The organism is Bacillus sp. AFS015802 (assembly GCF_002561455.1).
Classification (GTDB): Bacteria; Bacillota; Bacilli; order Bacillales; family Bacillaceae_B; genus Rossellomorea.
Genome location: NZ_NTUP01000061.1, coordinates 1 through 57,671 on the forward strand (window position 1 = coordinate 1; position 57,671 = coordinate 57,671).

Below are 57,671 nucleotides of genomic sequence, written 5' to 3' on the forward strand. Positions count from 1 at the left end.
CGGAAAGCGAGCACCTGGAGCGGAAATCAACCAGTCCTCGCTTTTCTTTTTATTATTACCTTCATTTTAGCAAAATGTGTCATGAGAGAGAATGACTAGAAGGAAATGCAATAAAAATGAAATACAAAGTTTATTTATTTGATAAGATTTATCTGAATTAGTACGATAGAAGGAGAATGATTTCTGAAAGGAAGTTGAACATGAAAGTGGTACAAAATATCGCAGATTTGATCGGGGACACCCCCCTTGTAAAATTAAACCGATTGAACCCCGCTGACGGAGCGGATGTGTATGTGAAATTAGAATTCTACAACCCGAGTAAAAGTGTGAAGGACAGAGCGGCTTATCAGATGATTTTAGAAGCGGAAAAGGAAGGCTTCTTAAAGGAAGGCTCCACCATCATCGAACCTACAAGTGGAAATACGGGTATCGGACTTGCCATGAATGCCGCGGCAAGGGGCTATCGCGCAATCCTCGTGATGCCTGATACGATGACACAGGAGCGTATCAACCTCCTCAAGGCGTATGGAGCAGAAGTGGTGTTGACACCTGGGGACGAGAAAATGCCTGGTGCCATTGAAAAAGCGAAAGAACTGACAGAGCAGATTCCAAACAGCTTCATGCCTATGCAGTTCGAAAACGATGCAAACCCGGATGCCCACCGAAAAACAACGGCGATCGAGATTGTGGAAGCCATGAAGGAAATCGGGAAACCGTTATCTGCATTCGTTGCAACGGCCGGTACCGGTGGAACGATCACGGGAACGGGAGAGGTGTTGAAAGAGCATTATCCGGAACTCGCCGTCCATGTTGTGGAGCCTGCGGGATCTCCTGTCCTCTCGGGTGGAAAACCGGGGAAGCATAAGCTGGTCGGTACAAGTCCGGGATTTGTTCCCGATATCCTGAACACGGATGTCTATGATGAAATCCATAAGATCGAAGACGAACAGGCTTACGATATCGCACGCAGAATGGCAAGCGAAGAAGGAATTCTGGTGGGACCTTCATCAGGTGCTGCTTGTTACGCAGCCATAGAAGTGGCAAAGAAATTGTCACCTGAAGATGTGGTGGTATGCATCGCCTGCGATACAGGGGAACGCTACCTGTCGAGTGATCTGTTCAGATTTTAACAATAAGAGGCTGCCCCTATAGACGGAGCAGCCTCTTTTATGTTCATTTGACCTTATGATAGTGTGCGATGAATTGTTCCGGAGAAGATTTCACGACGAACGTCCAGACCCCTTCGATCGTATGAAGATACAAAAACGTGTAGTAAGCGGACAGAGGCTTACTCGTCACGTCCATCACATCTTTGATGATGAAGCTTCTCGTAGGAGTGACGATCCGGTCATTGTACAAATACAGATGCTCCTCTGTCTCTACCGTGAATTGCTGGTTGTCTTCTATTCTTCGTTCGGTCTTCATGAATGGTTGTGAACAAATCAACATGTAATGCCTCCAACTTGTTTAACTCGCTTCATTCCCTTTTCTTTCACTGAATAATGCCTGAAGCCTTTTGGTGACGGTACCAGGTTTTCCATCCCCGATCACCTGTCCATCTATTTCGACGACCGGCATCACTTCCGAGGTGGTACTGGCAATGAACGCCTCATCCGCTTCCATCAGCTCAGAAACGGAAAATATTTTTTCCTGAAAAGAGATCTCATTTTTCCTGCATAGATCTTCAATGACTCTTCTCGTGATTCCATTCAGGATCAGGTTTGTCACGGGATGTGTGTAAATGACCCCATTTTTTATCATGAAGGCATTGGAAGAGGAGCCTTCCGTCACCGTATCGCCGCGATGCAAGATTGCTTCGAAGTGCCCCTCGGAAGCTGCCTCCTCTTTCGCCAAAAGGTTCCCAAGAAGATTCAGGCTCTTGATGTCACAGCGCAGCCACCTGATATCCTCGACAAGCTTGGCCGTGACCCCTTGCTCCATCTGATGAGTCGGGACCGGGTAATCCTTCGTATAGGCAACGACGCTTCCCCGGACGCCCTTTGCAGGAAAATGGTGCTGACGCGGGGAAACACCGCGCGTCACTTGTAAGTACACAATCCCGTCTTTGACCCCGTTGAGCTCGATCAATTCCATAAGCTTCGTCGTGAATTCCTCTTCTCCGTACGGAATGGAAAGCTTCATCTTCTCAGCACTTTGATACAGTCTTTCCATATGCTCTTTCATGGTGAACGTCTTTCCGTCGTATACCCGGATCACTTCATAAATGCCGTCCCCGAATTGGTATCCGCGATCCTCGATATCGATCTTGGCTTTATCGCGACCGACTAGTTCCCCATTCACAAATACTGTGTTCATCCTCTTCTCTCCCTTTGTCCCTCTTAAGATTCACATGCTAATTCATAAATCGCCTGGGCGTAAATGGCCGTCGCTTTAAGGAGATCCTCGATGTACATATATTCATCCTTCTGATGGGCAATATCTTCACGGCCCGGGAATAATGCCCCAAAGGCTACACCTGCTTCAAGACTTCTCGCGTATGTCCCTCCGCCGATGCTTAATAATTCTCCTCTTTCGCCTGTTTGATCTTCATATACTTTTTTCAGGGTCTGCACGAGCTCATCATCCTTGGAAACATGATGCGGCTTACTGTCTGAGAAATTCTCGATCGAATAGCCCTCGATGTTCTCAATGATGCTCTTTCCTTTTTCCATATCGAACGTAACAGGATAACGCATGTTCAGACCCAGTCGTCCGCCTTCAGCTTCCGTATAGCGGAGCTTCCCTACATTGATGGTCAGATCCCCCGTAATGTCGTCGGTGTAGCTGACACCGAGCTGGATCCCCCTCGAGTCCTTGAAGAAATGCTTCGCCGTGAACTCAAAGAACTGCTTTCCTTGAGAGGATAGCGGCAGCTTTGATAGGAATGCTGCTAGGTAAAGTCCGGCATTCTTTCCGTTATCAGGTTCCATTCCGTGTGAAGACACGCCTTCCACCTGGAATACAAGCTCTCCATTTTCAAGATAATAACTTCCCTTGACCCCTTCTTCTTTCGTGAAGATCTCAAAGTTCTGCACCCATTTGGTGTGATCTTCATCGACAAACAGAATCGCCTTGGCATAGTCGGGAACCATGTTGTAGCGGCGGCCTGACTCGAAGGAAAGGACTTTGATCCCCGGCTCGGCGTCCTCTTCGCGTTTCACCTGAACCAAATCATAATCCGCGATCCCCTTCTCCGCATGGATGATCGGGAAGTCGGCATCGGGAGCGAATCCCATCGTCGGCATTTCCTCGTTTTTGAAATAATGCTCCACGCATCTCCAGTCGCTTTCTTCATCCGTTCCGATGATCATGCGGATCCTCTTATTGAAGGTCGGATCCAGATCCTTGACGATTTTCATGGCATAATAAGCGGCCATGGTCGGGCCCTTGTCATCGATCGCTCCACGGGCATAGATCTTCCCGTCCTTGATCTCACCGCCATATGGGTCGACGCTCCATCCGTCCCCTTCAGGAACCACATCCACATGACACAGGATGCCGAGAAGGTCCTTCCCTTCACCGAATTCTAAATGCCCTGCAAGATGATCGACGTTCTTAGGAGTGAATCCGTCTTTTTCACCCAGCGTCAACAGGTAAGACAGAGCTTCCTTCACACCTTTTCCAAGTGGCGCTTCTTCTGTTGCACCCTCTTCATCCAGCACACTTTTAATCTGAAGGAACTTCTGCAAGTCCTGAAGCAAATCATCTTTCCGTTTCTCGACTTCATTTGTCCAATCGATACTCATAGACTTCCACCTGCTTTATATGTATTTTCTTCCCCTCCCATTTTATACTGTTTGACGGGGAAATCCAAACGGGGCGAATGACTTTTTGCTCCAGGAAACAAGTCGCGACTCTTTCTTGCCCGGCAGCCCAAAGAGCATGAATACAGAAAAAATACATATTTTTAGCATTTTCTTCATATTCTAGTAATACATCCATGAAGTTACTACGTTAATTGTTTGTAAATTTGGACAATATTCTAGAAATTTTGTCGGATTAGGGGTACAATGTAATTGTCTGACATCTTATGAGTAAACTTTATAAGTAGAAAAGGGGTTGTCTAAAGCGCATATTACATATGGTAGCACGTGAGGTGCACAAACGACGATCGCAGTCTTTGCCTTTGGAAAAATGATGAGGGAGTGGTTTTTTGAAACCTTCAACCAATCGTATGCTCACTAGAATCAAAGCTGTATACATGTACATCAAACAGAAGGGTACTGTAACAACTCAAGATCTTGTAGACGAATTTGGCATTACTCCTCGCACCATACAAAGAGATCTCAACGTGTTAGCCTATAATGACCTGGTACAAAGCCCGAGTCGGGGTCAGTGGACAACTACAGAGAAGAAAGTGAAGATGACTTCTTAAACAGACATTGGCGGCTACCGCCTAAACTTAAAAGAACTAATAACGGACTAAAATAACAAAGAAACGGGACAGCCCCTTTACCGAAGGGTGCTGCCCCGTTTTTTTATTCCGGCTTATATTCCTTGAGAAGGGTTACTTCCTCTTCCGTCAGTTCGCGGTACTCACCAAGCTCCAGGTCTTCGTCAAGCTCGAGGGGCCCCATTGTCAGGCGCTTCAGATAGACGACGCGCTTGCCGACACTTTCGAACATCCTTTTCACCTGATGGAATTTCCCCTCGGTAATCGTCAGCTCTATGTCTGAAGTCAGGCCTGATTTTAAGATCGTCAGTTCCCCCGGCTTCGTTTCGTAGCCATCATCCAATGTGACGCCGTTTCTGAACGCTTCCACATCCGCTTCCGTCACTTCTCCGTCAATCACGGCAAAATATGTTTTCGGCACATGGCGCTTCGGTGAGAGAAGCTGATGGGATAATTGGCCGTCATTCGTGATCAGAAGGAATCCCTCTGTATCCTTATCAAGTCTTCCAACGGGAAACGGATTGAAGATTTGATCTTCCAGCTGGAGTAAATCGATCACGGTTTCATCCTGGCCGTCTTCAGTTGCAGAAATGACACCTGGCGGCTTATTCATCAAAAGATAGATGTATTCACGATACTCCACCTGTTCACCGTACAGCATGACTGTATCCTTTTCCGTATCGATATGGACCTTTCCGTCCTTGATGACTTCCCCGTTTACTTGAAGCCCGCCATCCTTTAATAATTTCTTTACTTCCTTCCGGCTTCCATAGCCCATATTCGCTAGCATTTTATCTATTCTCATTTCATTCACTCTCCGTCAGTTTTCATTCTATTTCACTTTCATATCGTTACTGGGCTGTTACCCACTCATCTTTCTATTCTTAACATAGGCTACTATTGATAAGCAACTTTGATCAATACGAATGAGGTGAACCTATGTATCCTTATAGACAGCAAGGGTCGGGAGGAATTCTGTTCCCGATTCCACTTCCAGGCGCCGGACAGGGACAGTATCAGGGCTATCCAGGGCAAGGCTTTGGTGGTGGCGGTATAAACGATCGATTAGACAGGCTTGAACGGCAGTACGAACGGCTCGACCGCAAAGTGGACCGCTTAGAGAGAAAAGTAGAACGCCTTGAGAGACAGCTTGGCTATTCTAATCGGTAGTGCCTTCTCAATAAGAAAAAGGGATGAGCGGCATGCATCATCCCTTTTTCCCTACCCTATCCGCAGCTTACTGCGAATTCTCGTTATTTTATCACCGAACAGCCGGTCTGCTAGCTTACTTCTTAAACTCAGGTAGAAGTAGACGAGGGCTCCCACCCCACCGCAGATGGCTACAAGGACGATCGATTGGAATCCTGTTTCCGGGCTGAGGAATTTAACAAGGAAGTGATATAAAACCAATACGACCCCGGCCATGACGGCATTCAGCGCTCCGATAAACATCGTTCTTCTTAATATCAACTGGAATTGATATCTCGCATATTTTTTGATTATATAAAGATTGATCAGGATGGCCACTGCATATCCGATCGTTGTCGCAAGCACTGCCCCTTGGGTTTCCAGCAGGCGAATCAACGGGATGTTCAGGACCAGCTTCAGGAGCAGGCCGACAAGCAGGCTGAAAATCGTGAACTTCTGCTCATCAATCCCTTGAAGGATCGCTGCTGTGACCGCGAATAAAGCAAACAGGATCGCGACAGGTGCATAGGAACGTAAAATCGAGGTTCCGAGGGCATCACTGTGATAGAAGAGCGTATACATAGGCTCGGCTAACAGGGCAAGCCCCAGTGCTGCCGGCACCGTCAGAAACAACAGAATCTGAAACGTCTGGTCGATGTTCCGGCGCATCGTTTTCCGGTCACCGCTCGTGTACGACGTCGTAATCAGCGGAATGAGCGTCATGGAAAAGGCTGTTGCCAATGACACCGGGATGATCACGAGCTTATGCGTATAAAAGTTCAATACGGCAAACGCATGATCGGAAATTTTTGCGTTGCCGATATCCGCCATGGCGGTATTGAAGGTGATCTGATCCACCAGCTGGAACAATGGATTGGCAAGACCCACGAAGATGAATGGAATTGAATAGGCAATGATTTCTTTGTACATCGCTTTTAACGAAATCTCTTCGTTTCCGCGGTCCTCTTCAAGGAGCTCGTCCAAATGAGGCTTTCGCTTATACCAATACCAGATCAGGGCACCAAGACTCGCAAGCCCCCCTACAAACGCCGCGAATGTCGCAACGGAAATCGCCGTGGTCACGGTTCCATCGAGTATGTTCAATACAACATAAATCCCGCCAAGAAGGAAGACGATCCGGACAATCTGTTCGATCACCTGGGAAACCGCCGTCGGCCCCATGGACTGGTGCCCCTGGAAGAATCCCCGGATCAAACTCATGAACGGAATGATGATCAGTGCAAAACTGACGGCCCGGATGACCGTGGTCACCTGCGCCACGGAAATGACCTGCTCATCGCTTTTAATCGTCATTCCGGCAAAAATCGGTGCGAATGCATACATGATGAGGAATGATACGACCCCCGTCAGCGTCATCAGCACCAATCCGGATTTGAATAACTTCCGCCCTACGGCATATTCCCCGATGGCATTATATTTTGAAACGAATTTTGAAACGGCCAGTGGCACTCCCGCAGTCGCTACAGTCAGAAAGATCGTATAAGGCACATACCCATATTGATAAAGGGATGCCCCTTCTTCATGACCTTTTAACAAATCATCAAACGGTATAACATAAAAAAGACCCAAAAACTTTGAAATAAAGGTCCCTAACGTCAAGATAAACGTTCCTCTTATTAATTTAGACGACATAGTATCCCTCTCTATATATCTTGTTGCCCGTTAAACAAACAAAATAAAATCAACTCAGTAATTTACACACTATCAGTAGTTTACTACTGTACGATTCGAATGACAATTTTTTTCGAATGTTGTATTTAAAACCCATCCCATTTAAAATAAGGTGAAACTTCTTAATAAGAAGCGAATAGGTAAAGTTGGTGAAAATTATGGTAAAGAAATACGATGTCATCGTCATAGGCGGGGGACCGTCCGGCCTGATGGCCAGTATCGCAGCCGGGGAAAACGGCGCGAAAGTCCTCCTTGTCGATAAAGGAACCAAGCTTGGCAGAAAGCTCGCCATTTCAGGAGGCGGACGCTGCAACGTGACCAACCGGCTACCCGTTGAGGAAATCATCAAGCATATCCCGGGAAACGGACGTTTTTTATATAGCGCGTTTTCTGAGTTTAATAATGAAGATATCATCTCTTTCTTTGAGAAACTTGGTATTCAATTAAAAGAAGAAGATCACGGAAGGATGTTCCCGGTATCGAACCGGGCCATGGATGTGGTCGAAGCATTATTGACGCGCATGAAGGAATTGAAGGTCGACACCCGGACAAGCACAAGTGTCGAGGAAGTGCTGTATGAAAACGGCAAGACGGTCGGCATCCTCTTAAAAGACGGGACCACGATCGCAGCCAATGCTGTCGTGATCGCGGTCGGAGGAAAGTCCGTCCCTCATACGGGATCGACCGGGGACGGATATCCATGGGCGACGAAAGCCGGTCATACGATCACGGATCTGTTTCCTACGGAAGTTCCCCTTACGTCGGACGAGCCTTTTATCAAAAAGAAAGAGCTTCAGGGCCTTTCCCTGCGTAGCGTCGATTTAAGCGTATTGAATCCGAAAGGAAAAAAAATCATCACCCATAAAATGGACATGATTTTTACCCATCTCGGCATTTCCGGACCGGCCGTGCTCCGCTGCAGTCAATACGTGGTGAAGGCCATGAAAAAATGGAACCTGACACATGTCGCCATGCAGATCGACTCCATGCCCGATCAAAATGAAGAGCAGCTCTTCCAGTCCATCCATAAGCAGGTAAAGGAAGATGGAAAGAAAGCGGCGAAGAATATCTTCAAAGGTCTCGTCCCTGAGCGATATCTGCTGTTTTTACTGGATCGTGCAGAAATCGATCATGATGAAAAAGGGGATCACATCTCTTCAGAGAAGATCCGTCATTTCGCAAAGCTCTTAAAGCAATTCACCTTCAATGTGAACGGCACACTCTCCATTGATAAAGCCTTTGTAACAGGCGGAGGGGTGTCCATCAAAGAAATCGAGCCAAAAACGATGGCTTCGAAAAAAATGAACGGCCTCTTCTTCTGCGGGGAAGTGCTTGATATCCACGGATACACAGGTGGATACAATATTACCTCTGCCCTGGTCACCGGCCGTCTGGCAGGGTTGAATGCAGCAAAAGTTTGATGGTAAAAAAAGAAGGTTGATCCTCATATTCTGAGCGATCAACCTTTTTTATTTTCTATACACCACCATGGCCGAAAAACAGTAGATCTGGTCCTCCACTTCCTCCGACATCGCCGCTACGTGATATTTAATATCGACGATCTTTTTATCATCCATTTTACTGAGGAAATGGTTCATATCTTTCTCTAAATCTTTTTCATGCTCGTAGTCGAAGACCTTTACCTGGATCATGGAATCCCCTCCCGGATTGTTTTTGGTATCAGTATTGTCAGAAAAGTGAGTTTTCAAACAATTGGGTAGAAATATTTAAGTGGATCTTCCTTTCCGCTTGATAAAATATCCTTCTTTGCACTTCCACCAAAATATCCCCAAACTCCCTTCAATGCGACTTACAAGAGTCCCACTAAGAGAAAGGTTACATATTCTATCCGATTAAAGCATCGTATAATATGACAATATATTCATTTTTTGTATATATCCCTCAAACTTATTAAAATTTTCTAAATTTTCATTTATTATAAGTACATTACTTATTTAGGAGGGATATGAATGAAGCACTTACAATCAACCAGGAACCGTATGCTAGCCATTTTATTTCTTTTCACCCTAATCTTAACCCCCTTACACTCCACCGAGAATCCTTCAACAGCAAACGCATCAATGGAATATGGAGATCTAGAGGACAGGATTCACAATATACTGGCAGATGAACGCTTGGATGGAGCCATCGGTTCGGTCAGTGTGCGCAATGCTGAAAGTGGTGAAATCATTATTGACCGCTTAGGAGATATACGTCTGAAAACTGCCTCTAATATGAAGCTTCTTACTGCAGCCGCTGCCCTTCATACACTCGGGCCCGATTATACATTTAAAACAGAAATACTAACCGATGGAAAGATTGTCGGCAATGTCTTGAAAGGAAACCTATATCTAAAAGGAAAAGGCGACCCTACACTTTTAAAAGAGGATTTTGATAAAATGGCCGCATTCATTAAGTCCAATCATATCGAAACAATCCAAGGGAATATCATTGCAGATGACAGTTGGTATAACTCGGTTAGGCTCTCTGAAGATATGATCTGGAGTGATGAATCGTATTACTACGGTGCTCAAATCTCAGCTCTTACAGCTTCACCAGATACGGATTATGATGCTGGTACCGTCATCGTTGAAACTTCCCCTGCACAAGCCGGACAGCCGGCAGACATTAAACTTTCTCCTGAGACAGACTATCCGACCATCATTAACAAAACGAAAACCATCGAAAGCGGAACACGATCGATCAGCGTAACTCGAGAACATGGGTCCAACAATATTGTGGTAGAAGGTTCTATACCGGTCGATAGTTCAACTGCACGGTCTTGGGTGACGCTTTGGGAACCTACTGGTTATGCACTGGACTTATTCAAGAAATCACTTGTACAAGCAGGAGTCCATGTCAAACAACAACAGGGTGATTACGGAGAAACCCCAGCAGATGCTGAAGTCCTGTTTACAAGAGAATCCATGCCACTCTCTGAATTATTGATTCCCTTCATGAAGCTGAGTAACAATACGATTGCTGAAACGTTAGTGAAAGAAATGGGACAGGTGGTTCACCATGATGGTAGTTGGGAAAAAGGGCTTGAAGTGCTTGAAGACTACGTTTCAATAAGGGGATTAAATACAGATACCATGCGAATTCGAGATGGCTCTGGTATATCGCATGTAACGAACATCCCCGCAAATGAATTGTCCATGTTACTCTATTCGGTTCAACAAGAAGAATGGTATCCGACTTATCTGAACGCTCTTCCAGTTGCAGGTGCAAGTAACAGGCTGGAGGGAGGAACCTTGAGAAACCGTATGAAAGGTACCCTTGCTGAAGGGAATGTAAAAGCCAAGACGGGAACGATTACAGGAGCTACCTCTCTTTCCGGCTATGTAACGACTAAAGACGGAAAGGATCTTGTATTTTCCATCATCTTAAATAACTTTATGGCTAGTAATCTAAGGGATATTGAAGATAAAATTGCTGTTGCACTGGCTGAATATGATACGGGTAAAGAACATGATTAAAATAAGTTAAATGAAAAAACACGTTNNAACGTGTTTTTTCATTTAACCCATTATTTCTTCTCAGCTGTATCCCCGGCCCAGTTCATCATGCCGCCTTCCATGTTCACCACTTTATACCCTTGCTCCTGCATGTAGTGAGCGACATTTCCGCTGCGGTTGCCTGAACGGCAGATAAAGATGTATTCTTTATCCTTATCAAACTGATCCAGTGACTCAGGGATTTCCCCCATCTTGATATGCTTCGCTCCCGGGATCATCCCTTCTGCCACTTCTTCATCTTCACGAACATCCACCAAAAGCAGATCTTCACCGTTCTTCAACTTCTGCTCCAGCTCATCCGTCGTAATCGTTTTAATACTATCCATTCTTCACAACTTCCTTTCCACATTCAATCATTATTCAACACGATTATACCAAAGCCTGTCCCCCAAACAAAAATATCAGACTCAAAGAGAGGGACGGACCTCATCGAAATGCTGATTTAAAGCGATTTACGCTTAAAAACAGGCCGATTTCGAGGTCCGTCCCTCACCATTATCAGTTGGCTACGATGTTGACTAGTTTGCCTGGTACGGCGATGACTTTGCGGATGGTTTTGCCTTCGATTTGTGTTTTGATTTCATCGTTTTCCATCGCTGTTTTTTCCAGGTCATCTTTGGTCATGTCACGTGGGATCATGACTTTGGCTTTTACTTTACCGTTTACTTGAAGGACGATTTCGACTTCGTTGTCCACAAGCTTCGACTCATCGAATGTCGGCCATGCTTCGTAGGAAATCGTTCCTTCGTGACCAAGCTTGCTCCAAAGTTCCTCTGTCATATGAGGTGCGATTGGTGACAGAAGCTTGATGAATCCTTCTACGTATTCCTTCGGAAGGGTTTCCGCTTTGTAGGCATCATTGATGAATACCATAAGCTGGGAAATCCCTGTATTGAAACGAAGACCTTCATAATCCTCCGTCACTTTCTTAACGGTTTGGTTATACGTTTTATCAAGGTCACTGTTCGGTGCATCCTTCACTTTAGAGGAAAGTGTGCCATCCTCCTCGACAAGCAGGCGCCATACACGGTCAAGGAAGCGGCGAGCTCCGTCAAGTCCGTTTGTGCTCCATGCAATGGACGCTTCCAGTGGTCCCATGAACATTTCATATAGGCGAAGGGTATCGGCTCCGTGAGATTCCACAACCTCATCAGGATTTACGACATTTCCTTTTGATTTACTCATTTTTTCATTGTTTTCCCCTAGGATCATTCCTTGGTTGAATAGTTTTTGGAACGGCTCCTTCGTTGGCACTACACCGATATCATATAGGAACTTGTGCCAGAAACGTGCATACAGCAAGTGAAGGACCGCATGCTCGGCTCCTCCGATATACGTATCGACCGGCAGCCACTCCTGCATTTTCTTCGCATCGGCAAGGGCATCTTCGTTATGTGGATCGATATAACGGATGTAGTACCAGCAGCTTCCCGCCCATTGCGGCATCGTGTTTGTTTCACGACGGCCTTTTTTGCCTGTTTCAGGGTCCTCGACGTTCACCCATTCACTGATGTTCGCAAGTGGAGACTCGCCTGTTCCGGAGGGTTTGATTTCCGTCGTCTTCGGAAGTACAAGGGGAAGCTCACTCTCTGGAACCGTCGTTGTCGTACCGTCTTCCCAATGGATGACAGGAATCGGCTCGCCCCAATAACGTTGACGGCTGAATAGCCAGTCACGAAGGCGATATGTCACTTTCTTCGTTCCGATGTTCTTCTCCTCTAACCAGGAAATAGCTTTGGCAATTGCTTCTTCCTTACCAAGCCCATCAAGGAAACCGGAATTCACATGATCTCCGTCACCTGTATAAGCTTCTTCCTCCACGTTTCCGCCAGAGACGACTTCCACGATTGGAAGATCGAATTCTTTCGCAAACTCATAATCCCGTTCGTCATGGGCAGGAACGGCCATGATCGCACCGGACCCGTAGCTCATCAGAACATAGTCGGCGATCCAAATCGGCATTTTCTCACCGTTTGCAGGATTGATGGCATACGCTCCTGTGAATACACCCGTTTTTTCTTTCGCAAGATCTGTCCGTTCAAGATCGCTTTTCGACTTGATCTTATCAATGTACTCATTAACTTTCGAGCGTTGTTCGTCCGTTGTGATTTCCGCTACAAACGGATGCTCAGGAGCAAGAACCGCATATGTCGCACCAAAGATCGTATCCGGACGGGTCGTGAAGACATCGAATGATTTGTCATGACCATCGATGGTAAAATTCACTTCTGCTCCTTCAGAACGGCCGATCCAGTTACGCTGCATGTCTTTGATGCTCTCCGGCCAGTCAACCTCTTCAAGGTCTTCAACAAGACGATCGGCATAAGCCGTGATCTTCAGCATCCACTGCTTCATCGGACGGCGCTCTACTGGATGCCCCCCGCGTTCGCTCTTCCCGTCGATGACTTCTTCATTGGCAAGGACTGTGCCAAGGGCCGGACACCAGTTAACGGCAACTTCATCCACATAGGCCAATCCTTTTTCATATAGCTTCGTGAAGATCCATTGAGTCCACTTGTAGTAGCCCGGGTCCGTCGTATTGACTTCACGGTCCCAATCGTACGAAAAGCCCAGTGATTTGATTTGACGGCGGAACGTATCGATATTTTTTTGTGTGAATTCTGCCGGGTCATTTCCTGTGTCAAGAGCATATTGCTCAGCCGGTAAACCGAACGCATCCCAGCCCATCGGATGAAGGACGTTGTATCCTTGCATACGTTTCATGCGGGAAAGGATGTCCGTTGCCGTAAACCCTTCCGGATGTCCTACATGAAGACCTGCACCTGAAGGATACGGGAACATATCCAGCGCGTAGAAATTGGATTTCCCTTCGTCTTCCGTCGCCTTGAACGTTTTATTTTCTTCCCAATACTGCTGCCATTTCGTCTCAACACTTCTATGATTAAAACTCATATTGAGATCCTCCTTTGATTGTCATATGCCTTTATTTTAAAAACAAAAAAACCCTCATCCCAAATAATAAATATTTGGGACGAGAGTTTGTATGTACATTCTCCCGCGGTACCACCCACATTAGTGTACGCGCACTCAGCTTCATTCATCCTTAACGCGGAAAACGGCAAGTCTTACTAATGGTTCACACTTGCAACTCAGCAGGCGAGTTCATGATGCTTCTGGTTGACTTTCACCACCCGTCAACTCTCTACGACAGAAACCTCTCATTACTACTCCCGATCAACGTTTCAATATAGATAAACATTATATGTATTCACTATTTTAGTGAAAAATATACAGAAGCGCAAGCCTATTGTTGGTTACACGGTAAGAATTTTTTCACCTTCAGCTTTCTTTACTTTTTTTACCATACTGATTCAACCCAGTCCCCTCCGACACCACACCCACATAATAAAAAAGAAACGACCTCCTAAAAGGCCGTCTCTCCTCCACCAAACTACTGAACCGTATAGCCTCCGTCCAATACGACTGCCTGCCCGGTAATTCCTTTTGCTGCGTCGCTGCAGAGGAACATGGTGTAGTCTGCAATTTCTTTTACATCGAGTAGTCTCTTCTGCGGTACGAGAGGATAGATGACTTCTTCAATCACCCGCTCAAAAGGGACGTTACGCGTCGTCGCAAGATCCGCCAGTTGATTGCGGACCAGGGGTGTATCGACGTATCCCGGACAAACGGCATTCACGGTGATTCCGTGCTCCGCCGTTTCCAGTGCCGCCACTTTTGTCAGGCCGATGACCCCGTGTTTGGCCGAATTATAGGCAGCTTTTCCGGAGAAACCGACAAGTCCGTTGATGGACGCCATGTTGATGATCCGTCCCGATCCCTGCTTCTTCATATGAGGAAGAGCGTGCTTGATGGCGACAAATGGCGCGGTGAGCATGACTTTCAGTAAAAGCTCGAATTTTTCAGTCGGAAATTCTTCAAGATGGGATACATGCTGAAGTCCGGCATTGTTGATCAGGACATCCAGCTTCCCGTAGTGATTCACCGTTTTGGTGATGGCTTCCTTTAATTCGGATTCCGATGTCACATCACAGCGTAATCCGAGAACCTCATATCCTCCTGCTTTCAGGGCCTCTGAAGCTTCCCGGACGGCTCCTTCCTGCAGATCCGTCAAGACCACTTTGGCTCCTCCAGCTGCAAATTCCTTGCCGAGCTGGTAGCCGATCCCCTGTGCTGCCCCTGTTATGAATACCACTTTATTTTCAACCATGATGCTACTCCTTTCTTAGATCCCGACTCCCAGTGTGAATAATACAATCGCCAGTGCCAATCCGATAAGAGGTACGATGACCGTCAATGCCCCTACAGCACCGTATGCTTCCCCGTGTGACTCATTACAGATCGAGCGGATCGTCGTCACGACGTATCCGTTATGAGGCAGGGAATCCAGTGCTCCGGAAGAAATCGCCACGACCCGGTGAAGGGCTTCGGGATTCACGCCCATATCCATATAGTGCGGCGCAAGGATCGGCAGGGCAATCGCCTGACCACCCGATGCGGAACCGGTCATACCTGCGATGACACTGACGGCGATGGCTCCTCCGATCAATGGTGAGCCTGGAATATTCGTCATGACATCAACCGCTGTGCTGAAGGCAGGAACGGCTTTGGCCACGCCTCCGAATCCGACTACGGCCGCCGTGTTCCCGATGGCGATCAATGCTCCGACCGTCCCCTCGGAAACAGCTCCCCAGAAGCCTTTGAAGTATTTGCGATTGAGCACGTAGGCAGAAATCACGCCACCGAGCAAGGCAATGATCAAAGCGGATTGCTTTAATGAATCGTGGAATGAGAAGGCCAGGATGAGTACAACCAGTAGTGGGATCAATCCCATTAACGGGTTAGGCAGCGGTCTGCCTTCATCAATGACCGGATCTTCTTCACGGGCATGGAACTTTTCACCTTTTTTCACGGCTTTGGTGATCATGCGCTTTAACCACCAGTAACCGAACACCGCCATGAACACGGCAACAATCAAGCTGACTTCCCAGCCTGCATAAGGTGTCGTACCTAAATATTCAATCGGGATCCAGTTTTGGATCTCCGGTGAACCTGCAGAGGTCATGGTGAATGTGACCGAGCCGAATGCCAAGGCCGCCGGTATGAAACGGCGCGGAAGATCCGCTTGTTTAAACAAACTGACCGCCATAGGGTAAACCGAGAATGCGACTACGAAGAGACTGACTCCCCCGTATGTCAATACCGCACAGGCAAGCACAATGGCAAACACAGCATATTTCATCCCCAATTTTTCTACTACAAAACGGGAGACACTGTCTGCTGCCCCGCTGTCCTCCATAACTTTTCCAAAAACGGCTCCGAGTAAGAACATCAGATACCAGGCAGCGACAAAGCTTGTGAATCCTGACATATAGTTCGAGACGAGATCTGCTTCCCCTTCACCCGCCAATTGCGGGAATAGTGGCATCCCGCTTAATAACGCCACGAATAATGCCGATATGGGACCGACGATCAGGATATTCATGCCCCTCATCGTTAAAAAAATCAATAAAATGAGTCCTCCAATAAGACCGATCATGCTTAACATGATATTTCCCCCTTTGTTCTCTCCAAATGATGACGCTTACATTTTTCTTGAACACGCTCCCCTTTCCAAAAAATATGTTCACTTGTACTACATGCAATAATTGTGCCAACTTTCTGATTACTGGGAAATGAGGAGACACAGACACTGTCCTGTTTGCTGATTCCAGAATTCCGGACAGACAAGTGATTCAGACACAATTTAGTCAATATTTCTCTATGAAATAAAACAGTCCGGAAATACGGACTGTTTTCCATATTTCCGGACTGTTAGTTCATTTATAAAAGCTCATACTTATGTAATTTTTCATACAAACTGGATTTGCTTATCCCCAAGGACTCCGCTACCTTCCGTTTATCCTGTTGTGCCTGCAGACTTTGGGATAAAACGGATTTCTCTGTTTCTTCGAGAATTTCTTTTAATGTTTTTGTGCCAACATCATACACATTCCCGGTTTTCATATAAGAAGGAAGGGATAATAGTGAAATGTTACTTCCGTTTGAAAGATAGGTCGAGGCGTTGATGACATTTTCCAACTCCCGGAGATTCCCCGGCCAGCTGTAGGCAAGAAGTGTCTGGATCACCTCATGATCAAAGCCTTGAATTCGTTTCCCTGATGATTTCGTGGATTTTTCCAGGAAGAAGGCTGCCAGGGTTTCAATATCTTCCTTCCGCTCACGGAGGGGAGGGATCTGAAAAGGGACGACATTGATGCGGTAATACAAATCACTTCGAAACCGCTTTTCTTCCATCATCTTTTCAAGGGGGCGATTCGTGGCGGCGATGATTCTGACGTCCACATGTTGGATGCGTGTGGATCCGACAGCCTCGACTTCCCCTTCCTGCAGCACCCTGAGTAGCTTCGCCTGCATATTGAGGGGCATATCCCCGATTTCATCAAGGAACAGTGTCCCTTTGTGGGCAAGCTGGAATTTCCCTTTCTTCCCACCCTTTTTCGCCCCTGTGAACGCCCCTTCTTCATAACCGAAGAGCTCTGATTCCAGGAGCTGCTCCGGGATCGCTGCACAGTTCACTTTGATGAACGGCTGCCCGCTTCTTTCACTCAGCTGGTGGATGCTGTGGGCGAACAGCTCTTTTCCCGTTCCGCTTTCGCCTCTGATCAGGACCTGAATATCACTGGGGGCGATCATTTGCGCCTTGTCTTTCAATTCCTTCATGCCCGGGGAATCCCCGATGATATCATTCAGGGAATATTTCACCCCGGTGTTGATATCCTGTATGTAACTTTGAATCTTCGACATCATATTCTTCACATGGGAGCTCATTTGCATCCATTCGCTCGTATCCCGGAAAATGACGGAACCGAATGCGCCGATCACCTTCCCGTCCACTAGAATAGGGATCCGGTTGGCGATCATATAATTCCCTTTAATGTACTGAAGATCTGCCATTTCTTCTTTTCCGCTGGCAGCGACAATATGCATTCGCGTGTTTTCAATCACGCTTGTCACATGTGAACCGATCGCTTTCTCCCGCTCCACCTCAAGAAAACGACAGTAATTATCATTTATATAGATGATGATCCCCTCGTCATCGACGACGACTAACCATTCGAAAGCGTTCTCAAGAATGATTTCGATCATGTCTACGGATACCTCTTTTAATAAACTGCTCATTTCCCACTGCCTCCCCGGTTTTGAACGAGTTCTTTCTCTCTATAGTAGCACAACCATTTCTCTCTATAGTAGCACAACCATCCGACCCCATTGTGTAAACAATTCAGATTTCCCAATAATTTCAATTACCAGTCTCAAATCGGTTTAGCACTTATAGGATTAGGGAATCTTCTTAACAATGAATGGAGGAATGAAAGGATGAAAATCGCAGAACTGAAAATATTTTATTTCGAAGACGATGGAATCATCCCGAATAATCCGGACCTGCCCGTTCTCATTTACCGGAATGCACTCGACCAGGCACATGAAGCCGAGGAGTTATTCAATCAGAATCATTGGTTGAACAGCTGGACAAACGGCATTTACGATTATCACCATTACCATAGCAACGCTCATGAAGTATTGGGCGTCATGGAAGGTGAGGCAACGGTTCAATTAGGCGGGGAAATGGGCGAAGAAGTGACCGTCCATCAAGGTGATGTGATGATCCTGCCAGCCGGGACAGGACATAAGAAACTGAATGCAAGCCCCGACTTTAAAGTCGCCGGTGCCTATCCGAACGGAGACGACTATAATTTGAAAAGAGGATCATTGCGGGAACGCCCGAGTGTGTTGATTGAAATTAAAAACGTGCCCCCACCCTCATCGGACCCCGTCTTTGGCGACAGTGGTCCACTGATCAAATACTGGCTCAAGAAATGATTTAGAAAACGTTCTGCATCCAATTGATTTCAATTTTTTTTCATTCCTATTTCTCTATAGTAATGCTTCTTAGAAACGGCTATCACTACTTATAAAAAACCGATATAATCTGAAGTCTTAGATCATATTTGTAAAATAGTCTTGTTTTCTTTAAAGTCCTATGCTATTCTATTATAGCGATGAGCTGAATTGTGTAAGTCGGGGATCACGTCCTTGTGACAACAAACGATGTGGCGTTTGCTGATCATCCGCCTCAATTTTTTGCAAGTGGGCTTCCGTAGGAAACGGGAGCCCTTTTTATATGGAGAAAACCCCCTATGATTCCTCATTGGGGGTTTCTTTATTGTTGGACCGATACAGCCACAGTGCTTTTCTTTTTCAGCGGACGGTCGTATTGACTTGTGATCAATAATGAAATGATGAAGAAGGCGATCAGCGTTATGAACAGCACCTGCATGCTGAACATATCCACGAGCACTCCTCCGACAAACGGTCCGATCATTCTTCCTCCCGTTGCCGTACTGTTGACGATCCCTTGATAAAATCCTTCTCTGCCTTTAGGAGCAAGCGAGTTGGCTATTGTCGGAACCGCCGGCCAAATGAGCATTTCACCAAGCGTCAGAATGATCATGGCAATGGCAAACCACTGAAATTGATCAGCAATCGACGCGACACCGAATGAAATCATGAAAATGACGGTACCGATCATGATTTGCAGCTTTAAATTGTTTTCAAAACGCTTGATCGCTTTGGATAACAGCGGTTGGGCAAGTACGATCAATGCCCCGTTTATCGTCCATAACAAGCTATATTGCTTTAGAGATATATTGATTTCCTGTGTATAGGTCGCAATGGTGGACTGCCATTGAACATATCCCATCCAGCATAACAGGTAGGCGACACAGATGAAGAGCAGCGCCTTCAGCTTTGATTTATCCTTGATCACCTTCGATTCATTCAAAACGGATGTTTGATGGACGGCGACGGAAATGTTCCGATAACCAAAGAAGGCAATGAAGAAAAAAACGATATACATACTCAGATTCGCTAAAAATATATAGTTAAAGGAGAATGAGGCTACGAAACCGCCTAATGCGGCCCCTGCGGCCACTCCGATGTTTTGAGCGACATAGACCGAATTGAAGGCTTTCCGTCCACCTTCCGGCCACACTGAACCTGCCAGGGCATACATGGAAGGAAATACGATACCAGAGCCGAATCCGACAATGGTCAGGAAGACGACATAGTATGAAAATCCATGCCATATATTCATTCCGATCAGTGCGGATAGCGTAATCGAAATGCCTGACAGGATCGAACGGTACCCTCCGAAACGATCGAACAGTGTCCCTCCGATCAGATTTCCGACGACACTCGCCCCTGCGTTCAACATCAGCACAATTCCCGCTACAGAGAGCGACTTTCCTAAATTTTCATGAAGGTAAATGGTATTAAGCGGCCATAAAAAAGAGGCCCCCGTCACATTCACCATCATTCCAATGACAAGTAACCATAATGATTTGGGCATCATTCTGCCCCCTTTCCACCCTTTTATTTCGAGTCCCAAAAGGATTTTACTCCTTTTTGGGGAAGGGGGCAAGAATTATTTCTTGAAATGGATGTCCTTTTTTACACAAGAAAAAAACCAGGTACCCCATGTTAAGAGTACCTGGCACTATCCGGTCATTTTCCGTTATGGTGATCGGATTTAACGGGCTGTCCCTGTTTTTCGTAGCGCTTTTTGGCTTCTTTGACAGGGTTGTTCTCAGCACCGAATTCCGTATCCAGTTTCCGGAAATCACTGCGGGTCTTTTGTTCAGGGTTGTTTTGATCAGAACGTGTACTCAATGTAATTTACCTCCTACTACATTCGGATCATGATCCAGCAAAATCATTTCATTTTGCAGATTCTGAAGTTGAAGCCTCATGCGGTGCAGTTGTTCCCGCTGTTGAGAGTTCGCACTGTTCGCCATGTGCGCGACGTCGTTGACGGCTTCTTCGAGCTGCTGCATGGCCTGTGTATACTCCACATCATGGTAATGCTCCTGCTGTGACCCTGATTTATATTGTTCTTGAGCGTAACGAATGGCATCTTCGCACTTTTGAATGCATTCATCCATCGAATTTCTTGTTGCCATTTCGACTACCTCCTTGACGGTTGGAATAAAGAAGAGGAAGGTCCCATCCTTACCTCCCCTCCATCTTAGTTTGAGCGCAAGCCACCCGTTTCAGAAGTGGTAATCTTCGCCTATTTCTCTTTGCAGGATACATTTGTCGCCCTGTTCATGATAAAATCACTTTGAACCTCATACATACTGAAACCATTTAGGGGGTGTTTGTCATCGGGACAAACCCATTTCCATATGCCACAGATTCAAAGCGATATCATACATGGAACTATCATTTACGAAACCATTTTGGACATAAAGTGTTTAAGGTTGCTCTAGACGGCGGCTTTGACTGCCCGAACCGGGATGGCACGGTCGCTCACGGAGGATGCACCTTTTGCAGTGCCGCCGGTTCAGGCGACTTCGCCGGAAGCAGGGTGGATCCTTTAGAAAAGCAATTCAATGACATCAAAGAAAGAATGCACAAGAAATGGAAAGACGGTAAATACATGGCGTACTTCCAGGCATTCACAAACACTCATGCACCCGTTGAAGTGCTTAGGGAAAAATACGAGTCTGTCCTTAAACAAGAGGGCGTCGTGGGCATTTCCATTGCCACACGCCCTGACTGTCTTCCTGATGATGTCGTCGAATACCTGGCCGAATTGAATGAAAGAACCTATTTATGGGTTGAGCTCGGACTTCAGACCGTTCACGAAAAAACCGCTGGATTGATCAATCGTGCTCACGATTACCAGTGCTATATGGAAGGTGTCCAAAAATTGCGCAAACACGGGATCAGGGTATGTTCCCATATTATTAACGGACTGCCCCAGGAAAATGAGGAAATGATGATGGAAACGGCGCGTGAAGTCGCGAAACTTGACGTTCAGGGAATCAAGATCCATCTCCTGCACTTACTGAAAGGCACCCCGATGGTCAAGCAATACGAAAAAGGACTGCTCGACTTCATGGACTTCGATCACTACGTGAAATTGGTCTGTGATCAGCTGGAAGTCCTCCCACCGGAGATGATCGTTCACCGCATTACGGGGGACGGACCTATCGATTTGATGATCGGACCGATGTGGAGTGTGAATAAATGGGGCGTACTGAACGCCATTGACGATGAACTGAAACGCCGGGACAGCTGGCAGGGGAAATTTTATAAAGTGGATGTGAAAGCATGAAATTAGATCGAATACTACCTTTTGCGAGGCAGCTGTTAGAAAGAGCTGTCAAACCGGGAGATATCACTATAGACGCAACGCTTGGGAATGGCCATGATACCCTGTTTCTTGCCCGCTTGGTTGGAGAGAATGGACGTGTATATGGTTTTGACATTCAGGAAGAAGCCATCCATAACACCAGGGAACAGCTCAGCACACATGATCTGGCCGATCGGGTGACCCTTTTTCACCAGGGACACGAGACCGTCATGAATGTCATCCCACCGCTGCACCACGGAAAAGTGACAGGGGCCGTCTTTAATCTTGGATACTTACCGGGCGGTGACAAGGAAATCGTCACCCGTCCAAAAACGACGATACTCGCGTTAAATCAAATTCTCGAAATGATGGCTCCTGAAGGGATCCTTGTTCTGGTGATTTACCACGGACATCCTGAAGGCGCGGTGGAACGGGATTACATCCTTCGCTACGTAGAACGACTGGATCAAAATTACGTTCATGTCCTGAGATATCAATTCATCAACCAGCTCAATAACCCGCCGTTTATTGTGGCGCTTGAGAAAAGATAAAGATAGGGACGGACCTCCGCGGAGGTCCGTCCCTCTTTTTTTATAATAATTCGTTCGCAATCAGCTCGAATGATTTGAGTTTATCTTTGAAATCGTAGGTGATGCTGACAAGCATGATTTCATCGGTTTGGTACTGCTCGCTTAGTGCGAGTAGCTTTTCTTTTACTTTCTTTGGACTTCCAACGACCATGCGTTTGCGATTTTCGCGCACTCTCATGGCTTCGAACGGTGTATACTGATACGCTGCCGCTTTCTCGGGGCTTGGCGTTCCGTTCGAGCGCATGCCCTGTTCGATCATGAGAATGGATAAATCAATGCTGGACGCGACTCTTTCCGCTTCTTCATCTGTTTCTGCGCAGATGGCAAATACGGCTACGATGTTCTTCGGCTCCTTCAGGTACTCAGATGGAACAAAATTGTTTCGGTAGGCTTGAGTGTATTGAGGGCCGCCTTCCCCATTGATGAACTGGGCAAAGGTATAAGGCAGTCCTTTTTGTGCTGCAAGCATGGCACTCGATGGACTTGATCCGAGCATCCAGACTTCCGGCATGGTTTTGATCATCGGAGCTGCTGTGAGTCCCTGGTACGGATGAGTATCAGGCAGGGAATCTGTCAGGTAGCCGAGAAGATCATCGATTTGTTCCGGGTAACGATTCACATCCCTCGGCTTTCCGTCATGGAGGGCCATTGTGGCCATCGGCATTCCGCCCGGAGCCCTTCCCAATCCCAAATCGATTCGATCAGGATTTAATCCTTCAAGCAAACGGAAATTTTCCGCTACTTTGTATGAAGAATAATGTGGAAGCATCACGCCGCCGGAACCTACACGGATCCTTGACGTATTTTGGGCGAGATGGGCAATCAACACTTCCGGTGATGAACCGGCAAGGCTCGTGGAATCATGATGCTCTGATACCCAGAACCGTTCAAACCCTAATTTTTCTGTATGTTTCGCTAATTCTACTGTATTATTTAAAGCCTCCTGCGGGCTCATTCCTTCGGCAATCGGTGACTGATCGAGTACACTTAGCTTCAAAATGGACATCTCCTTTAATTGATGTGTGTATTATTATCAATTCTGATGAAAAAAATGTCCACTAACATGCTTAAAGGGTGACCGCCTTGAAGGCAGTCACCCTTTTGATGTTACTTATTTTTTGTAAAGTAATACTTTACCGACTGTACCGTCAGCACTTTGTCCTGTCACACGGAAATTCAATCCGTAGTTCGGTACGTTACGTCCAGCGTCTACTAATCCTTTGTTGCTGTAATCCGCACTGTCACTGAATAATGGGTTTCGGGCAGTGTGGTTGTCTGTCATTGTGGTGCCCAGTAATTCAGAGTAATCTAGGAACATTTTCTCTGATTTGTTCAGGCTGAATGCCGCATCGTGAATCTGGTAGCGGGTGGATCCAACATCACCGTTACTCCAGTAATTTGTAGTTTGATCCGCATCGACCACTCCAAGGAATCCGTCTCCAGGATGGATTCCAGTCCAGTTTTCACTGTATTGATTATCCACATACCATACAACTAAACCTTCATTATATTCCATTAAGCTAGCTCCACGGCGGATGTTGGCAAGACCTTCATCTACACCGTTGTGGCTGCGCCATTCCAATAGGTAGTAGTGGTCAGAGCGTTTGATCCCGTCGTCTTTCGTGAATCCATCTAAAGTGAATTTAGCATCGCCTTCAGCGTCATCAAACACTACTTCTTCTCCATCAACGACTACAGAAAGGTCGTCTGCATATAGACCTGGGTTAGATACAGCACCATCTGTTACGTACTCGATTGCAATTTCTACTTCTTGACCAGCATAAGCTGAAAGGTCAAATGAAGCGTCAACCCAGCCGTTGGATGAACCAGTGATTCCATTACCTAGATTCGCATCATAAGGATTCTCATCCGTTGTAATGTCACTTGCCACCGGTTCACCGTTAACTGTCACATACGCGTAATCCCAATCCTTTTCAATGTCATACCAAGCTTTGAAGTTGAATTGAGCAGAAGTCGCATTGGTTAGATCTACCGTTTTCGTTAAGTTATTGTGTAAATCATCTGCACTCCCTGAGAAGTACTCTGACTTACCGCTTGCAGGCTCATTGATGACCGTCTCTTTTTGAGGAAGATTCACTTTCACTACATCATGATTTGTTCCTTTTGTAGCAGCTTCGTCCAGAAGGACTTCTTTTGATCCCTTTTCTAGATCATTAAGATTTACTTCGGTTCCAGTCTGCCAATTTCCTTTTGCACCTTCATTATCCACTACAGCAGAAGCCTGTAGCATCTCTTTCGCGTAAGGACTGAATCCTGTCGGCTGCGCACCAGGGATGTCCCCTGCCCAGCTTCCGCTTGCCATGATGGACCAGTAGCTTACCGCTTCACCGGCACCTGAGTACTGAGTATCATACTCATCAGGTAATCCCAAGTCATGGCCGAATTCATGGGCCATTACTCCGACTGCACCGTCTTCAGGTTCGATTGTGTAGTCGTAAGCATACATGGTGCCTTCTCCCCAATAATCAACTTCAGGTGTTGGAGATCCAGCAATCGGGAAGATTCCTCCAAGGTTCCAACGGTGAGACCAGATAGCGTCAGATCCTAAAGATCCACCACCGGCTTCTTCACCTACACCGGAGTGAATGACCATCAAGTGATCGACAAGTCCGTCCGCCTCAAGATAATTCCCGTCACCATCAAGATCGTATCGATCCCATTGGTCATATTTTGCAAGATCAACTTCTGGGTCTGCAGCCGCTTTGGCAAGGGCTTCTTTAATCAAGCCACGGGCATTTACATCGCTGCCATCCGGCTGTGGATCATTCCCACCATACTCAGCGGCATTTTTTTCAGCAGTATACCATCCAGCAACTTCACCATCTACTGAATAACTTCCACCTGACTGCTGTTCATAATACTGTTTCATTGAAACATATGTCTTACCGTCTGGCCCTGTCCAGCCGCCATCTCCGAATAACATATCCTGGTAATGCTCACGTGAATAAGCATCCTCACCGTCATAATACATATCTGTTTCATCAGCAGTCATGGAATTATGAGGCTTGTCCGGGTAATCAACGAGAAGTACCAATACTTCGTCGGTACGCTTCTTCCCATCGTATGCTTCTTCCTTGACTGAATCAGGTGTATTTTTCTTGGCTTGTCCAAGCTTATTTCCCTTACCTGAAGTCAAACCATTACTCTTCATTTCTTCTTTCAGCTTGGCTTTCGTTTCCGCTGCTTCATCATGAAGTTCCCCTGCTTGTTTCTTAGCAGAATCCGCTTTTGCTTTCAGGAACTTTTGCAATCCCTTCTGAGCTTCTGCAGCTGTCGCATTCTTCTTGATCTTTCCTTCTTTCTTCAGCATCTCGATCAGGCGTTCATCGTTCGCGATTCCTAAATCGAATGCCCCTCCTCCATGCTTATGATCATATTTCACCGTTGGCTTCGCTAACACATTCTGCGGCCCAACCGTAGCAGCTGATGCAGGTACAGCAAATGCCCCTACACTTAACGCGGCGGCCATGGCCATGGATAATACTTTACGTGATTTCAAGCACGATTCCCCCTTAGTTATGTACTAAATATTTACACTAACTACAATATACTCCACTATTCTGAAAAGTAAATATATTCAGATAGCAATTGGTTATTTAGGATTACGAAATAATAGGAATATAGTTAAATAGTTTCATATAAGGAAAACAAATTAACAGGACTATTGACATACTTCTAAATAATTCAACAAAAATTTTATGTATAAATATGGTAGTAAAGGTCGTATTTAGAAAGTTTTTGCCCGACTATTGTTTGATAAAATAGACAAAAAAAGGGACGGACCTTCGAATATCCATCCGAAGGTCCGTCCCTCTTTTTGCTTATGATGTTTTTTTGCGGTTTCTCCATTTGCGGTAGATTTTGCCGTTCAGGTAGAAGAATCTGGTGATCCAGCCGGCTTCTCCGATGAATTGTTTGGAGAAGGATTGGACGCTGGCCTGTTTATTGGCTTTATCGTCCGACAGATACACCCCGATGAGCCCTTTGTTGATCAAACGGTGAAAATGGGCATGGGGAAGCTCGAGGGTATGTTCATCGGCTTTCTGCAGGAAATGGAGCAATCGTTCTTTCAGATGCTCATCATCGTCGTAATAGAAGCAGAAGTTTAGATCTCCTCCCTCATGATCTTCATCCTGATCGATGAAGTAATCCAGGAGGATATGTAAGCCTTGGATATAAGGGAAATAACCGCGTTTGATCTTCTCTGTATACGAAGGTTGAAAATCCGTGCGACAAGCGTATGAAACCAGACAGAAAATGCCCAGGGTCGAACCGGAACAGGCGGAAAACTCGTACCAGTCCATTTCAGGAAGATTGGGACGGTGAGTTTCAAACCAATCCTGAAGCCTGCGCACCCTTTCTTCTTTCTTCACGTGTTTATGTATCTGCAGGTCGCAATAATACTCACATAATTCGAGCAGATCACCCTTGATATCGTCGTAGTGACTTAATGTCCCGAGAACGGACTGGCACGTCAGGACCAGATCCCTGAGGTATCCGCCATCATCCTGATCCCGCCTTAATGCATAATAATTGACAGGTTCCGCATCAACCGTCAAGGAATCCTTCATGGACTGGTGAAGAAGGGCAAAGTCGTCCGGGTCGAGTGAGACACTGCGGTCGCACAGATTATCCAAATAATCGCTGATTGTCTGATAGGCTACGATGAATCGGATCGTGGCAGCTTTTTGATCCAGCGCCAGAAGGGAAAGGATCGCCCCTCCCTCGCAGTGGAACGTCTTATGCTCAATGCTCGCGAGCGCCTGATTTCTCAGCTCTTGATTCGGTATCTCTTCTGCCCGTCTCTTCCAGCCGTCCAGTTCCTTATGGACGATTGGAAAAACAGTGCGGTACACCCTTGTCATCAGTGAAAAAGGATCACTTGGTATCGACAATTCCATCACCTCTTTTACAAAATATATCCCAGCGCTTTCAAGCGGCTTTCAATGAAAATCTTTGAGTATTCATAGATTTCTTCTCTTTCCGGTTCGTTATAAATTTCATGATAGCACTTTGGCCATTCTTTGTAATGCATTTCAGATAAAGACAGCTCATTGAACCATTTTTTCACGATTTTCTTATCGACGATCTTATCGTCACCCGCCTGCATCACAAGCAACGGGACGTCGGGCATCTTTTCCAGGTTGGCAAATGCTGCTTTCATGGCCTGTACGAGCTCCCTGTACCAGCGGACAGACACTTTGGTTATATACAGTGTGTCATTACTGTCGATTTCGCGGACATCGGCATTCCGTGTCGCCATATCAATTGTCAACCCTGATGGGAACTTCACCATCGGAGCGATTTTATTTAACCCGAGTGACAAAAGCTCGACCGGTTTGGCCGGGGTCGTCACCAATCCAAGACACGGGGAGGATAAGATGACACCGGCTACGTTCACATGGGATTCCTGCAGGAGGCGGACTGCTATTAGCCCGCCCATACTATGACCGATCACAAAGACAGGCAATTCGAATTGATAGGCTGCCTGCACCCAGTCCTTCACTTCCACAATGTATTCATCAAAGGAATCGATATGTCCCCTTTGACTTCGGGACGTCATTCCCTGACCGGGTAAATCACCCATGACGACGTGAAAGCCCGATGAACGCCACATTTCAATGAGCCAACCGTATCTGCCATGGTGTTCCATAGCGCCATGAATGATGACGATGACTGCCTTTGCCTCTTGATCTGATTCCCATTTCCACATGGCAAATCCTCCTTTATAGTTCTCTATATGAATGAATTCTGCTACCATTATTATAATAAATATTAGTGAAAGGGGTAGTGAAAAATGCTCTATCCGTATTATGATAAAAAACCGGTGATCGCCCATTCGGCTTTCATCGCCGATTATGTGACCATCTCTGGTGACGTTGAGATCGGAGAAGAATCAAGTATCTGGTTCAACACCGTCATCAGGGGGGACGTCGCCCCGACTAAAATCGGTGATAAAGTAAATATACAGGATAACTCGATCCTTCATCAGAGTCCAAATAACCCTCTTATCCTTGAAGATGAAGTGACCGTCGGCCATGGGGTGATCCTCCATAGCTGCAAGATCAGGAAAAAGGCGTTGATCGGCATGGGATCGATCATCCTCGACAATGCCGAGATAGGCGAAGGAGCCTTTATCGGAGCCGGAAGCCTTGTCCCCCAAGGGAAGGTCATCCCTCCCAATACCCTCGCATTCGGACGGCCGGCAAAAGTCGTGAGGGAGCTGAATGAGCACGACATCAGTGAAATGAAGCGCATCTCAAGGGAATACGCAGAAAAAGGTCAGTATTATAAAAGCATCAAACCGTTTTAACTTCCTATACTTGGGATACCCCATCCATCCCCGGAATACTCATGGAAGATTTTCTTGACGGTCCGACGCCCGACAGAAACCAACCCGGAATGCAGTCACGAAAAAAGACCAACACCCTAAAAAGTGTTGGTCTCTTCTATCTTCCCTTATTCGCCCAGTGCTTCTGCTTTTAATGCTTCCGCTTTGTTTGTGCGTTCCCAAGGAAGATCGATGTCATTGCGGCCGAAGTGTCCGTAAGCAGCTGTCTGCTTGTAGATCGGACGACGAAGGTCGAGCATCTTGATGATTCCTGCTGGACGAAGGTCAAAGTTATTGCTCACAACGTCAATTAACACATCTTCTGATACTTTTCCTGTTCCAAATGTATCAACGGAGATGGATACGGGCTTCGCAACCCCGATTGCATACGCTAATTGCACTTCGCACTTCTCGGCAAGTCCCGCTGCCACGATGTTCTTCGCAACATAACGTGCTGCATAAGCTGCTGAACGGTCCACTTTCGTTGCATCCTTACCAGAGAATGCCCCGCCACCGTGACGTGCGTATCCGCCGTATGTGTCAACGATGATTTTACGTCCTGTAAGTCCCGCATCACCTTGTGGTCCGCCGATTACGAAACGGCCAGTCGGATTGATGAAGTATTTAGTCTGTTCATCGATCAATTCTTTCGGTACAACCGGATCGATGACATATTCTTTCAGGTTACGCTGGATTTGCTCAAGCGTCACTTCCGGGTGATGCTGAGTGGAAATAACGATCGTGTCGATGCGGACAGGCTTATCGTTTTCATCATATTCAACGGTTACTTGCGTTTTCCCATCCGGACGCAGGTAAGGAAGGATTTCTTCTTTACGAACTTCCGTTAAGCGGCGGGAGATTTTGTGCGCAAGGGAAATCGGAAGAGGCATAAGCTCTTTCGTTTCATTACAAGCGAATCCAAACATCAGTCCTTGGTCACCTGCACCGATTGCATCGATTTCTTCATCCGTCATTTGACCTTCACGTGCTTCAAGAGCCTGGTCGACACCTTGAGCGATATCGGCAGACTGCTCATCGATGGAAGTCAGCACCGCACACGTTTCAGCATCAAATCCGTATTTTGCACGAGTATAGCCGATTTCACGGATCGTTTCACGGACGATTTTCGGAATATCGACATACGTATTTGTTGTAATTTCACCTGCAACCAGAACAAGACCCGTTGTAACAGATGTTTCACACGCTACACGCGCATTCGGATCGTTGGTAAGAATTGCATCAAGAATTGAATCAGAGATTTGGTCACAAATTTTATCTGGATGTCCTTCGGTTACGGACTCAGATGTAAACAGACGACGTTTAGTTGACATCAAGGTTCCTCCTTAAGCATATTTGTCGGAAATACTTCCAACAAAGCAGTAAACAGATACGGTACTCATTTCCCTAAGTAGTATGAAGTAAACATGATTCTTTTATAAATAAATCATGATTTATGTGCATGTGGTCCACTATAAACAGAAAAAACCCTTCCTCGGGAAAAATTCAGAGGAAAGGTTTCAGATCATAGCCGCGCCTTTTCTCTCTTATCGTTCAAGGTTTTAGAGACCTTGCCTCAGTTTAGCACCTTCGCTTAATCGGATCGTTTAAGAAATGCGATCCATTCACTATTTAGCAGGTTGCTGGGTTTCATAGGGTCTGCTCCCTCCACCAGCTCAGGATAAGAGTATCCGTTCAAGGAACAATGATAACGTTTAGGACAAGAGGTGTCAACTTTTTTTCGAATGTAAGGTTTAACCATTCATTGGCCCCTTTATTAGCCTTCAACCCGCACTTCTCATTGAAATAACCTAATGGGGGTCATCAGGCTAACCATTCCATTGTCCATGTCATATATATAAGAAGAAACAAGCTTTATTCGGTTGAAAAATGTGACAAAATGAAGACACATTATAAAATTAAATAAATAGTATAGACTAATAGCTTGATTGTGTTATACTATTTTTGTAAAGTAAACGATACCATTTAAATAAATTTATATAAAGGAAGGGTTCGAATGAATTCAGTGAGCATGTCTAATGAATTAACGGAATTACTTAATGGTCAAAACATCCAGGAACAATTATCTGTTTCTCAACTAGTCGAAAAGGTCCTTCAACGAAATGAAGGCGTTTTAACTTCATCAGGTGCAATCAGAGCAGAAACTGGTAAATACACAGGACGCTCTCCTAAAGATAAATTTATTGTAGAAGAACCAACGACGAAAGATAAAATCGAATGGGGTTCTGTCAATCAGCCGATCTCATCGGAATCATTCGATAAATTATATACGAAAGTCATCGAATACTTAAAAGAAAAAGAAGAAGTATTTTCATTTAAAGGGTTCGCAGGTGCCGACCCGAAACATAGACTGCCGATCCAGGTGATCAATGAATTTGCCTGGCATAATCTGTTTGCCCATCAATTATTCATTCGCCCGGAAACAGAAGAGTTGAAAGATCATCAATCCGAATTCACCGTCATTTCAGCACCGAACTTCAAGGCTGATCCGGAAGTCGATGGTACACACTCTGAAACGTTCATCATCGTTTCATTTGAAAAAAGAATCGTATTGATCGGCGGAACGGAATATGCCGGTGAAATGAAGAAGTCGATCTTCTCTGTCATGAACTATGTACTGCCTGAATCCGATATCCTGTCCATGCACTGTTCTTCAAACGTCGGACGCGAAGGCGATGTCGCGTTGTTCTTCGGATTATCCGGTACTGGTAAAACGACTTTATCCGCAGATCCGAACCGCCGTTTGATCGGTGATGATGAGCACGGATGGTCCCCGAACGGTGTATTCAATATCGAAGGCGGCTGCTATGCTAAATGTATCGGATTGACACGTGAGAAGGAGCCACAGATTTTCGATGCGATCCGTTTCGGTTCCGTACTTGAAAATGTCGTTCTGGATGACATGTCCCGCATCCCGGATTATGATGATAACACTTTAACAGAAAACACGCGTGCTGCCTACCCCCTTCAAGCGATGGAAAACATCGTGGAGCCAAGTATCGCAGGACACCCAAATACGATTGTATTCCTGACAGCTGATGCATTCGGCGTATTACCTCCGATCAGCAAGCTGACAAAAGAACAGGCAATGTATCATTTCTTAAGTGGATATACATCAAAGCTTGCAGGTACTGAGCGTGGAATCACTTCACCGCAAGCAACTTTCTCCACTTGCTTTGGATCTCCATTCCTTCCGCTTCCTGCCACTCGTTACGCAGAAATGCTCGGGAAGAAGATCGATGAGCACAATGCACAGGTATTCTTGGTGAACACTGGATGGACCGGTGGAGAATACGGTGTCGGAAACCGCATGAAGCTTTCTTACACCCGTGCCATGATTCAAGCCGCTCTTGAAGGCGAGCTGACGAATGTTGAAACGGCGACAGATGAAATATTCGGCCTGAACATCCCGGTTCACGTCCCTGGTGTTCCAGACGAAGTGCTTCAGCCTAAGAAGACCTGGTCCAATGAATCCGCTTATGAAGCGAAGGCAAAAGAACTTGCTCACAAGTTCAACGAGAACTTCAAAAAATTCTCAAACGTCCCTTCTGACATCGAACAAAAAGGCGGCCCGTCCGTTCAATAAATCAGCCTGACATACAAAGGTCCGTCCCTCAACCACGAGGGACGGACCTTTGTTATGGTTATAGCCCTTTTTTCCGGCCGGTGATTCTGTTGAATAAGAATACGACAACGGCGATTATCAGTAGAACATGTATGACGGCTCCACCGATTTTAAAGATCAATCCCAGTAACCAAAGAACTAATAAAATTCCGATGATGGTCCAAAGCATATGTGCTCCTCCTTATAACTGTTCTTGCTCCTAAGTTTCCCTAATAGCCGGATTTTAAAACCATTACCAATTCCCTATCCTGTTTTCTGATTTTACGCAAAAATAACACTTTACTAAATATTACTAATTTTGGTATGATAATGATTAAATTTTACAGGGGGAATAGAGATGATCAGACAGCTTACAGAAAAAGATCATGACTTATGCCAGCAGCTTATTCAACAACAGCCTGCTGAAAATTTATTCATTATCGGGGACATTGAAGCCTTTGGGTATGAACAGGATTTCCAGAAAATCTGGGGAGATTTTGATGAGGATGGAAACTTAAGGGGGATTCTTCTAAAATACCGTGAAAACTTCATTCCGTATTCCATGGGGGAATTTGATGCAGAAGGATTTGCCGCGATCATCAACGGGACGGAAGACTACAGCATCGTTTCAGGATTAAAACGGATCGTCACTGAAGTTGAACCCTACCTATCAAGAAAGATCGATTCGAAAAGACATATGTTTTATGCCAAATGCGATAGTACCTCTTCCATGGAAGACCGGGACCTGCCCCATGTGAAAGAGGCCAGGATTCCTGATTTACCGCAACTGGTAGAGCTTTTAAACGCTATCACTGAATTCAGCGGAGGAAGTTTTACAGTGGAGAAACGAAAGCACGGGATGGAAAAAGGGGTTGCCCGCAGCTACTTCGTGGAACAAGATGGAAAATTTGTTTCTTCCGCATCCACTACGGCAGAAAACAGCATGTCCGCCATGATCGTCGCTGTATGCACCCACCCCGGGTATAAGAAAAAGGGATATGCGACAGAGTGCATGACAAAGCTTTGCAGGGATGTTCTAAACGAAGGGAAAGAGCTTTGCCTTTTCTATGATAATCCTGAAGCAGGAAAAATATATAAGCGTATTGGATTTAAGGATATCGGGTACTGGTCCATGTATAAATTCCAATAAAAAAAGTGGATTCCTAAACAATAGGAGTCCACTTTTTCTTATGCGGCCACTTTCCGATTCTGAATTAATTTCGCCTGGACCAAACGCTTTCTTACCGTAATGCCAATCCAGCTTGCGAGGAATGCTTTGATCAGGCCGACTACGATAAACGGGTATACTCCCGCTGCCATGGCCTGGCTCCAGCCAAGGTCCGCCACATATTTCAGTTGAATGGTACCCAGGATCAGTGTGATAATCATTCCAACCGTATTGGCGATCATCGCCATCGGAATCGAGAACTTCGTTTTTTCAAGTATAAGACCCGTAAAGAACGCAGCGACGATAAACCCGAAAATATATCCTCCGGTCGGGCCTACAAGTACTTGTGCCCCACCGCTGAAGCCGGCAAACACAGGCACACCTACAGCACCGAGTGCCGCGTAGCAAATCAAGGACAATGCACCGTATCTGCTTCCAAGAATCGTAGCCGTGATCCCGACAGCCAGGGTTTGTCCGCTGATGGGAACAAGTGGAAGCGGTATTTCAATCTGGGCGAAGATCCCTGTCATCGCCGCAAAGATGGCACAGTGAATGAGCATCCTCAATTTTTCTCCATTCATGTTCAAATCCCCCTTTTGTATGTAAACTTCATATATCAATAAGTTTACACAAATTAAAGGGATTATGGAAGAACAATTTCTCTTCCCTGAATGCCTTTCTCTTTGGTTTAGAGTGAACAGGAATTAACGCATTATCTTTTCCTTGACTGCTTTCACCTTCACAGGGTCGATCCCCGACTCATAACTTCCATTCATGCGTACCCCTGAACCGAAATGATATTCCTTTGCATGCAACGTTCTGTGTATTCCCTCGATATTTTCCAAAGTAAGGCCCGATCCGGGCATGATAACCGGTCCGGAAACTGCCTCGACGTCCTGCATCTTTTTGATTATGCCCACCCCTTCACTCACACTTTCTTGGCCACCTGAGGTGAGGACCCGATCAATTTTTAAATCGGTTCGGCAAAGGGTCTTATAAAGGGCAACCGGGTCGTTGGAAGCGTCAATGGCCCGGTGAAAGGTGACGGACTGTTTTCCGGCCGCTTTTACGACCTTCCTTAATGCATCCTGGTCCAGCTCTCCATCAACCGTCAAAGCCCCAAATACGATTCCCTGGACTCCAATCTGATGAAAGGTCTCCAATTGATTCATCATTTCCATAAGCCCGGTTCTTCCATAGGAAAACGACTTACTGTGGGGACGCAGCATGACCTGGACAGGAACGGAAACAGCCTCGATGACTCTTTCAATCATTTGATAGGAAGGTGTCAGTCCCCCCTCTTGTATGACGGATACCAATTCAAGCCTGTCCGCTCCGGAAGCTTCTGCCACTCTCGCATCTTCCTCATTTAATACAATCACTTCCAATTTACTCATGATGATTACTCCTTACGTCATAGTGTTCCTTTTACTCTATCATAAGTGGAAATGAAATCGGATTGTCCAAAAAAAGAAACATGTTACCGTACAACCCTGAATATCCTTTGAATATGTGCGGAAGGAAAAAGGAGGAGAAACATGAAGCGCCTGATTTTTTTACTACTATGTGTGTTCGTGTTAAGTGCATGCGGGGAGAAAAAACCTGCATCCTATGAATTATGCGGATATGGGGATATGATGGTCGTGAATGACAAGGAGTACGTGAAAGTATCTGCCGAGAAGAAACTGACCCTCGACCAAAAGGTGGGATCCATCAAAGAAAAGATCGAAACCAAGTACCATCCCGTCAATGATTTTACAGCCAATACACTGGCGGAAGGGACACCCATTTATAGTGTGAAGGACCACAAGAACTATCTTATCGCACAAACAAAGGATAACCGCTATCTTTTATATGAGGAAATCAACTGAAAAAGAGGGCTGTAAGCGTCTGTTTACAGCCCTCTTTTTTTCTATTCATAACGCCTATTGATCCTTCATCCAGGAACAGAGCATGGAAACGATCTGTTGGTTCTTTCTGGGAGGGAAATAGTGCGTATACTCTTTGAAGTAATAGGAGGAGACCGGTTTTCCGAGCTCCCTCAATCTCTTTTCCAATCGATAAGCATGGTCGACAGAAACGTTCCGGTCTTTTTCCCCATGAATGATCAATACCGGTGCATCCAGGTACTCGAGTGAGTATAGAGGGGTGCGCCATTCATATCGTTCGGGTACTTTATTGGGGCTCCCCCCGATCACTCGCTTCATCATCCTGCGAAGATCCTTCCTCTCGTCATAGGTCAGGAACATATCCGACACGCCTCCCCACGTGACGACGGAGGTGACGTCCCTTGATTCAATCCCTGCCATCAATGCCATGACACCGCCCCTGGAAAAGCCGAATACGTGAATTCTGTCCGGTGCTGCGGCTGAATGGTTTTTCAATAATTCAATGCCGGATATAGCATCTTCCCGGTCGTCCCCTGCAAAATCCTCATTCCCTTCTCCCCCAAGATTCCCCCTGTAAAATGGTGCAAATACAATGAAGCCGTGAGAAGCGAATTGAGCGATCCGCGCCGGCCTCACCATCCCGACACCCTTGATTCCTCCTCTTAAATAAAGAAAACCGTCGTACTCCCCCTTAAGGGCTGGCTCTGCTAATAATCCCTTCACCCTGAGCCCGGATGATATATACGTGACCTCATATAACTCCACATGTGGGTTTGGCGAGGGAAACAATGTTTTCTTCACAATCGTTCCGTTCTTCATATTCTCTTCCTTTCAAAACGTGCAATGGGTATTCACACATTTTTTTACTCTACATAGAATATTTTAGCAAATCTAAATAGGCGATGTGAAATAGAGCTTTTCATCACCATCCTACCCTGCCGCCTGATAGATAAACAAAGTGAAGAGAGTTGCACTCATCCTGAACATTGATATTCAAAGAAGATCAGAGGAGGAAGATTGAATTGAGAAAATGGATTCGTAGTGGTTTCGGTGTATTTCTCATTCTCACGCTGACCATCGGGCTGACCGCCTGCGGAGAAAAAGAGGACGCTGTACAAAAGGTCCGTGTAGCGGAAGTGACCCGCTCGATCTTTTATGCACCTGAATATGTAGCGATTGAAAAAGGATTCTTCAAGGAAGAAGGGCTCGATATCGAACTGACCACCACCTGGGGCGGGGATAAAACGATGACCACCCTATTATCAAACGGGGCGGATGTGGCACTGGTCGGATCTGAAACGTCCATATATGTCCATGCACAGGGCTCTGATGATCCCGTCATCAACTTTGCCCAATTGACCCAGACGGATGGAACGTTCCTCGTCTCCAGGGAAAAGGTGGAGAACTTTGAATGGGATCAGCTGAAAGGTTCAACCTTCCTTGGCCAGCGTAAAGGCGGCATGCCGCAAATGGTCGGGGAGTTCGTATTGAAGCAGCACGGCATCGACCCTCAGAACGATTTAAACCTGATCCAAAACATTGATTTCGCCAACATCGCCAATGCCTTCGCGTCCGGTACAGGTGATTACGTCCAATTATTCGAACCGACCGCTTCCATCTTTGAAAAAGAAGGAAAAGGCCATATCATCGCATCCTTTGGAACGGAATCAGGTCACGTGCCGTACACAACCTTCATGGCCAAGGACAGTTACATGAAAGAAAACAAAGAGACCGTGGAGAAATTCACGAAAGCCCTTTATAAAGCGCAGCAATGGGTGGAAGGACACTCAGCGGCGGACATCGCCAAAGTGATCGAGCCGTACTTTGAAGATACAGAACTGGACTTGATCGAAACGGTGGTGGACCGCTATAAATCACAAGGATCCTTCGCCACAGACCCGATCCTCGACGAAGAAGAATGGAATAATCTTCAAGCCATCATGGATGAAGCAGGGGAGCTTCCTCAGTCCGTCGATCACAAAACACTCGTCAACACATCCATCGCCGAAAAAGCATCAAAGTAGCAATACCCGGGGGCTGACACATGTCAGCCCTTCCGTTGTAAAAAATTCGAAAATGGAGGCTTAAAACAGTGAACTTTCTATCGATCGATTCCGTCCACCACACCTACTTTTCACCGAAAACGGCCACCCATGCCCTCTCAGACATTACATTACAGGTAGAAGAAGGTGAATTCGTCTCGTTCATCGGTCCATCGGGATGCGGCAAAACGACGCTGCTTTCCATTGTCGCCGGACTCATCAAGCCGACGCAAGGGACGGTGATGTTAAACGATAAGCCCATAGACACGATGAAAAAGAAATTGGGTTATATGCTGCAGCAGGATTATCTGTTTCCCTGGAAGACGATCGAGGAGAATATCTTTCTCGGCTTGACCATTATGGGGAACCTGACGGAGGAAAAAAGAAAAGAAGCCCGGGCTTTATTGAACGAAATGGGACTCGAGGGGGTAGAGACCTCATACCCCCGTGAATTATCAGGGGGGATGCGGCAACGGGTGGCACTGATCCGGACCCTCATCACGGAGCCACAATTACTTCTGTTGGATGAGCCATTCTCAGCACTTGATTATCAAACGAAATTAAAATTAGAGGATCTCGTGTTCTCCACCTTGAAGTCATTTGGGAAAACCGCCATCCTTGTCACCCATGATATCGGGGAAGCCATCTCCATGAGTGACCGCATCATTCTCTTTGGATCGAAACCGGGGCGCATCCACACCATATTCGAGGTACCAGGACCGCTAAGAGAATTGATGCCCTTTGAGGTCAGGAATCATGAAGCATACCCCGGGTTTTTCCAGACGATATGGAAGGAGCTTGAAAAACTTGAATCAAGAATCGATCAAACAAAAACATCTTGAATACATTCAATCTCTCAAAAAAGAACAGCGCTGGGTTTGGTTTTATCAAGCCCTTATCTTCACCGTTTTCTTCTCCCTGTGGGAAATGGCCAGTCGAAATAGCTGGGTGGACCCCCTTATTTTCAGCTCACCCTCAAAAATATGGAAGCTGTTCATCGTCAAAATCGGGGACGGGAGCCTTTTAGCCAATCTGTCCGTGACCCTCGGGGAAACCGTCATCGGATTCATTCTCGGCACCCTGCTCGGGACCTTGCTTGCCGCTTTACTATGGTGGTCACCCTTCCTTTCCAAGGTGCTCGACCCCTACCTTGTCATCCTGAACGCGATGCCAAAGGTCGCCCTCGGGCCCATATTGATCGTCGGGCTCGGACCGGGCTTCACGTCCATCATTGCCATGGGGACCGTCATTTCGGTCATCATCACCACCATCGTCGTCTATACATCTTTCCGGGAAGTCGACCCGAATTATTTAAAGGTGATGCAGACGTTCGGGGCAAAACGGGGACAGATGTTCAAAGAAGTCATCCTGCCTGCCTCCTTCCCGACGATCATCTCGACCTTAAAGGTAAACGTAGGTTTGTCATGGGTCGGGGTCATCGTAGGGGAATTCCTTGTGTCCGCCAAAGGACTCGGATATATGATCATCTACGGATTCCAGGTTTTCAATTTCACCCTTGTCCTTCTCTCGCTTCTTGTGATCGCCGTATTCGCAACGATCATGTATAAGCTTGTGGAGCAACTTGAGAAAAAGTGGATTAAGTCATAAGTCCAAGATGTGTCAGCCTATTCATTGCCAGTTCCACTACCAGGTCCTTCATGATGAAACTGAACGAAGGGTCGTCATGGACTTCCGAGAAATCACCGCTCCAGAGGACGGAACCATCTGTTTCCAAATAGTCCTCTTTCTGTATGAGTTCTTCGGTTTCAGCAAAGAAGATCGTTTTCACAAATGGCGTGTGGTCATGGACCTTGTACTCCCCTATGAAGACGGGATCCATGATCACTCCCCCCGTCTCTTCAAATGTTTCCCGTATCGCCGCTTCCTCAAGGGTCTCCCCCGGCTCACGCTTTCCACCCGGAAACTCGAGACCTCTTTTTTTATGCCGTGTCAGCAGCCATTTCCCTTCATGGCGGCAGATCACGAGCAAGTGATACGATTCCTGTTGAAACCGTCCCTTGTCAAAGGACATTTCCACTTGCTTGCCATTTTCATCAATAAACTGTTCCATCTGACGTCACCTCATCCGTACACGCTTTTCTCCATCTAACCATAAATAAAAAGCATTGGTCCACAGATATCACTTCTGAACCAACACTTTTTGTCATTATTCTTGTTTTTCATGAGATTTCTGATTCAGGATGCCGATGCTTTCGATGAATCTCTTTACTTCCTCATCCCCCAGACGGTGGAGCATTCCATATACTTGATGCAGGTTATCATCATAGGCATCGTTTTCCCTGTCATAATGATATTGAATATAAGGGACATGCGCCCGGTAGAAATTTTGCCAATCAACCGAGTGATTGGAATCGAACACTTCCCGAAGCTGGGTGATTTCTTCATCGGTTGCAGATATTTTAAAGTTCCATTCGGAATCGGTCGAACTTCTTGAAATTTCACCGGTGGCCACTTCAATATAGTAATCATGTCGTTCTTCGTTCATCTTCCCACTCCTTCACTGTACTTACCCTTCATTTTCCTCAATTGACGGAATTCTATTCACTTCGATTTTCTCTTCAACACCTCTATCGCTTTCCGCATGAACTCCGGCACGGGGACTCCCGCCCTCCCGACATTCTCGATGATCGAAATCATTTCATTGCATAAATAAAAAATAATCGTCGCATTACGAATAAAGTGTTGATTTGTTAGTATAGTATCAATAAGGTGGGCAACCGTGACAAGGGAAAAAATCAGCACTTTCCGCCCGATCCCTTTCATCCCGGATTGACTTGACAACTTCCCTTCAATTCCGCTTACAATCATACCCGTGAAGTAATCGAGGACCACGACAATCAAAAGAAAAGTGATCAACATGTCCCACTCTCCAAAAAGGTTAAGAATAATGGCACTCAAACCTGACCCAACGAACAGCATGCTTCTCGCCAAATAAAGCAACTCCTTTTCTTAATGGTTGGTTTTTGTTAGACAACGCTTTGATCAATTTGGGAATCGGGCCGGAGCGGTCTGCTGCTTACCTGGCAAAAACGCCTCGGAACACCTTCCCATGGTTAAAAAGTCCGGTAATGGGTAAAGACAAATAAGAGTTGTCCTAGCATAATATGTAGAGTAATTCATAAACGTTCATGTTAAAATGGAACAAAAGGGAGGTGAAGTGCATGAAGTTGATCGAAGAGATTTATGAAATGTACCGTGGAAGAATCAAAGGTACTGACGAAGACTTAGACCTCATTGCCCTTACAATCTTAGAAGATACCTCTAGGAACGAATTATTGGAACTTATACAGGAAATGGAAACAGAAGAATTACAATACTTCTTCCGCTTATACATATTTGAAACATTGAAAGAGAAATGGTCCAACAGCGAAGAAAGAGTAAGGCTTGAGAAGAAAAGCTTACATTAAAAAAACCTTTACACATAGAAAAAGCGTTGTCCCGAAACCCTCAGGAACAACGCTTTTTTTCATCCCTTTACATCCACCACATGCCCTTTACTTGGATGCGGAGCAGGTTGACTTACCTGCATATCCTTCATCATCACGGTGACTTGTGCCGCTTGAGTCGCCATCTGACTTTTCAGCAAATTCATACTGAGCGTCCTCTGAAGCTCTGCCACCTGTTTCCCCATCATAGAAGAGATTTCCATGGTAACTCCCCCCTCGTTTCGGCTTTCAAGAATGGTACATACTACCACTATAATCAGAATAACAAACATCCAATGGTAATCATAGGAAACGTCATAAAAAAGTTGTTTTTACTCCATGAATGACCAATCGTTCTATGGTAAAATAGTTTTAAAAAAGGGGGTTGCATGATGTCGGTGACTCTAGTCCTGATCATCGCGGTGGCCATATGTATCCTTGTGATTTTCGTCAGCGCGCTTACCACGTCCAAAGCCTATACAAGCGTTAAACATACAGTCGATCCTCTCGAAAATAATCCTCACCTCGAAAAGATGAAACAGGAAGAGGAAAAAAAAGAGTAAACGAAAAAAATCCACCGCTCATGATGAACGGTGGATTTTTTTATTTATGCAAATACTTGTTTCAATTCTTCATTGCTTTGGCTCAGCCAGAAACGCATCAGCTTCTTGGCTCCTTCAAGGTCATGAAGCTTCGCCTGCCCGCATTGTTTCTCATTGGCAGCAGGGATTTCTTCGATCTCCACAGCTTCTTTCATCGTTGCATTCAACAGGTCGATGATTTCCTCCACTTTCGGCTCGCCGCTCACGACCAGATAATAGCCTGTTTGGCAACCCATAGGCGAAATATCAATGATATCGAAATGAGCATACGGCTCTGCGTATTTACGGATCGTGAAGGCTAGTAAATGCTCAAGAGTATGAATGGAATCAGGCTTCATCGCCTGTTTGTTCGGCTGGCAGAAACGGATATCAAACTTGTTCACAAGTCCGTCGCTTCCCACTTTATGGACACCGCAATGTCTCACATATGGTGCTTTCACTGCATCATGATCTAATTCAAAGCTTTCTACTGAAGGCATTAAAATCACTCCCATTAAGTTTCTACTTCCTAGTATAACGTAAATTCATAGTTATTTCATCAACTTAATCTGAATTAGGCGAAAAACCTGCTGCCGGTCTAAACACTTCATTCCCCCTCCACGTTCTGATATAGTAAAAGAAAATCGATGAGGAGAGGGATCATGAAGAAGGTATTGTTGTTATTATTCAAGTTTTATCAGCGTGTCATTTCTCCTCTTAAACCCCCTACTTGCCGTTTCTATCCCACCTGTTCCCATTACGGGGTCGAGGCAGTGAGCCGGTTTGGCGCACTACGGGGTGGCTGGTTGACGATCAAGAGGATTGTGAAATGCCATCCATTTCATCCTGGCGGGATCGATCACGTGCCTGAAGAGTGGCACCGAAAAAAAGATGAGTGATATAGACTGGCTCCTAAACGGGAGGTAGTCTTTTTTTTTATAAAATCCATCCATTTATCTTGCTTATTCCCCATATCGGTAGTAAAATAACCTTTGTGCTAAATCGTAATCATTACAGTTATGAAAATAAAACATTGAAAAAGGAGGTTTCCTCTTGAACTATATTCGCATGGGTTTGCTATTATTATTGATTTTCGTCTTGTCTGCCTGCGGAACCGATTCCGCCCAGGACGGTGACAAAAAGAAAGATACGTTAGAGGTATACACGACCGTATATCCACTGGAGGATTTCACGAAAAAAATCGGCGGGGAGTATGTGGACGTCGAAAGCATCTATCCCCCGGGGGCTGACGAACACACCTTCGAACCCTCTCAGAAAGATATGATGAAGATGGCGGGTGGAGATGTTTTCTTCTACGTCGGCATGGGTCTTGAGGGATTCGTTGAAGGCTCGAAATCCCTTTTGGAAAATGAAGATGTCGCCGTTATGCCGGCAAGTAAAGGGATTGAGGTGCACCACGGGGAAGGCGAAGATGACCATGGCCATAACCATGATGCAGATCCGCACATTTGGCTGGATCCCGTATATTCTAAAGCCATGGCAAAAAACATCGCCGACACTCTCTCCAAGGAAATGCCTGAACACAAGGATGAATTTCAGGCGAATCTTAAAGCATTAACGAAAGATTTAGATGAACTGGACGCTGAGTTCCAAACGATGGTGGACAACGCACCAAAGAAGACGTTCTATGTATCCCATGCTGCCTACAGCTATTGGGAAGAACGGTACGGACTACATCAGGAAGCCATCGCCGGATTGAATTCTGCTGACGAACCGTCCCAGCAGGAGCTGAAGAAAATCATTGAAAAAGGAAAAAAAGACAACGTGAAATATATCCTTTTCGAACAAAACGTCTCTTCACGACTAACGGAAGTGGTCCAAAATGAATTGGGGGCAAAATCCCTCACTCTTCATAATCTCTCGGTTCTTACCGAAGAAGACCGTAAAAAGGATGAAGATTATTTTTCATTGATGAAGAGGAATATTAATACGTTGAAACAAGCATTGCAATAGGGCAGCCTCAGTGGCTGCTCTTTTTTTGCGGCTAATAAGGGGAGCATCTTCACTTATTTTTCTTCCAAAAAATCATGCATATTATTTTCCATTAAGTGGACAATAAGGAAATGTTAAAGACAAGTAAGGGAGATTTTTAGAATGGATGAATTAGTAATTGCTCGTTCCATGTTTGGTATCACAATGGGGTTTCATATCATTTTTGCCACTCTTGGAGTGGGGATTCCGTTAATGATCCTTGTTGCAGAAATTATGTTTCAACGGACCAATGATCTTGATTATTCCGTGATGGCGAAGCGATGGACCAAGGCGTTCGCCGTTCTATTAGGGGTGGGTATCCCTACCGGGACGATCGCCGGCGTTCAATTATCACTCCTTTGGCCCGGTTTCATGGAAGTCATCGGACGCGTTATGGCACTGCCATTTCAAATCGAGATCTACGCTTTTTTTGTGGAAGCATTATTTATGTCCATCTATGTGTATGCGGCCAATCGCATCGCACCATGGATGAGGATTGTGAGCCTCGTGCTGGTCGCGATCGGCGGTCTCGCATCAGCCGTATTGATCACCAACGTGCATGCTTTCGAAGGGACGCCTGCCGGGTTTGAAATCATAAACGGTGAAATCACCAATGTGGATCCATGGAAAGCATTCTTCAACCCAAGCTTTTTCGTAACCGCTGGACATGTGGCATTATCCGCCTATGTAGTGGGTTCGTTTACGATTGCGACCGTATCCGCTTATAAAATGCTTAGAACTTCATTCGGATCAAGAATCTATGCCTTTCATCGCAAGTCACTGATGATTTGCTTATTGGTCGGAGGGGTCTTCTCTTTCTTCACGGCGATCAACGGGCATGAATCGGCTCAGCAGCTTCATGAGTATCAGCCAGAGAAATTGGCTGCTGCGGAAGGATTATTCGAAACCCAGACCCATGCACCGCTGGCAATCGGGGGATTCACCGATCCCGTCACCCAGGAAGTCAAGTGGGGGATCGAAATTCCTTGGGCACTCAGTTTCCTGGCTGGGAACAGCTTCGAAACGGAGGTCATCGGACTGAACGACTTCCCTGAAGAATACTGGCCTCCCCTTTTCGTCCATACGCTATTTAACGCCATGGTGGGGATCGGGTCACTGCTTATTTTACTGTCCCTTGTCGCCTATGTGTGGAACAAGCTGCTGAAAAAGGACCGGTTCCCAAAATGGTTGATGTGGGCATTCGTCGCGGGCGGTCCTTTGTCGATCCTCGCCATCGAGTTCGGTTGGATCTTCGCCTGTACGGGCCGTCAGCCCTGGACGATCTACCGCATTCTCAGCACCGAGGATTCGGTTACCACTTCTGGTAACCTGGGTACCCTATTCATTCTGTTCGTTTCAGTATATGCGATTTTGGCCGTTGCCGTCGTTCTGGTTCTTCTGTATTACTTCAAAAGGAACCCACCGGAAAAAGACATTAACAAAGCGGAAGCAAATCATAAGGATATCACCCTTTCAACTTAATCAAAAATTGGAGGTGAAGATATGACACAAGCATTGATTGCCATCACGATACTATGGGGATTCGTCTTTATCTATGCCGTCATGGCGACCATGGACTTCGGCGCCGGTTTCTGGTCGATGATCTATATCAACCATGACAAAACGAAAGCGACGAATATTGCCAATCGGTATCTGTCCCCCACCTGGGAGGTAACGAATACATTCATCGTCGCCCTCGTAGTCGCCGTCTACAGTATGTTTCCGGGTGCTGCTTATTCATTGGGAACCGTATTACTCGTTCCGGGAAGTTTGATTCTGCTGCTTCTGGCCCTGCGGAGTGCCTTCCTGGTATTCTCTCATGTGGCAGATGACTACAGAAAGCCACTGACGTATGTAACAGGAATTACAGGGCTCCTGATTCCTGGCCTGCTCATCAGCGTCCTTCCCATTTCCCATGGCCCTTATATCGACTTTGAAGACGGCCAGACGCTTCTCCTTGGGAAACTGTTCAGCAGTCCCCATGAGTATGCTTTCTTTGGATTCGCTGTTGCCAGTACGTTGTTTCTGTCATCCCTGCTTCTCGCTGACTACTCGAAGGCTTCCAAGGAATTCGAAGCCTTCAAGGTGTATCGCCGTGACGCTCTGATCATCGGTCCCATTTCGGTTGTCATGGCCTTTCTCATCATGTTCACAATGAAAAGGGAGGCCACCTGGATTTACGACCGGATGATGGATGACCTGCCGATCTTGTTGATTTCCCTGCTCGGGTTCCTCGTCGCGGGCGGCGCTTTGTTCCTGCCGACGAATAAGGAAGGAATGAAAGGGATGCCCCGTGTGGCCGTCATTGCCGTTACCTTTCAATATGTATTGGCGAGTTATGTATACGGTAAAGCACACTTACCTTATATCATCTATCCGGAAGTCACGATCCAGTCCGGGTTCACGGATCCCAACTCGTTTAAAGCCGTGTTCATCACCTATATTGTCGGATTCATCATCCTGTTTCCAGGGTTTGTTTACTTCTGGAGCTTGTTTATGAATGATAAACGATATTTAAGGCAAAAAAGTGAATGACTTACGAAAGCTCCGAGACTCTCGGAGCTATTTTTCTTATCATTTGCTTATCCGTTCCCCCGGCCTTACACTAACGATAGAAATTCAATTTGAAAGGATGATCCATTGTGGCACAATCGATTAAAGGGAAAATCGCTTATATTACGGGTGCTGCCCGGGGAATCGGAAAGGCGACGGCCTTGGAACTGGCCCGTGAAGGCGTCCATGTAGGACTGGTAGCCCGCACAGAAAGAACCCTTGAAAAGGTGGCAGAGGAAGCACGTTCCCTTGGCGTGAAGGCAAGTGTCGCTGTAGCTGACATTTCCAATATGGAGCAAGTGGACCAAGCCGTTTCGAAACTTAAAAGTGAACTCGGACCAGCCGACATCCTGATCAATAATGCCGGCATTGGAACGTACGGATCGTTCCTCGAGATCGATCCAGAAGATTGGAAACGGACCTTTGAAGTCAACGTGTTCGGAACCTACTATGTCACACGTGCCGTCCTTCCCCAGCTCATTGAAAAGAACCGGGGCGACATCATCAACATCTCATCCAGCAGCGGATTGAAAGGTACGGCAGGAAGCACGGCTTACAGCGGATCGAAGTTTGCCGTCCAGGGCATGACGGAGGCACTGATGCAGGAAGTGAGAAAACATAATATCCGTGTCATGACCCTGAACCCGAGCCTCGTGGCAACGGACCTGACCTTTGATAACCTGGATGAAGCTGACAAGGATAAATACATGCAGCCCGAGGACCTGGCGGAACATATGGTATCCCAGCTGAAATTACATCCTCGCATCTTTATCAAGCAATCTCTTCAGTGGGCAACGAACCCATTTTAAGAAAAGCCCAGAGCACGTGGCTCTGGGCTTTATCTGTTTCCATACGATCTACACTTCCACCTTATCAAAGGGAAAACGTTTCTTTATAATCTGTAACGGCACTCAAGCGGGTTCTGTTGAGCTCCACACCGATCCCGCTTCCTTCCAGCCTGGATGCTACGCCATTTCTCACCACGATCGGAGAGGTAATGATATCTTCCTCCCAGTATTTCGAAGAAGAGGAAATATCCCCTGGGATCGAGAATCCTTCCAGGGTGGCAATGGCCAGATTATGAGCCCGTGAAACCCCGAACTCGATCATCCCGCCACACCAAACCTTGATGTCATTGTTCTGGCAGAGACGGTAGATTTCCAAAGCACTTGTATACCCCCCGACCCTGCCAAGCTTGATGTTGACCACCCCGCAGCTCTTCAGATGGATGGCACTTCGCATGTCATGGGGGGTCACGATGCTTTCATCGAGACAGATAGGAGTGGTTAACTCCTCTTGCAACAGAGAATGTTCAACTATGTCGTCGATACCAAGCGGCTGTTCGATCATCTCCAAGTCGAACTCATCCAAAGCCTGGAGCTGTGCTTTGTCTTCAAGGGTATACGCTGAATTGGCATCCGCTAAAAGGGAAAGGCTTGGAAAATGGGCCCTCAACTCTTTTACAATCCCGACATCCGCACCTGGGGAGATTTTCAGCTTTATGCGCTGATATCCTTCCTGCATGAGGTCCCCGGCCTCTTTGACCATCTCCTGAACGCTGCCCGCGCCGACCACGGCTCCGGCAAGGACCTCTTCTCTCGTACCGCCTATCACATCCCAAAGAGGCAGATGTTGCTGTCTTGCATAAAGATCCCATAACGCCATTTCAAGCGCGGCCTTTGCCATGCTGTTCCCTCTGACGGCTTCAAACCTCTTCCCGATTTCTTCAGGGTGCTGAAATGGTTTGCTGTTCATAAGGGGGATCAATACATCCTTCAGCATGTGATAAGACGTCTTCACGGTTTCCTCTGTATACCAAGGCGTCGAGAAAGCGACACCTTCTCCAAGTCCACATAAACCGTCCTTGTCTTCTACCTCGAGGATGATCCCTTCCCGTTTCTCAACCGTTTGAAGATGGGTCACAAATGGCTTTTTTAAAGGCATTGAAACAATATGGAGCGTGACCGATTTAATCTTCATCGGCAACCACTCCTTTATCCCATTTATCCCTGAGCACTCTTCTCAGCAGTTTATTTGATGCATTTCGTGGAAGTTCATCCACAAAGACGATTTTTTTCGGTCGTTTATAAGAAGCCAGATTCTCACTGCAGTGCTTTATGATTTCCTCTTTAGTAAGAGGCTCTTTCTTCACGATGAAGGCACAGGGAATCTGGCCCCATTCGTCACTTGCGATTCCTGCCACTCCTGCATCCTCCACCCCGTCACAGCCCAGCAGCACACTTTCAATTTCCGCAGGGTACACATTTTCGCCTCCGGATATGATCAGGTCTGATCGCCTATCCATTACAAATAGAAATCCTTCTTCGTCCACATAGCCGATATCACCTGTATGAAACCACCCGGAATCAAAGCTTGCGGCATTGGCTTCTTCCCTTCGATAATAGCCGCTTGTCACATTCGGCCCTTTCACAAGGATTTCCCCTTCTTGATTCGATCCTTTATCACTCATGATTTTTAATTCAGAAGGAAACAGAGGCTTTCCGGCCGACCCGAGCTTTGACATACTGTACTCTGGTGACAATGTCACAATTTGAGAGGCCGTTTCCGTCATACCATAGGTTTGGAAAACCGGCACTCCTTTTTCTTTACACTTCTCCAGTAAAGGTAGCGGCGCCGGACCACCGCCCAACAGCATACACCGGAAATTCGGGTGATAAGTTCTTTCACCTATGTCTTTCATCAAACGGGAGAGCATATTGCTGACAACCGACATGATTGTAACCTGTCCAGACATTAATTCCCTATTGATTCCTTCCACGTCAAAGCTTTCAAACAGACGAACGTTCATTCCATAAATGACGCTTCTCATCAGGATTGAATAGCCGCTGATATGAAAAAGGGGCACGGAGCAAAGCCATGTATCATTTTCATTTATACCGAGATTAAGTGAAGAACCAATGGCGCTCCACCAGTGATTTCCGTACGATTGAAGAACCCCTTTTGGAGCTCCCGTCGTTCCCGACGTGTACATGACCGAGCAAGCTTGGTCTAAATGAAAATGATCCTTCACCTCAAAGCTTGTTGGAGGAGTTTGAAATAATTGAGAGAAGGAGACCCCCTTAACGTCTTCTTCTAAAAAAGACAGTTTTTCCTCAAACTCATCATCATAAAGAACCATGGATAGCTCCATATCCCGGATCTGGAACGATAGTTCATTTTCACTTAATTTATTGTTCAATAATACGGTCGTAAAACCCAATTGTTGAATGGCATGAATGAGCAACACGGATTCCACTTTGTTTTTAATCATGAGTCCTATAAAGGGGTGAGAGGGATGTTTCACAATGGTATGCAGTTGTTCACCGATCGCAATGGCCTTCTCCCACAACTCATTGAATGTATACTCCACATCCCCATTGCTTAACGCCATCCGATCAGGGGTTAAAAACGCTCTTTGTTTTAGCCAGTTAGGCAGTTGCTGTGTTGTCATCCTTTTATTTTCCATTCCTTTCCTATCGGTTCTGTTACAAGATGTGTTTATTGATGGTTTTATATGGGTGGTGAAATCATATTGTACATCGTTCCTGCCATTTTGGACCTTGCTCTCTAAATAAACTTCCCGTAACTATACAAAAAAAGCCCGATGAATCCATCACAGATTCATCAGGCCGCCTCAAATCATCAAGGGAAACGAGGGAATTGTCCGAAGTCCGGCTTACGCTTTTCTTTGAATGCGTCACGGCCTTCTTTCGCTTCTTCCGTTGTGTAGTATAGAAGGGTAGCGTCACCTGCAAGCTGCTGCAGTCCTGCCAGTCCATCTGTATCTGCATTGAAAGAAGCTTTTAGGAAACGAAGGGCAGTCGGGCTCTTTTCAAGCATTTCTGAAGCCCACTGAACCGTTTCTGCTTCAAGCTGCTCGTATGGAACCACTGTATTGACAAGGCCCATTTCAAGCGCTTCCTGTGCGTTGTACTGACGGCATAGGTACCAGATTTCTTTCGCTTTCTTGTGACCGACGATGCGTGCAAGGTATCCTGCACCGTATCCTGCGTCAAAGCTTCCTACTTTAGGACCCGTTTGTCCAAAGATTGCATTGTCAGCAGCAATCGTAATATCACATACGACATGAAGGACGTGTCCCCCACCGATCGCGTACCCGGCTACCATTGCGATGACAGGTTTCGGGATCACACGGATCAGACGCTGCAGGTCCAATACGTTCAAGCGAGGAATTTCATCTTCCCCGACATATCCGCCGTGTCCACGGACACGTTGGTCGCCACCTGAACAGAATGCTTTTTCACCGGCACCTGTCAACACGATGACACCGACTTTGGAATCGTCGCGTGCATAAGCAAATGCATCGATTAATTCCATTACCGTTTTAGGACGGAATGCGTTACGTACTTCTGGTCGATTGATCGTAATCTTAGCGATCCCATTGTAAGTTTCGTACAAAATATCTTCGTAGTTTCTTTCTGAAACCCATTCAAAAGCCATTTAGTTGTTCCTCCTTTATGTAGTTAACAGTAGATCCTCTATTATTGTACCAAACTTTCGCGGTTCTTCCACATGAATTGCATGACCTGTGTTGGAAAATGTCACAATATTGAACGCAGGATTGAGCTTTTTCATATTTTCTGCAATCCCAACGAACTTTTGATCCAGCTCCCCGACAAGTAAGTGAACCGGAATAGAGAGCTTCCCAAGCTCCCCCCATAAAGAATCCTGTGCGCCTGTCCCCATCCCCCTTAAGCTATTGGATAAGCCTATGGTAGATTGGCTCAGACGCTGTTTTCTGATTTCAGAGCGTTCTTCGGCCGAAAGTCTTTTCTGAGACGCAAACAAGGGAATCTCTTGCCAGAAATCGACAAAATTTTTAATTCCCTCTCTCTCGATTCTTTCAGCAAGACCTTGATCCTTCTTCCTGCGCTCTGCTCTTGCTTCAAGCGTCTTCAGTCCAGGTGAAGAGCTTTCGAGTATCAACGTTTTCACCTTTTGAGGATACTTCACGCTAAAGTGAAGAGCAGTACGGCCTCCCATGGAATAACCGAGCAATACGGCATTTCCAATGCCAAGCTGGTTAAGTATATAGTAAATATCCTCTGATACCCGATCCATCGTATATCTGCTGTCATCTTTTGGGGAATCCGTCCGTCCGTGACCAATCAAATCAATGCTGACGCATTGATAGGAAGCGGACAATGCATCGGTGACAGATGCCCACGTTGTCGTGTCACCCGTGAAGCCGTGAAGGAAAACCAACGGCTCTCCCTTTCCTTTAATTTCTACAAAATATCGAATATCATTCACTTGAAGAATCAAGGTGTTCACCCTTCATATTCTGCGTCATTTCCCGGGAAACAAAATTCCACAATTTCCGATGATTTGCTACATTTTCTTCCCGATTGGTCATCACTTCAATGATCTTGATCCCCTTGCTTTGATCTGCTTCCTGGAGAGCCGGGATAAAATCGCGTTCGGATGTGACGTGGAAATAACGTGCACCGTAAAGCTTTGCGGCATGGGCAAATGCAAGGTCCATCGGCGTACCGAACAGGTCTTCGAAGTGAGTCTGATCACCTGCTTGCGGCAGATACGAAAAGATCCCCCCACCATTATTGTTCATGACCACGATCGTCATATCCAACTGATATTTCCTTGCCGTCAACAAGCCGTTCAAATCATGGAAAAAAGCGAGATCACCGATCAGGAGATACATCGGCTGCGATTTCGTACTTATACCGAGAGCCGTGGATACCACACCGTCAATCCCATTGGCGCCGCGGTTGGCAAAGATGCGAAGGGAGCGGTCATTCGTGAAGAAGTAAGTATCCAGGTCACGGATCGGCATGCTGTTACTTGAAAACAATGTGGACCCTTCAGGCAAATGTCGGATCAGCTGATGGACGGCCATTCCTTCATCCCAGGCCTGGTGACCCTTTACCAGTAACTGTTTTGTTTGGTCATTGACCTTTTTCCAATGATGCAGCCAGTCCATATCTTCACGACGACTCTGTTTCATCAGGCTCTGACAGAACAGGTTTTCTTCACAATGGATGTAATCGGTTCCCCGAGCCGTCGGGTCCTGCCAATCTCCCCCCTTGCTCACCACCCACGTCGGAACGTCACTCAGGTTTTTCAGGAAAAGCATAAGTGCCTTCGATACCGGCATGGCACCGAAACGGATGATGAGATCAGGATGTAATGATTCTTTGAGTCCATCGATTCTGAGGAATGTATCGTAGCAATCTATGATATTTTCTTTCGAATGGCTTCCACTCCGGACAAAGGACAGTGGATCAGCAAGGATGGGAAGTCCATATTCCCCCGCCAATCCTGTAATGGACTGAACGGCATCTTCGTTTAATCCTGGTCCGCAAACAATCAGGCCGCGTTGTGCGCTCACGATTTTTTCATGTAGTTCATGCACCGACGCCTGAGATAGTTGCCGGTCTCCTTGAAGGACCTTTTTTACAGCCTTTGCTTCAGTAAATTCCACCTGTTGCAAATCCGGTATCAGGGGCTCCCTGAATGGGAAGTTATAGTGAACCGGACCTTCGGGATAGGCCGTCGATGCTGCCGCTCCCCTTGCGGCAGATGACCGGGCATATTGAATTATGGAGGGAAGGCTTTCCGGCAGTGCCATATCAATGGACCATTTCACATGTTTTCCATATAAATCGATTTGATTGATGGCTTGCGGCGCCCCTACTTCCCTGAGCTCATGAGGACGGTCAGCCGTCAGGACGATGAGAGGTACCCTTGCATAGCGTGCTTCAATGACAGCAGGATAATAATTCGCCCCGGCGGTTCCCGAACTGCATAGGATGGCGACGGGCTTTTTCTTTGCCTTCGCGATTCCCAATCCGAAAAAAGCCGCAGATCGTTCGTCTACGTTTATATATGTTTTCACAGCCGGATGGTGGGCAAATAGCAACGCCAAAGGAGTAGAACGAGAGCCAGGACTGATGACTACTTCGTCTACTCCATTCCCTACCAATTCCTCTACGAATGCCGCTAAATAATCTGTCAATTTCTGCTGATGTTCATCAATCATGGACGGTTCCCCCTAATGCACGGAGCATTGGTCGAAATTTCATCTGTGTTTCTTTAAATTCACTTTCGGGCTCTGAATCGGCTACGATTCCGCACCCCGCATACAAGTAGGCTTTCTCTCCCTGAAGGAGACCCGAGCGGAGGGCGACGGCATACTCACCATTTCCGTAGGCGTCGATCCAGCCGATGGGAGCGGCATATAGGCCGCGGTCCATCTCTTCTTCCTGCCTGATCACATGCATCGCCAGATCTCTCGGCACCCCGCCCAAAGCGGGAGTCGGATGCAGCTTTTCAACCAGGTTTAAAAGCGAGGTATGCTCGGATGCCCGGCCGATGACAGGCGTGTACAAATGCTGGATATCCTTCAGCTTCATCAGTTGAGGCGAAGAAGGAATCGACAGGCTGTCGCAGAAAGGCTTCAGTGCCCGTTGGATGCTGTCGACCACAAGCTGGTGCTCGTAGCGGTTCTTTTCATCCTCGAGCAGCTCTTCCCCAAGCTTTTCATCGCTCACAAGGGTATCCCCCCTCGCGGTCGATCCCGCAAGGCAGGTGGAGAGGATTTCTTCCCCCGTCTTCTTGACGAGGCGTTCCGGAGTGGCTCCTATAAAGCAGCTTTCTTCCCTTTCAAAGCTGAATACAAAGCTGTCGGGCTGCTGTTTCCACAGGTTATCCAATACGAAATCCGATGACACCCGTCTGTCGAAAGCCACTTCACATTTCCTTGCCAGTACGACCTTATCCATCTCACCCTGCTGTAAACGCTTGACTACACTTTGAACGGAATCCTTCCATTCGTCAGGCTTCACATCCCGGTTCCCTAGCCACTCAGGACGTTCAGGAATGATTGCCTTGCGGGCGTTTGCCAGAAGCTCCTCTCTCAAACTGATCCGTTCATGGAATAAGCGTTCATCGTCTTCAGGGTGGCAGATGACATTCATCGTTAAGTAATTCATCTTCCCGGTCTTTGTCAACATGAACATCGGGAGCTGGAATGAACCGGTAGAGAAATGACTCCACTCATCACTGTCTTCGTTCAGCGGGTCGAAACTGAAACCGCCGAATAATAATGGACCTGTGCCTGCCCATTTATCCCCTGTCACGACCACAGATTCTCTGATTAAGCGCTTCCACTCATTCTCAACGGTGAAAAATCGCTCCTGCATCTCATCTGTGGACAGTATCTGAGCCGCTCCCAGTCCTACAAGCGTGATGGTATGATCACGGTCCTTCCATAAAAAGCGCTCTCCATGAAAAGAGCTTCCTCCATAATAAAAAGAGAGAGGATCGACGACATCGACTTCCTCCACGATGCTGAGAAGGACGGGGTGATGTATTTGTTTAGCCTTCATTTTGGCTGTATCATATGCTTTTTCAATATTGGTTTTATGGATGGTAACCAACTGAATTCCCCCAAACAAAATCACGTACAGTATTCAAACTTACTATAAGATACACCTGTACCTATGGTGTGTCAACGAAGTTCAAGACATGTTTACAATATTTATCCTTATTATATATAATAAACCCTTTTTCTCCTTTTGAGAAACCAAAAGCGTTGTAAAAGTCCTCATTTACTGGAAAATAGAACCTTCACGAATTTGTAGAAAATGATTGACAGTCCTCCTCCCTTTACCTACACTTTAATCTGTAAAGGAATTGTAATGTTTTCTGAAAATTCCTTATTGCGTAAGGGAGAGAGAATGATGGAACAACAAGCATCCAACATGTTGGAATCAGATAAAGGGTGGAAAATCTGGTGGCAATTGACAAGGCCCCACACTCTTACGGCAGCTTTTGTACCCGTATTATTAGGGACGGTACTTGCACTGCAATTTACAGACGTTAACGTCATGCTATTTTTAGCCATGCTGGCAGCCTGCCTGCTGATCCAGGCTGCGACGAATATGTTCAATGAGTACTATGATTATAAAAGGGGCCTTGATACCGAGCATTCAGTCGGTATCGGCGGAGCGATCGTACGTAACGGCGTCAAACCGTCCACGGTCATCAACCTTGCTTTCTCACTATACGGAATCGCCCTTCTGTTAGGGATTTATATCTGCCTTAACAGCACTTGGTGGCTCGCCATCATAGGCTTAGTGTGCATGGCTGCGGGGTACTTTTATACTGGCGGACCAATGCCAATTGCGTATACACCCTTTGGCGAAATCGTAGCCGGGTTTTTCATGGGATTTGTGATCATCCTGATCTCATTTTACATCCAGACCGGCTATATCAATGGGGACAGCATCCTCATTTCCATCCCGGTATCGATACTTGTCGGCTCCATCCTGTTGGCCAATAATATCCGTGACCTTGATGGAGACAAAGAAAACGGCCGTAAAACCATTGCCATCCTATTAGGAAAGAAAGGGGCGATCATCCTGTTGGGCGGCATGTTTGTCGTATCCTACGCCTGGATCATCGGACTCGTCGTGACGGGAATTTCATCCCCATGGCTGTTCGTAGCCTTTCTGAGCGTTCCGAAAGCGGTCAAAGCAACGACCGGTTTCATCGGGAAATCACAGCCCATTGAAATGATGCCCGCCATGAAAGCAACCGCCCAGACCAACACCATCTTCGGATTCCTATTATCCATAGGATTACTGCTTGCTTATATGCTATAGAGCGATAAAAGTCGACCCGACATTTCCGGGTCGACTCTTTTTTTATGTTTTAACCATCCCACTTTCGGATAAAGTATGGTTAGGACAAGATTTTAGCGAACATAACGAAGGATGTGAAGAAATTGCTAACAGACAGCCAAAAACAATCTCTAAAACAAGAATTGGTTCAACAGGAAAAGCAGTTACAGGAACATTTACATCAGGATTTAGATAATCTTCACCATACAAACGAACGCGATAACTCAGGAGAACTTTCCCTTTACGATAATCACCCGGCTGATATGGGAACAGAGCTTTATGAGCGGGAGAAGGATTTCGCCATCGATGATCACGCGAAGCTCGAACTCGATAAAATCCAACAGGCCCTCCACGCCTTCGAAGACGGTACTTACGGCCAATGTAAGGAATGCGGCCAGGATATTCCTTATGAGCGTCTAGAGGTGATCCCGACGACTCTTTATTGTAAGGATCATACACCGGAGCAATCGACGCCTCAGGACAGGCCTGTGGAGGAAGATGTCCTGCAGCCGCCCGTCGATAACGAATTCAGACACGAAACAGACGGCAATGTGCGGGATGATCAGGACAGCTTCCAGGAAGTCGGGCGTTTCGGGACTTCAGAAACACCATCCGACTTTGAAGGCGATCATGAGGATTATTCAGACCTATACCAGGATGAGGATACATCGGAAGGGTTCACAGAGGATTTTGAATCGTTCGTCGGCACCGATATGGAAGGCTCGGACCGTAAAGCCTACCCTTCGAAAACCCATGAAGAGTATGAAGACATGCTGGATGAGAATGACATGGAATCGCCACTTGGTGACATCCCCTATAAAGATGGCGACAGTTATGTTTCCGACAAGAAAAAGAAATAACAAACCAACGCTTGGGATCCGGATCCCAAGCGTCTTTTTCTACTTCATTAAACTTCCCTGTGCAATGCCCCATATGTCCTTCGCATATTGCTCGATCGTCCGGTCACTTGAGAAGTAGCCGGAATTGGCAATGTTCTGTAAGCACATCCGGGACCAATGCTCTCTGTTTTCATACGCCTTTCCTGCTTGTTCATGAACCCTGACGTACGAGTCGAAATCCCGAAGGACAAAGAATTGATCATTCTCGGTCAGTAAAGAGTCATAAATCGTTTCGAAATGGTCACCAGCATCCGGAAGCGTATCATCGATCAATTGGTTCAGCACCTTTTTGATCCGCGTATCATAGTGGAAATACTCCATCGCATAATACCCGCCATGTTGCTGATACTTCATCACCTCTTCAGCCGTCAATCCGAATATAAAGATATTGTCATTCCCGACCTGCTCCAGGATCTCGATGTTGGCACCGTCCAACGTTCCAAGTGTCAAGGCACCGTTCATCATGAACTTCATGTTCCCCGTGCCGGATGCTTCCTTGCTGGCCGTTGAGATCTGCTCAGACAAGTCGGCCGCCGGGATGATTTCTTCCGCGAGGGACACCCGGTAATTTTCCAGGAACACGACTTTAATGCGCCCTTTCACAAGTGGGTGATCATTCACGAGATCGGCTACAGAGTGAATCAATTTAATGATTTTCTTTGCATAATAGTAACCCGGGGACGCCTTTGCCCCGAAAATGAACGTCCGTGGATGAAAGTCGAATCCCGGATCTTCCACGCAGCGATTATAAAGATGAAGGATGTGCAGGACATTCATCAACTGACGTTTATAGGCATGAAGCCGCTTCACCTGAATATCGAAAATCGAAGTCGGGTCGACGATGATCCCGTTGCTTTCAAATATCCGGTCGGCAAGCTTCCGTTTATTCTCCTGCTTTACAT

Annotated in this window: 59 protein-coding genes, 1 riboswitch and 1 other annotated feature (1 of these 61 running past the window's edge); of the genes, 24 read left to right on the forward strand and 35 right to left on the reverse strand. The window is 46.3% G+C overall.

Features of this window, described 5'->3' with window-relative positions:
• Nucleotides 1-200 precede the first annotated feature (200 nt).
• Nucleotides 201-1,130 carry a cysteine synthase A gene (gene cysK, locus CN378_RS15895; protein WP_098353523.1) on the forward strand — a complete coding sequence of 310 codons (930 nt, stop codon included), beginning with the start codon at nt 201-203 and terminating at the stop codon, nt 1,128-1,130.
• A gap of 43 nt (nt 1,131-1,173) precedes the next feature.
• Here the strand turns inward: cysK and CN378_RS15900 are convergent, their stop codons facing one another.
• From CN378_RS15900 to pepV, 3 genes are read right to left on the reverse strand one after another with little or no spacing between them, the layout of a single operon-like run.
• Nucleotides 1,174-1,449 carry a hypothetical protein gene (locus CN378_RS15900; protein WP_098353435.1) on the reverse strand — a complete coding sequence of 92 codons (276 nt, stop codon included), beginning with the start codon at nt 1,447-1,449 and terminating at the stop codon, nt 1,174-1,176.
• Nucleotides 1,450-1,467: 18 nt separating this feature from the next.
• Nucleotides 1,468-2,316: a D-amino-acid transaminase gene (dat, locus tag CN378_RS15905; protein WP_098353437.1), complete on the reverse strand. Its 849-nt coding sequence runs from the start codon at nt 2,314-2,316 to the stop codon at nt 1,468-1,470.
• Nucleotides 2,317-2,339: 23 nt separating this feature from the next.
• A complete protein-coding gene (gene pepV, locus CN378_RS15910; protein WP_098353439.1) occupies nt 2,340-3,746 on the reverse strand; it encodes a dipeptidase PepV in 1,407 nt (468 codons plus the stop codon).
• 407 nt (nt 3,747-4,153) lie between these two features.
• Between pepV and CN378_RS15915 the strand changes: the two genes are divergently transcribed.
• Nucleotides 4,154-4,375 (forward strand): DeoR family transcriptional regulator, encoded by a 222-nt coding sequence (locus CN378_RS15915; protein WP_044340309.1) that lies wholly within the window; start codon nt 4,154-4,156, stop codon nt 4,373-4,375.
• Between the two features lie 103 nt (nt 4,376-4,478).
• Here CN378_RS15915 and CN378_RS15920 read toward each other — a convergent pair whose 3' ends face one another.
• Complete coding sequence (locus CN378_RS15920) at nt 4,479-5,198, reverse strand: pseudouridine synthase (RefSeq protein WP_098353441.1); 720 nt, start codon at nt 5,196-5,198, stop codon at nt 4,479-4,481.
• A 134-nt stretch (nt 5,199-5,332) separates the two neighbouring features.
• On the opposite strand from CN378_RS15920, the gene CN378_RS15925 reads away from it, so the two are divergent.
• Nucleotides 5,333-5,563: a hypothetical protein gene (locus CN378_RS15925; RefSeq protein WP_257141164.1), complete on the forward strand. Its 231-nt coding sequence runs from the start codon at nt 5,333-5,335 to the stop codon at nt 5,561-5,563.
• 51 nt (nt 5,564-5,614) lie between these two features.
• Here the strand turns inward: CN378_RS15925 and CN378_RS15930 are convergent, their stop codons facing one another.
• On the reverse strand, nt 5,615-7,234 hold the full coding sequence (locus CN378_RS15930) for a putative polysaccharide biosynthesis protein (RefSeq protein ID WP_098353443.1): 1,620 nt from the start codon (nt 7,232-7,234) through the stop codon (nt 5,615-5,617).
• A gap of 197 nt (nt 7,235-7,431) precedes the next feature.
• On the opposite strand from CN378_RS15930, the gene CN378_RS15935 reads away from it, so the two are divergent.
• Entirely contained in the window at nt 7,432-8,694 is a 1,263-nt protein-coding gene (locus CN378_RS15935) for a BaiN/RdsA family NAD(P)/FAD-dependent oxidoreductase (RefSeq protein ID WP_098353445.1), read from the forward strand.
• Nucleotides 8,695-8,742: 48 nt separating this feature from the next.
• On the opposite strand, the gene CN378_RS15940 is transcribed toward CN378_RS15935, so the two are convergent.
• Nucleotides 8,743-8,925: a sporulation protein Cse60 gene (locus CN378_RS15940; RefSeq protein WP_034765594.1), complete on the reverse strand. Its 183-nt coding sequence runs from the start codon at nt 8,923-8,925 to the stop codon at nt 8,743-8,745.
• 318 nt (nt 8,926-9,243) lie between these two features.
• Between CN378_RS15940 and dacB the strand changes: the two genes are divergently transcribed.
• The gene (gene dacB / locus CN378_RS15945; protein ID WP_098353446.1) at nt 9,244-10,752 is read left to right on the forward strand and encodes a D-alanyl-D-alanine carboxypeptidase/D-alanyl-D-alanine endopeptidase; all 1,509 of its coding nucleotides are present in this window, start codon (nt 9,244-9,246) and stop codon (nt 10,750-10,752) included.
• A gap of 50 nt (nt 10,753-10,802) precedes the next feature.
• On the opposite strand, the gene CN378_RS15950 is transcribed toward dacB, so the two are convergent.
• From CN378_RS15950 to CN378_RS15970, 5 genes are all read right to left on the reverse strand, one after another.
• Nucleotides 10,803-11,117, reverse strand: a complete 315-nt coding sequence (locus tag CN378_RS15950) for a rhodanese-like domain-containing protein (RefSeq protein WP_098353448.1) — start codon at nt 11,115-11,117, stop codon at nt 10,803-10,805.
• Between the two features lie 172 nt (nt 11,118-11,289).
• The gene (leuS, locus tag CN378_RS15955) at nt 11,290-13,704 is read right to left on the reverse strand and encodes a leucine--tRNA ligase (RefSeq protein ID WP_098353450.1); all 2,415 of its coding nucleotides are present in this window, start codon (nt 13,702-13,704) and stop codon (nt 11,290-11,292) included.
• A 72-nt stretch (nt 13,705-13,776) separates the two neighbouring features.
• Nucleotides 13,777-13,999, reverse strand: a binding site (T-box leader).
• Nucleotides 14,000-14,203: 204 nt separating this feature from the next.
• Nucleotides 14,204-14,980, reverse strand: a complete 777-nt coding sequence (locus tag CN378_RS15960) for a 3-hydroxybutyrate dehydrogenase (protein WP_098353451.1) — start codon at nt 14,978-14,980, stop codon at nt 14,204-14,206.
• 15 nt (nt 14,981-14,995) lie between these two features.
• Entirely contained in the window at nt 14,996-16,318 is a 1,323-nt protein-coding gene (locus CN378_RS15965; protein ID WP_098353453.1) for a GntP family permease, read from the reverse strand.
• A gap of 275 nt (nt 16,319-16,593) precedes the next feature.
• Nucleotides 16,594-17,952, reverse strand: a complete 1,359-nt coding sequence (locus tag CN378_RS15970) for a sigma-54 interaction domain-containing protein (protein WP_098353455.1) — start codon at nt 17,950-17,952, stop codon at nt 16,594-16,596.
• A 198-nt stretch (nt 17,953-18,150) separates the two neighbouring features.
• On the opposite strand from CN378_RS15970, the gene CN378_RS15975 reads away from it, so the two are divergent.
• Nucleotides 18,151-18,654, forward strand: a complete 504-nt coding sequence (locus CN378_RS15975; RefSeq protein WP_098353456.1) for a cupin domain-containing protein — start codon at nt 18,151-18,153, stop codon at nt 18,652-18,654.
• A gap of 340 nt (nt 18,655-18,994) precedes the next feature.
• Here the strand turns inward: CN378_RS15975 and CN378_RS15980 are convergent, their stop codons facing one another.
• The 3 genes from CN378_RS15980 to CN378_RS15990 all read right to left on the reverse strand — a co-directional run bounded on the left by CN378_RS15980 (nt 18,995) and on the right by CN378_RS15990 (nt 20,792).
• Nucleotides 18,995-20,182, reverse strand: a complete 1,188-nt coding sequence (locus tag CN378_RS15980) for an MDR family MFS transporter (RefSeq protein WP_098353458.1) — start codon at nt 20,180-20,182, stop codon at nt 18,995-18,997.
• A gap of 155 nt (nt 20,183-20,337) precedes the next feature.
• Complete coding sequence (locus tag CN378_RS15985; RefSeq protein ID WP_098353459.1) at nt 20,338-20,502, reverse strand: glycogen biosynthesis protein GlgD; 165 nt, start codon at nt 20,500-20,502, stop codon at nt 20,338-20,340.
• A complete protein-coding gene (locus CN378_RS15990; RefSeq protein ID WP_098353461.1) occupies nt 20,499-20,792 on the reverse strand; it encodes a YtzC family protein in 294 nt (97 codons plus the stop codon). Before CN378_RS15990 ends, CN378_RS15985 begins: the two co-directional genes overlap by 4 nt.
• Before the next feature lie 203 nt (nt 20,793-20,995).
• On the opposite strand from CN378_RS15990, the gene mnmL reads away from it, so the two are divergent.
• Complete coding sequence (mnmL, locus tag CN378_RS15995) at nt 20,996-21,952, forward strand: tRNA modification radical SAM protein MnmL/YtqA (RefSeq protein ID WP_483295093.1); 957 nt, start codon at nt 20,996-20,998, stop codon at nt 21,950-21,952.
• Complete coding sequence (mnmM, locus tag CN378_RS16000) at nt 21,949-22,521, forward strand: tRNA 5-(aminomethyl)-2-thiouridylate-methyltransferase MnmM (RefSeq protein WP_098353464.1); 573 nt, start codon at nt 21,949-21,951, stop codon at nt 22,519-22,521. Before mnmL ends, mnmM begins: the two co-directional genes overlap by 4 nt.
• Nucleotides 22,522-22,561: 40 nt before the next feature.
• Here mnmM and CN378_RS16005 read toward each other — a convergent pair whose 3' ends face one another.
• The 4 genes from CN378_RS16005 to CN378_RS16020 form a co-directional block, all read right to left on the reverse strand.
• A complete protein-coding gene (locus CN378_RS16005) occupies nt 22,562-23,566 on the reverse strand; it encodes an LLM class flavin-dependent oxidoreductase (protein ID WP_098353465.1) in 1,005 nt (334 codons plus the stop codon).
• A 105-nt stretch (nt 23,567-23,671) separates the two neighbouring features.
• A complete protein-coding gene (locus CN378_RS16010) occupies nt 23,672-26,056 on the reverse strand; it encodes an immune inhibitor A domain-containing protein (RefSeq protein WP_483295094.1) in 2,385 nt (794 codons plus the stop codon).
• 346 nt (nt 26,057-26,402) lie between these two features.
• Nucleotides 26,403-27,476, reverse strand: coding sequence for a tetraprenyl-beta-curcumene synthase family protein (locus CN378_RS16015; protein WP_098353467.1), 1,074 nt, complete (start codon nt 27,474-27,476; stop codon nt 26,403-26,405).
• Nucleotides 27,477-27,490: 14 nt separating this feature from the next.
• Nucleotides 27,491-28,294, reverse strand: a complete 804-nt coding sequence (locus CN378_RS16020) for an alpha/beta fold hydrolase (RefSeq protein ID WP_098353469.1) — start codon at nt 28,292-28,294, stop codon at nt 27,491-27,493.
• 84 nt (nt 28,295-28,378) lie between these two features.
• Between CN378_RS16020 and CN378_RS16025 the strand changes: the two genes are divergently transcribed.
• Nucleotides 28,379-28,894, forward strand: a complete 516-nt coding sequence (locus CN378_RS16025) for a gamma carbonic anhydrase (RefSeq protein ID WP_098353471.1) — start codon at nt 28,379-28,381, stop codon at nt 28,892-28,894.
• Nucleotides 28,895-29,040: 146 nt separating this feature from the next.
• On the opposite strand, the gene metK is transcribed toward CN378_RS16025, so the two are convergent.
• Nucleotides 29,041-30,243: a methionine adenosyltransferase gene (metK, locus tag CN378_RS16030; protein ID WP_098353473.1), complete on the reverse strand. Its 1,203-nt coding sequence runs from the start codon at nt 30,241-30,243 to the stop codon at nt 29,041-29,043.
• Nucleotides 30,244-30,453: 210 nt separating this feature from the next.
• Nucleotides 30,454-30,597, reverse strand: a riboswitch (SAM riboswitch).
• 329 nt (nt 30,598-30,926) lie between these two features.
• Between metK and pckA the strand changes: the two genes are divergently transcribed.
• Complete coding sequence (gene pckA / locus CN378_RS16035) at nt 30,927-32,516, forward strand: phosphoenolpyruvate carboxykinase (ATP) (RefSeq protein ID WP_098353475.1); 1,590 nt, start codon at nt 30,927-30,929, stop codon at nt 32,514-32,516.
• A 58-nt stretch (nt 32,517-32,574) separates the two neighbouring features.
• Here pckA and CN378_RS22350 read toward each other — a convergent pair whose 3' ends face one another.
• Complete coding sequence (locus CN378_RS22350) at nt 32,575-32,724, reverse strand: lmo0937 family membrane protein (protein WP_106298475.1); 150 nt, start codon at nt 32,722-32,724, stop codon at nt 32,575-32,577.
• Nucleotides 32,725-32,892: 168 nt separating this feature from the next.
• On the opposite strand from CN378_RS22350, the gene CN378_RS16040 reads away from it, so the two are divergent.
• Nucleotides 32,893-33,684 (forward strand): GNAT family N-acetyltransferase, encoded by a 792-nt coding sequence (locus CN378_RS16040; RefSeq protein WP_098353477.1) that lies wholly within the window; start codon nt 32,893-32,895, stop codon nt 33,682-33,684.
• Between the two features lie 38 nt (nt 33,685-33,722).
• Here CN378_RS16040 and CN378_RS16045 read toward each other — a convergent pair whose 3' ends face one another.
• Together CN378_RS16045 and CN378_RS16050 are read right to left on the reverse strand one after the other, a co-directional pair.
• On the reverse strand, nt 33,723-34,289 hold the full coding sequence (locus CN378_RS16045) for a biotin transporter BioY (RefSeq protein WP_483295091.1): 567 nt from the start codon (nt 34,287-34,289) through the stop codon (nt 33,723-33,725).
• 117 nt (nt 34,290-34,406) lie between these two features.
• Nucleotides 34,407-35,099 (reverse strand): copper homeostasis protein CutC, encoded by a 693-nt coding sequence (locus CN378_RS16050; protein WP_098353481.1) that lies wholly within the window; start codon nt 35,097-35,099, stop codon nt 34,407-34,409.
• Between the two features lie 141 nt (nt 35,100-35,240).
• Here CN378_RS16050 and CN378_RS16055 point away from each other — a divergent pair, with 141 nt between their 5' ends.
• The gene (locus tag CN378_RS16055; protein WP_098353483.1) at nt 35,241-35,573 is read left to right on the forward strand and encodes a putative periplasmic lipoprotein; all 333 of its coding nucleotides are present in this window, start codon (nt 35,241-35,243) and stop codon (nt 35,571-35,573) included.
• A 54-nt stretch (nt 35,574-35,627) separates the two neighbouring features.
• Here the strand turns inward: CN378_RS16055 and CN378_RS16060 are convergent, their stop codons facing one another.
• A complete protein-coding gene (locus tag CN378_RS16060) occupies nt 35,628-36,410 on the reverse strand; it encodes an alpha/beta hydrolase family protein (protein WP_098353485.1) in 783 nt (260 codons plus the stop codon).
• 203 nt (nt 36,411-36,613) lie between these two features.
• Between CN378_RS16060 and CN378_RS16065 the strand changes: the two genes are divergently transcribed.
• The 3 genes from CN378_RS16065 to CN378_RS16075 all read left to right on the forward strand — a co-directional run bounded on the left by CN378_RS16065 (nt 36,614) and on the right by CN378_RS16075 (nt 39,241).
• Nucleotides 36,614-37,615: an ABC transporter substrate-binding protein gene (locus CN378_RS16065; protein WP_098353487.1), complete on the forward strand. Its 1,002-nt coding sequence runs from the start codon at nt 36,614-36,616 to the stop codon at nt 37,613-37,615.
• Between the two features lie 68 nt (nt 37,616-37,683).
• Nucleotides 37,684-38,475 (forward strand): ABC transporter ATP-binding protein, encoded by a 792-nt coding sequence (locus tag CN378_RS16070; RefSeq protein ID WP_098353489.1) that lies wholly within the window; start codon nt 37,684-37,686, stop codon nt 38,473-38,475.
• Nucleotides 38,432-39,241: an ABC transporter permease gene (locus tag CN378_RS16075; protein ID WP_483295092.1), complete on the forward strand. Its 810-nt coding sequence runs from the start codon at nt 38,432-38,434 to the stop codon at nt 39,239-39,241. Before CN378_RS16070 ends, CN378_RS16075 begins: the two co-directional genes overlap by 44 nt.
• Here CN378_RS16075 and ytkD read toward each other — a convergent pair.
• The 3 genes from ytkD to CN378_RS16090 all read right to left on the reverse strand — a co-directional run bounded on the left by ytkD (nt 39,231) and on the right by CN378_RS16090 (nt 40,585).
• Nucleotides 39,231-39,704 carry an RNA deprotection pyrophosphohydrolase gene (gene ytkD / locus CN378_RS16080; RefSeq protein ID WP_098353493.1) on the reverse strand — a complete coding sequence of 158 codons (474 nt, stop codon included), beginning with the start codon at nt 39,702-39,704 and terminating at the stop codon, nt 39,231-39,233. The two genes, CN378_RS16075 and ytkD, sit on opposite strands and share 11 nt — an antisense overlap.
• Before the next feature lie 96 nt (nt 39,705-39,800).
• Nucleotides 39,801-40,139: a hydrolase gene (locus CN378_RS16085; protein ID WP_098353495.1), complete on the reverse strand. Its 339-nt coding sequence runs from the start codon at nt 40,137-40,139 to the stop codon at nt 39,801-39,803.
• A gap of 56 nt (nt 40,140-40,195) precedes the next feature.
• On the reverse strand, nt 40,196-40,585 hold the full coding sequence (locus tag CN378_RS16090) for a phage holin family protein (RefSeq protein WP_257141168.1): 390 nt from the start codon (nt 40,583-40,585) through the stop codon (nt 40,196-40,198).
• A 230-nt stretch (nt 40,586-40,815) separates the two neighbouring features.
• On the opposite strand from CN378_RS16090, the gene CN378_RS16095 reads away from it, so the two are divergent.
• Complete coding sequence (locus CN378_RS16095) at nt 40,816-41,061, forward strand: DUF6154 family protein (protein WP_044340349.1); 246 nt, start codon at nt 40,816-40,818, stop codon at nt 41,059-41,061.
• 59 nt (nt 41,062-41,120) lie between these two features.
• On the opposite strand, the gene CN378_RS16100 is transcribed toward CN378_RS16095, so the two are convergent.
• Nucleotides 41,121-41,303 (reverse strand): hypothetical protein, encoded by a 183-nt coding sequence (locus CN378_RS16100; protein WP_098353497.1) that lies wholly within the window; start codon nt 41,301-41,303, stop codon nt 41,121-41,123.
• A 168-nt stretch (nt 41,304-41,471) separates the two neighbouring features.
• Here CN378_RS16100 and ytzI point away from each other — a divergent pair, with 168 nt between their 5' ends.
• Complete coding sequence (gene ytzI / locus CN378_RS16105) at nt 41,472-41,642, forward strand: YtzI protein (protein WP_142323619.1); 171 nt, start codon at nt 41,472-41,474, stop codon at nt 41,640-41,642.
• 44 nt (nt 41,643-41,686) lie between these two features.
• On the opposite strand, the gene CN378_RS16110 is transcribed toward ytzI, so the two are convergent.
• Nucleotides 41,687-42,160: an S-ribosylhomocysteine lyase gene (locus tag CN378_RS16110; RefSeq protein ID WP_034765503.1), complete on the reverse strand. Its 474-nt coding sequence runs from the start codon at nt 42,158-42,160 to the stop codon at nt 41,687-41,689.
• A 162-nt stretch (nt 42,161-42,322) separates the two neighbouring features.
• On the opposite strand from CN378_RS16110, the gene yidD reads away from it, so the two are divergent.
• The 5 genes from yidD to CN378_RS16135 all read left to right on the forward strand — a co-directional run bounded on the left by yidD (nt 42,323) and on the right by CN378_RS16135 (nt 47,014).
• Complete coding sequence (yidD, locus tag CN378_RS16115) at nt 42,323-42,559, forward strand: membrane protein insertion efficiency factor YidD (protein ID WP_218924831.1); 237 nt, start codon at nt 42,323-42,325, stop codon at nt 42,557-42,559.
• 154 nt (nt 42,560-42,713) lie between these two features.
• A complete protein-coding gene (locus CN378_RS16120; protein ID WP_257141170.1) occupies nt 42,714-43,634 on the forward strand; it encodes a metal ABC transporter substrate-binding protein in 921 nt (306 codons plus the stop codon).
• Between the two features lie 141 nt (nt 43,635-43,775).
• Nucleotides 43,776-45,134, forward strand: a complete 1,359-nt coding sequence (locus CN378_RS16125) for a cytochrome ubiquinol oxidase subunit I (protein WP_098353500.1) — start codon at nt 43,776-43,778, stop codon at nt 45,132-45,134.
• A gap of 21 nt (nt 45,135-45,155) precedes the next feature.
• Nucleotides 45,156-46,187, forward strand: a complete 1,032-nt coding sequence (locus CN378_RS16130) for a cytochrome d ubiquinol oxidase subunit II (RefSeq protein ID WP_098353502.1) — start codon at nt 45,156-45,158, stop codon at nt 46,185-46,187.
• 107 nt (nt 46,188-46,294) lie between these two features.
• Nucleotides 46,295-47,014, forward strand: a complete 720-nt coding sequence (locus tag CN378_RS16135; protein WP_098353504.1) for a 3-ketoacyl-ACP reductase — start codon at nt 46,295-46,297, stop codon at nt 47,012-47,014.
• Nucleotides 47,015-47,078: 64 nt separating this feature from the next.
• Here the strand turns inward: CN378_RS16135 and menC are convergent, their stop codons facing one another.
• From menC to CN378_RS16165, 6 genes are all read right to left on the reverse strand, one after another.
• Nucleotides 47,079-48,185 (reverse strand): o-succinylbenzoate synthase, encoded by a 1,107-nt coding sequence (gene menC, locus CN378_RS16140; protein ID WP_098353506.1) that lies wholly within the window; start codon nt 48,183-48,185, stop codon nt 47,079-47,081.
• Nucleotides 48,175-49,656, reverse strand: coding sequence for an o-succinylbenzoate--CoA ligase (locus CN378_RS16145; protein ID WP_098353535.1), 1,482 nt, complete (start codon nt 49,654-49,656; stop codon nt 48,175-48,177). The genes menC and CN378_RS16145 overlap by 11 nt, the downstream gene beginning before the upstream one ends.
• Nucleotides 49,657-49,847: 191 nt before the next feature.
• A complete protein-coding gene (menB, locus tag CN378_RS16150) occupies nt 49,848-50,666 on the reverse strand; it encodes a 1,4-dihydroxy-2-naphthoyl-CoA synthase (RefSeq protein WP_044340358.1) in 819 nt (272 codons plus the stop codon).
• A 15-nt stretch (nt 50,667-50,681) separates the two neighbouring features.
• Nucleotides 50,682-51,491 carry a 2-succinyl-6-hydroxy-2,4-cyclohexadiene-1-carboxylate synthase gene (menH, locus tag CN378_RS16155; protein WP_098353508.1) on the reverse strand — a complete coding sequence of 270 codons (810 nt, stop codon included), beginning with the start codon at nt 51,489-51,491 and terminating at the stop codon, nt 50,682-50,684.
• Nucleotides 51,472-53,226, reverse strand: a complete 1,755-nt coding sequence (gene menD / locus CN378_RS16160; RefSeq protein WP_098353509.1) for a 2-succinyl-5-enolpyruvyl-6-hydroxy-3-cyclohexene-1-carboxylic-acid synthase — start codon at nt 53,224-53,226, stop codon at nt 51,472-51,474. Before menD ends, menH begins: the two co-directional genes overlap by 20 nt.
• Nucleotides 53,219-54,625, reverse strand: coding sequence for an isochorismate synthase (locus CN378_RS16165; RefSeq protein ID WP_257141171.1), 1,407 nt, complete (start codon nt 54,623-54,625; stop codon nt 53,219-53,221). The genes menD and CN378_RS16165 overlap by 8 nt, the downstream gene beginning before the upstream one ends.
• Before the next feature lie 303 nt (nt 54,626-54,928).
• On the opposite strand from CN378_RS16165, the gene CN378_RS16170 reads away from it, so the two are divergent.
• Both CN378_RS16170 and CN378_RS16175 read left to right on the forward strand, forming a co-directional pair.
• The gene (locus CN378_RS16170) at nt 54,929-55,852 is read left to right on the forward strand and encodes a 1,4-dihydroxy-2-naphthoate polyprenyltransferase (protein WP_098353511.1); all 924 of its coding nucleotides are present in this window, start codon (nt 54,929-54,931) and stop codon (nt 55,850-55,852) included.
• Between the two features lie 113 nt (nt 55,853-55,965).
• Nucleotides 55,966-56,730 carry a TraR/DksA C4-type zinc finger protein gene (locus CN378_RS16175; protein ID WP_306471883.1) on the forward strand — a complete coding sequence of 255 codons (765 nt, stop codon included), beginning with the start codon at nt 55,966-55,968 and terminating at the stop codon, nt 56,728-56,730.
• 39 nt (nt 56,731-56,769) lie between these two features.
• Here the strand turns inward: CN378_RS16175 and CN378_RS16180 are convergent, their stop codons facing one another.
• Nucleotides 56,770-57,671 carry the 3' end of a glycogen/starch/alpha-glucan phosphorylase gene (locus CN378_RS16180; RefSeq protein WP_098353515.1) on the reverse strand. It continues 1,504 nt past the right edge of the window, so only the last 902 of its 2,406 coding nucleotides appear in the window; its start codon lies off the right edge, out of view — the gene reads right to left on this strand; its stop codon occupies nt 56,770-56,772.

Bases quoted from the DNA above. Each gene is read 5' to 3' on its own strand.
- CN378_RS15960 (WP_098353451.1), bottom strand. From the start codon at position 14,980: ATGGTTGAAAATAAAGTGGTATTCATAACAGGGGCAGCACAGGGGATC.
- CN378_RS16010 (WP_483295094.1), bottom strand. From the start codon at position 26,056: ATGGCCATGGCCGCCGCGTTAAGTGTAGGGGCATTTGCTGTACCTGCA.
- mnmM (WP_098353464.1), top strand. From the start codon at position 21,949: ATGAAATTAGATCGAATACTACCTTTTGCGAGGCAGCTGTTAGAAAGA.
- pepV (WP_098353439.1), bottom strand. From the start codon at position 3,746: ATGAGTATCGATTGGACAAATGAAGTCGAGAAACGGAAAGATGATTTG.
- CN378_RS16055 (WP_098353483.1), top strand. From the start codon at position 35,241: ATGAAGCGCCTGATTTTTTTACTACTATGTGTGTTCGTGTTAAGTGCA.
- CN378_RS16095 (WP_044340349.1), top strand. From the start codon at position 40,816: ATGAAGTTGATCGAAGAGATTTATGAAATGTACCGTGGAAGAATCAAA.
- dacB (WP_098353446.1), top strand. From the start codon at position 9,244: ATGAAGCACTTACAATCAACCAGGAACCGTATGCTAGCCATTTTATTT.
- CN378_RS22350 (WP_106298475.1), bottom strand. From the start codon at position 32,724: ATGCTTTGGACCATCATCGGAATTTTATTAGTTCTTTGGTTACTGGGA.
- pckA (WP_098353475.1), top strand. From the start codon at position 30,927: ATGAATTCAGTGAGCATGTCTAATGAATTAACGGAATTACTTAATGGT.
- CN378_RS15935 (WP_098353445.1), top strand. From the start codon at position 7,432: ATGGTAAAGAAATACGATGTCATCGTCATAGGCGGGGGACCGTCCGGC.
- CN378_RS15950 (WP_098353448.1), bottom strand. From the start codon at position 11,117: ATGGATAGTATTAAAACGATTACGACGGATGAGCTGGAGCAGAAGTTG.
- CN378_RS16125 (WP_098353500.1), top strand. From the start codon at position 43,776: ATGGATGAATTAGTAATTGCTCGTTCCATGTTTGGTATCACAATGGGG.
- menD (WP_098353509.1), bottom strand. From the start codon at position 53,226: ATGATTGATGAACATCAGCAGAAATTGACAGATTATTTAGCGGCATTC.
- CN378_RS16020 (WP_098353469.1), bottom strand. From the start codon at position 28,294: ATGTGGAAATGGGAATCAGATCAAGAGGCAAAGGCAGTCATCGTCATC.
- CN378_RS16060 (WP_098353485.1), bottom strand. From the start codon at position 36,410: ATGAAGAACGGAACGATTGTGAAGAAAACATTGTTTCCCTCGCCAAAC.
- CN378_RS16085 (WP_098353495.1), bottom strand. From the start codon at position 40,139: ATGAACGAAGAACGACATGATTACTATATTGAAGTGGCCACCGGTGAA.
- CN378_RS16170 (WP_098353511.1), top strand. From the start codon at position 54,929: ATGGAACAACAAGCATCCAACATGTTGGAATCAGATAAAGGGTGGAAA.
- CN378_RS15970 (WP_098353455.1), bottom strand. From the start codon at position 17,952: ATGAGCAGTTTATTAAAAGAGGTATCCGTAGACATGATCGAAATCATT.
- CN378_RS16130 (WP_098353502.1), top strand. From the start codon at position 45,156: ATGACACAAGCATTGATTGCCATCACGATACTATGGGGATTCGTCTTT.
- CN378_RS15990 (WP_098353461.1), bottom strand. From the start codon at position 20,792: ATGGCAACAAGAAATTCGATGGATGAATGCATTCAAAAGTGCGAAGAT.
- CN378_RS16145 (WP_098353535.1), bottom strand. From the start codon at position 49,656: ATGACAACACAGCAACTGCCTAACTGGCTAAAACAAAGAGCGTTTTTA.
- CN378_RS15925 (WP_257141164.1), top strand. From the start codon at position 5,333: ATGTATCCTTATAGACAGCAAGGGTCGGGAGGAATTCTGTTCCCGATT.
- CN378_RS16040 (WP_098353477.1), top strand. From the start codon at position 32,893: ATGATCAGACAGCTTACAGAAAAAGATCATGACTTATGCCAGCAGCTT.
- CN378_RS15975 (WP_098353456.1), top strand. From the start codon at position 18,151: ATGAAAATCGCAGAACTGAAAATATTTTATTTCGAAGACGATGGAATC.
- CN378_RS16005 (WP_098353465.1), bottom strand. From the start codon at position 23,566: ATGTCCATTTTGAAGCTAAGTGTACTCGATCAGTCACCGATTGCCGAA.
- CN378_RS15980 (WP_098353458.1), bottom strand. From the start codon at position 20,182: ATGCCCAAATCATTATGGTTACTTGTCATTGGAATGATGGTGAATGTG.
- cysK (WP_098353523.1), top strand. From the start codon at position 201: ATGAAAGTGGTACAAAATATCGCAGATTTGATCGGGGACACCCCCCTT.
- CN378_RS15930 (WP_098353443.1), bottom strand. From the start codon at position 7,234: ATGTCGTCTAAATTAATAAGAGGAACGTTTATCTTGACGTTAGGGACC.
- CN378_RS15900 (WP_098353435.1), bottom strand. From the start codon at position 1,449: ATGTTGATTTGTTCACAACCATTCATGAAGACCGAACGAAGAATAGAA.
- CN378_RS16025 (WP_098353471.1), top strand. From the start codon at position 28,379: ATGCTCTATCCGTATTATGATAAAAAACCGGTGATCGCCCATTCGGCT.
- CN378_RS16050 (WP_098353481.1), bottom strand. From the start codon at position 35,099: ATGAGTAAATTGGAAGTGATTGTATTAAATGAGGAAGATGCGAGAGTG.
- metK (WP_098353473.1), bottom strand. From the start codon at position 30,243: ATGTCAACTAAACGTCGTCTGTTTACATCTGAGTCCGTAACCGAAGGA.
- yidD (WP_218924831.1), top strand. From the start codon at position 42,323: ATGAAGAAGGTATTGTTGTTATTATTCAAGTTTTATCAGCGTGTCATT.
- menC (WP_098353506.1), bottom strand. From the start codon at position 48,185: ATGAAGATTAAATCGGTCACGCTCCATATTGTTTCAATGCCTTTAAAA.
- leuS (WP_098353450.1), bottom strand. From the start codon at position 13,704: ATGAGTTTTAATCATAGAAGTGTTGAGACGAAATGGCAGCAGTATTGG.
- CN378_RS16110 (WP_034765503.1), bottom strand. From the start codon at position 42,160: ATGCCTTCAGTAGAAAGCTTTGAATTAGATCATGATGCAGTGAAAGCA.
- CN378_RS15920 (WP_098353441.1), bottom strand. From the start codon at position 5,198: ATGAGAATAGATAAAATGCTAGCGAATATGGGCTATGGAAGCCGGAAG.
- ytkD (WP_098353493.1), bottom strand. From the start codon at position 39,704: ATGGAACAGTTTATTGATGAAAATGGCAAGCAAGTGGAAATGTCCTTT.
- ytzI (WP_142323619.1), top strand. From the start codon at position 41,472: ATGTCGGTGACTCTAGTCCTGATCATCGCGGTGGCCATATGTATCCTT.
- menB (WP_044340358.1), bottom strand. From the start codon at position 50,666: ATGGCTTTTGAATGGGTTTCAGAAAGAAACTACGAAGATATTTTGTAC.
- CN378_RS16100 (WP_098353497.1), bottom strand. From the start codon at position 41,303: ATGGAAATCTCTTCTATGATGGGGAAACAGGTGGCAGAGCTTCAGAGG.
- CN378_RS15965 (WP_098353453.1), bottom strand. From the start codon at position 16,318: ATGTTAAGCATGATCGGTCTTATTGGAGGACTCATTTTATTGATTTTT.
- dat (WP_098353437.1), bottom strand. From the start codon at position 2,316: ATGAACACAGTATTTGTGAATGGGGAACTAGTCGGTCGCGATAAAGCC.
- CN378_RS15940 (WP_034765594.1), bottom strand. From the start codon at position 8,925: ATGATCCAGGTAAAGGTCTTCGACTACGAGCATGAAAAAGATTTAGAG.